Below are 42,942 nucleotides of genomic sequence, written 5' to 3' on the forward strand. Positions count from 1 at the left end.
ATATCGGCCTGAGGTCTCAGCGGAGGCCGCGGACCGTATGCCTGGCCGGACCCTCCCCGGTGACGGCGAGCGTGACGGCCAGGGCGTCGGCGGTCGCGGTGACGTCGTGGGCGCGGATGATCGCCGCTCCCCTCTCCACGGCCAGCGCGGTCGCGGCGATCGTTCCGTGGAGCCGGTCGGCGGGTCCGACCTCGCCGATCGCCTCCCCGACGAAGTCCTTCCGGGAGATCGCGAGCAGCACGGGGTAACCGGTCTCGGCGAAACGGCCGAGGTCGCGCAGCAGCCGCAGCGAATGGTAGGAGTTCTTGCCGAAGTCCGGCGTCGGGTCGATGACGATCCGGGTCGGGTCGACTCCGGCGGCCTCGGCAGCCGTGGCCAGGGCCACCACACCGCTCAGGGTCTCGTCGACGACGTCGGCGGCGGTGAGGCCGTAGCGGCTGCGGTGGGCGTCGGTGCGCGGGGACAGACCCCCGGTGTGCGAGCAGACGAGGCCGACGTCGAAGCGGGCCGCGACCTCGGCGACGAGCGGATCCGCACCGGCCCACGTGTCGTTGAGCAGGCCGGCACCGGCGGCGCAGACCGCCTCGGCGACCTCATGGCGCCACGTGTCGACGCTGATGAGGAGGTCAGGACGGCGCCGGATCACAGCCTCGACGACGGGGACGACGCGTTCGATCTCCTCGGCAACGGAGATCTCCCGACCCCGCCCCGCACGGACCCCGCCGATGTCGACGATCCGGGCACCCGCCTCGGCGGCGGCGTCGACGGCCCTCAGCGCCGCCTCGAGGGTCGCGGCGGACTCGTAGAACGAATCGGTCGACCGGTTGACCACAGCCATGATCACCGGGGCCCCGGCGCGGGCGTCGGTGAGCGCGAACCGCGTCGGGCGGGACTCGGCGCCGTCCTTCACTGCTCGGGGCCGGTGCCGTCGACGGGGGCGTCGGGGATCGTCCCGGGCGGACCGATCGTGGCCACGACCTCGTCGATGTCATCGGTGAGCGTGAAGAGGTCGAGGTCCTTCGGGGAGATCGTGCCCTCTCCGATCAGGGTGCTCGCCATCCAGTCGACGAGCCCCCGCCAGTAGCTCGTGCCGAAGAGGACGATGGGAAAGGACGTGACCTTGCCGGTCTGGACCATCGTGAACGCCTCGAAGAGCTCGTCGAGGGTGCCGAAGCCACCTGGCATGACGACGAATCCGCGGGAGTACTTGAGGAACATCGTCTTGCGGACGAAGAAGTACCGGAAGTTCACCCCGAGTTCGACGTGGTCGTTGAGCCCCGATTCGAAGGGCAGCTCGATGCCGAGTCCGATCGACACGCCCCCGGCCTCCGTGGCGCCGAGGTTGCCTGCCTCCATGATCCCCGGTCCCCCGCCGGTGATGATCGCATTCCCGTTCTCCGCGAGCCGCCGGGCGATCTCCCGCGCATCCTCGTACGCCTGGGTTCCGGCGCCGAGGCGGGCCGAGCCGAAGATCGAGACCGCCGGGCCCACCTCGGCGAGCGACCCGAAGCCCTCAACGAACTCCGCCTGGATGCGCATCACCCGCCACGGGTCCTCATGGACCCAGTTCGAGGGTCCCCGGGACTCGAGGAGGCGCTGATCGGTCGTCGTCGTCGGCACCTGGGAGCCGCGCAGGCGCAGCGGACCTTTGCTGTAGAAGGTCGCGTCGTCGGTGGTGTCGGCTGCGGGCTGGTCGGGGCTGGGCTGGTCGGGGCCGCTCTCGTCCGGGCTGGTCTCCACGGGCTCGCGCTCCTCGGTGCGGGTCGTCGGTGCGGGATCGGTGTCGTTCGCCATCGCGCTCATCCCTTCTCGAGGTAGTCGATGAGAGTCCGGGTCGCGTCCTCCACTTCCCGGACCCTGACATGTTCGTCTGACTTGTGGGCGTACAGCGGGTTGCCCGGACCGAAATTCACCGCCGGGACGCCGAGCGCACTGAACCGGGAGACGTCGGTCCATCCGAGCTTCGCCGACGGTTCCGCGCCGAGCGCGGCGAGGAAGTCCTGGGCGATGGGGCGGTCGAGTCCGGGGCGGGCGCCTTCGGCGGCGTCGGTGACGACGACGTCGAAGCCGGTGAAGAGCTCGCGGAGGAAGCCCTCGGCCTCGGCGGCGGACTTCGAGGGCGCGAAGCGGTAGTTGACGGAGATGCGGCACTCGTCGGGCACGACGTTGCCTGCCACTCCCCCGCTGATCGCCACCGCGGAGAGCGACTCCCGGTAGTCGAGGCCGTCGACGGTGACGGTCTCGGAGACGTGGTCGTCGAGGCGGGTGAGCACCTCGGCGGCGGCGTGGATCGCATTCACTCCCATGAACGCGCGGGCCGAGTGGGCGCGCACACCGGTGGTCGTGACGTCGACGCGGATCGTGCCGTTGCAGCCGCCCTCGACGCTCGCATTCGACGGTTCGCCGAGGATCGCGAAGTCCCCGGCCAGCCACTCGGGGTGGGTGCGGGCGACCCGGCCGAGGCCGTTGAGGGCGGCATCGACCTCCTCGTGGTCGTAGAAGACCCAGCTGACGTCGCGCGACGGGTTCCGCAGCGCCGAGGCGGCGGCGAGCTGCATCGCCACCCCCGCCTTCATATCGCAGGCGCCCCGGCCCCAGATGATCTCCTCACCGGCGGCCTGGTCACGTTCCGAGGCGCCGGACTCACGTGCGTCCTCCGTCGGTGCACCGCCCGCCGGGGCCTCGTCTTCCGGGGCACTGCTGTCGGTTCCGCTCCCTGCTCCGGACTCGGGGGTCTGGCCCACGTCACCGGTGAGCCGCCTCGGCGGGAGGTTGCCTTCGACGGGGACGGTGTCGAGGTGACCGGCGATGACGATGCGCTCCGGCCGGCCCAAGCCGGTGCGGGCGACGATCGTGTCGCCGTCGCGGAGGATCTCGAGATCGGGGCCGTCACCGGCGCTGATCGCCTCGAGGACGGTGACGACCGCCTCGGCGATCGCACCTTCGTTGCCGGAGACGGATTCGATCGCGCACAGCCGGCCAGTCAGCTCCGCGGGATCGTCGAGCGCGGAGAGCAGATACTGCCCGAGGTCGCCGTCGGGGACGAATGCGGCGGCGGTCTCAGCAGGTGGATGAGCAGTCATACGACTTAGCCTAGTACCGCGGTCACCGACTAGGCTGGCAGGCATGACACAACGCATCGTTTCCGCGCGTGGACTCGCCACGCTGCATGAGAAGACCGTCCTCTCCGTCTGGTACCCGGCCCTGAGCACGGGAGACGACCCTGCCGACGCCGAGGCGGCAGCGACCGCCCGCGCCGCCGACGACGGACTCGATGCGCTCACCGGAGAGGATCCCGCCCGCGGGACGACGACGTCCGTGGTGACGACGACGATCGACCTCGACGAGGCGCCCGCCTCGGCGGCCGATGTCTACCTCCGTCTCCACGCGCTCTCCCACCGCCTCGTCGTGCCCAACGATGTCAACCTCGACGGCATCTTCGGCCACATCGCCAACGTCGTGTGGACCTCGGCGGGCGCATGCTCGCCGGAGGACTTCGAGGCCACCCGAACGAGGCTGCTCGCCCGCGGCCCCGTCGCGGTCTTCGGCCTCGACAAGTTCCCGCGGATGACCGACTTCGTCATCCCCTCGGGTGTGCGCATCGGCGATGCCGACCGGGTCCGCCTCGGCGCGCACCTGGCCTCCGGGACGACGGTCATGCACGAGGGCTTCGTCAACTTCAACGCCGGCACCCTCGGCTCGGCGATGGTCGAGGGGCGCATCTCGCAGGGCGTCGTCGTCGGCGACGGCTCCGATGTCGGCGGCGGTGCCTCAATCATGGGCACGCTCTCCGGCGGCGGCACCCACCGCATCTCGATCGGCTCGGGCAGTCTGCTCGGTGCGAACTCGGGCGTGGGCATCTCGATCGGCGATGACTGCATCGTCGAGGCCGGCCTCTACCTCACCGCGGGTACCCGGGTCACGGTGCTGGGCGACGACGAGCGGGTCGTCAAGGCCTCCGAGCTCAGCGGCGCGAACAACATCCTCTTCCGCCGCAACTCGGTGACCGGTGCCGTCGAGGCACTGGCCCGCTCGGCCAAGGGCATCGAGCTCAACCCCGACCTCCACTGAGAGCTCGGCGAGGCGCGGGGTTCCGCATCCCACCCCCGCAGCAATAGAACTTCCCGCTGCACCGGGATGATTCGCGGCCAACGGTGCGATAAGGCGATTTCCGCCGAGGATACGCGGGTTCGCAGACCCCGCACCACAGCTGCCTTGAGGGCGCTCAGCAACCTGTCGTCAGGTTGCTGAGCGCCCTTCGGCTATCCAGCCCGGAGTCGTCATGCCCGAGAGGTTGCCGAGCGTTTTTCGGGTTGTTCGTTCGACCATCGCCTCAGCGAGCATTTGAGGACAGTTCTTCTACTGACGCAAGTGCGAAGCGTCTCAGCTACGGGCGGGATACATGCCGGGCGATCAAAGCTGCCATACGCACTCGGTCCAGGTCGTACGGCACAGGTAGATTGCTCGTCCTCTTGGTGAGTTTTCCTGCCGCTTCGTGGAGGATTCTCGCAGTGTCCTTTCGGAACCCGATGAGACCAGGAGACGAGAGCCCCCACGCTGTGTGCGGATGCTCCTCGCGGATCTCCATGAGCGAGTGGAGGTCTGCGAGGTCACGGTCAGACCGCAGTCCCCGTGCTTTCCAGCTATGGGCCTTCAACACGACTGCAGTCTCAAGCCCTGGTATCCGCGTTCGGTACTCGATCGTCGAACCGTCGAACAGGGTCGCGAATACTTCCAGGTCGAGGGGCGGCTGGTCAAGGGCGAATCCGAGTTCCGGAAGGGTATCGACCTGCCCGACCCCGGGCGCACACTCCGACCGGATGCCTTTCGAGCTTCCGCGGCGGGAGACCAGCAGGTTGACTTCGATATTCTGCTCGGAGTTCACAGCCTTCTTCAGGACGTTTCCGCCTGTTTGACTGAAATCCTGGGCGCAGAGACCATCCACTATGTCGCCGACGATTTCGATGTCGTCGACGGCTGCGTCGGCATCAATCGTGGATCGCAGGGTTGCGTTCGAGGTGGGATACACATGGAGAAGAAGTCTGACCATATGGCCGCCGATGATCCGGTACGGCGTGTCACCGTCGACAGCTTGGGCGACCGCCTGTTGCCCCATGTAGCCGAGCGAGTCCGCGTTGCTCCCGGCATGCGCCTCTATTCTGATGATTTCACTCATCATTGTCGCTCTACGACCACTTCTGCGATCTTGTCCGCAGCCGGTCCGCTGTCGACACTGCCGCTATGGAGAAGATCCCACATCACGATCAGCGGATCCGCCACCGGCAGTCCGCCGGTTTCACTGCTTGATGGTCGGACCGACCCCAATCTGAGTATCGTCGGGTCGCGAGGCACAGTGATGATGAGGGTCGCTTCGTCCAATGGTGCCGGAACAAATCCTCCCTCGGAGAGGTCGATGGGAGCCTCGGTGTAGATTCGACCAGTGGTCGGCAGTTTCCACGGAGCAATGACGTCTGCCGCGACATCGCCGCCGACCAAGATCGTCTGGTCCAAGAAATGGAAGATCTCTCTGGCCTGCGCGACCTGCTGAACAATCGGATCCAGACTGAACCACCCGAATTCCTGACCGCCGGGTCCGAGGTACTCATCAATCCACAGTCGCAGCAGTCCCTGGCGATCCATGGCATAGACGCCATCACCCGCATCGTCGACGAATGGTCCGAGCATCTTGAGCGCACTCGACACGGCCTGCTGGCTGACGCCGAGAACGTCCGCGATCGAAGATTGTCGCGCAGGAGCATCGTTGAGCAGCAGGTAGCGTATGAGAGCCCAGCGGGTCCACGCTGGACGCGCGCGCTTCGGTGTTTCGCTCCGGTGGTCCGTCGTAGCGGCTGTGTGCACCGAATAGGTGATCCCCGAATGGATGAGTCGTATCGGGGCAGTCGTGAGAATGTCGAGTTCTCCGGACTCCGCGCGTTCGATGATTCCCTCCGTCGCGGATTCGGCAACAAAGAGCACACCGCCGCTCCATTCGTGATGAGCCGTATAGCTGCGAACAGTATGAGCGTCCAGATGCGGCACCGCCGGTGCTGGCGATACTTCGAACCAGATTCCCTCAGGGCCGCGCACACGCCACGAGCCACGGTTGGCCCCGGCGGCGATTTCGAAGTCCAGTTCACGCAGAGCGCTGACTGCATCGACGACCATTGCACCCCTCACAACTTTCTACCCACGAAGTCGGTGAATACTTGTTGGACATACTCGCTATTCATATGCTAACAGGCGACCCGAGCTTCGGCCTCCGACCATCGACCCTGCGCCCCTAATCGGATGTTCACACGACACCTACCTCACCGTGGACCCACTGGAGACGATGATCGGCATACAGACGCACCACCGCCTCGGCGAGCGCATTCTGCATCCCACCCCCGCAGCGACAAAACCTCCAGTTGCACGGGGATGATTTGCGGCCAACGGTCCGATTCAGCGAGTTACGCCGCGGGTATAACGCTGCGGGCGCGAATTGCTGCCCGAGGTGCGGCGTGTGGCTCCGGGCGCGAATTGCTGCCCGAGGTGCGGCGTGTGGCTCCGGGTGCGAATTGCTGCCCGAGGTGCGGCGTGCGGCTGCGGGCGCGAATTGCAGCCCGAGGTGCGGCGTGTGGCTGCTGAATACGCGAGCAGCCCTCCGGGTGCTCAGCCACCGTTCGCAGGGTGGCCGAGCGCCCGGAGGGCCGCTCGGGACGGAGACGCTCAGTGGTCGACGGTGCTCGCCAAGCTCAGCGGTCGCCGCCGCCGTTCCAGCTCAGCGATCGCCGGAGCTTCGCTCAGCGATCGGTGATATCCGTGTAGTCGCGGGACACATCGCCGGTGTAGACCTGGCGCGGACGGCCGATGCGCGTCTCCGGGTCCTTGATCATCTCGCGCCACTGGGCGATCCAGCCCGGGAGGCGCCCGACGGCGAAGAGCACGGTGAACATGTTCGTCGGGAAGCCGAGCGCCTTGTAGATGAGGCCGGTGTAGAAGTCGACGTTGGGGTAGAGCTTGCGCTCGACGAAGTAGTCGTCGGCTAGCGCGATCTCCTCGAGCTGGACGGCGAGCTCGAGCAGCGGGTCGCCGCCGGAGCGGGCGAGGACCTCGTCGGCGGTCTTCTTGATGATCTTCGCGCGCGGGTCGTAGTTCTTGTACACCCGGTGGCCGAAGCCCATGAGGCGCACGCCCTCTTCCTTGTTCTTCACGCGCTCCATGAACTTCTTCGGACCGTCGTCGGAGGCCGCGATCGTCTGGAGCATCTCGAGCACCGCCGAGTTCGCGCCGCCGTGCAGCGGTCCGGCCAGGGCATTCACGCCGGCCGAGATCGACTGGAAGAGGTTCGCCTGCGAGGACCCGACGAGACGCACGGTCGCCGTCGAGCAGTTCTGCTCGTGATCGGCGTGGAGGATGAAGAGCTGGTCCATCGCCTTGACCGCGAGCGGGTCCGGCTCGTACGGCTCGGCGGGGACGCCGAAGTTCACGCGGAGGAAGTTCTCCACGAGGCTGCGCGAGTTGTCCGGGTGGATGACGGGCAGGCCCATGTTCTTCCGGTGCGCGAGAGCGGCGATCGTCGGCATCTTCGCGAGCAGCCGGAACGACGAGGTGTCGATCTGATCCTCGTCAAAGACATCGAGGTCATCTTGGTAGAAAGTCGACAAAGCGGCGACCGCAGCTGCAACCATGGGCATCGGATGCGCATCGTAGGGGAATGCCCGGAAGAACCGGCGCAGATCCTCGTGGACGATGGTGTGCTTGCGCAGACGCGCATCGAAGGCGTCGTACTGCTCCTGAGTGGGCAGCTCACCGTGGATGAGGAGGTAGCAGACTTCGACGAAGTTCGACTTGTCTGCCAGCTGTTCGATCGGGTAGCCCCGATACTGCAGCACCCCGGCATCACCGTCGATGTAGGTGATGGACGACGAGGTGGACGCGGTGTTGGCGAATCCCGGATCGTAGGTCACGGCTCCGGTGTCTTTGAGCAGGGAGCCGATGCGATATCCGTCGTTGCCTGCTGTCGCGGGCACTTCTGGCAGTGCCAGATCCGTCTCGGCAATCCTGAGATTCGCTTCGGTCGGCATATGTTCTCCTCACCGTCGACCCACCTCAAGAACTTCCTGAGGCGTCTTGCACAGTTCCCTCAAAGACTACCCACTTGCGGGGGAATCGAAAAATCACTGTGCCCTGTCTGTACTGCTCAGTAACAAGCGTCGGGCTCAGGGATCCGATGCGGGTGTGACGAATTCCGCACTGCTCCTATGCACCTCGGCGCATCCCTCTCAGACCAGTCCCGATCCTGATCGGGATCATTCCCCGCCGAGGTGGGGCGACAGGTGTCCTTGCCTGTGACGATGGCAGCTTCTCCACCCGGGGCACGTGCCTCAGCCGAGCCGCAGGCACCAGACACTGCTGAGCAATCGCCTGCCCGAGACGGCGCGCCTCAGGCGAGGAGCCGGTCCGCAGCCGCGGCGATCCGCTCGTCGGTGGCGGTGAGGGCGATGCGCACATGCTGCGCTGCCGCGTCGCCGTAGAAGGCCCCGGGTCCGGCGATGATGCCGAGATCGGCGAGTGCCCCGATCGACTCCCAGCAGTCGACACCGGCGGTCGCCCAGAGGTAGAGTCCGGCCTCCGAGTGGTCGATGCGGAATCCGTAGGACTCGAGTGCCGGGCGCAGCCGATCCCGGCGGGCGCGGTAGCGCTCCTTCTGCTCGAGGACGTGTGCGGTGTCGGTGAGCCCGGCGATCATCGCCGCCTGGATCGGTGCCGGGACGATCATCCCCGCGTGCTTGCGCGTCCGAGTGAGATCGTCGATGAGCGCTGCGTCGCCGGCGACGAAGGCGGCACGGTAGCCTGCGAGGTTCGACTGCTTCGACATCGAGTAGACGCTGAGCACCCCGGAGTGGTCGCCGTCGGTGACCGAGAGGATGCTCGGAGCAGGCTCGTCGGAGGTCCAGTTGAGCAGGCCATAGCACTCGTCGGAGGCGACGACGACTCCGGCCTCACGGGCACGGCGGACCACCTCGGCCAGCGTCTCGGCATCCTGGACCGCGCCGGTCGGGTTGCCGGGAGTGTTGAGCCAGAGCAGGCCGATGCCCGTCAGCGGAGCGCCGGCGACGATCTCGGAGGCGTCGAGGCGCACACAGTCGACCCCGGCGATCCTCGCCCCCATCTCGTACGTGGGGTACGCGGCGTGCGGGCAGGCCACGGACAGTCCGGCCTGCCGCAGGCCGAGGAGGGTGGGCAGCCACGCGACGAACTCCTTCGACCCGATGGTCGGCAGCACCTCGGCGGCCGGGTCGACGCTCACCCCGTGCCACGTCGCATACCACCCGGCGATCGCGGCACGCAGCTCATCGGTCCCGGCGGTCGTCGGATATCCGTGGGCGTCGCTCGCCGCGGCCAGCGCGTCCTCGATGACTGCGGGCGTCGGATCGACGGGGGTGCCGATCGAGAGGTCGCAGACCCCGCCGGGATGCTCGGCGGCGCGGGCCCGATACTCGGTGAGCTTGTCCCAGGGGTAGTCGGGCAGGTCGAGCCCGAGGCGAGGCGCCACCGCCTCAGCCGTTCTGCGGCGGGAGGACGGAGATGATCGCGTGGTCCTTGCCGGTGTTGCCGAGCTTCGCAGCGCCGCCCGGGGAGCCGATGTCGTCGAAGAACTCGACGTTGGCCTTGTAGTACTCCGACCACTCCTCGGGGACGTCGTCCTCGTAGTAGATGGCCTCGACGGGGCACACCGGCTCACAGGCACCGCAGTCGACGCACTCGTCGGGGTGGATGTAGAGGCTCCGCTCCCCCTCGTAGATGCAGTCGACCGGACACTCGTCGATGCAGGCCTTGTCCTTCACGTCGACGCAGGGCTGGGCGATGATGTACGTCACGGGTTGTGCTCCTCGGGAGACTCAGCTGATCTATGATCTCCACCATACGCCTTGAACGCGTCCCCAGTCTCCCACCGTGACACGTGATCCTCGTTGCATTGGTCACGCCTCCCCCGCGGCCGAGCCCACCTGCTCTAATGTGGTCTGGGACAGCGGAATCGGAAGGAGCGGTGTGGACGAGCTCTCGCCAGGCAGACGAGTGGTGGTGCGCTATGCGCTCACCCCGGGTGACACGCATGCGACCTCCGATGCCCTCGGTGTCGTCAGCTCCGTCGACGAGTCCGGCGTCGTCATCGACACGAAGCGCGGTCCCGTGCGGATCGAGCGCGGCCTCATCCTCCTCGTCCACGAGGTCCCGCCGGCCCCGACCCGGTCGGGTCGCACCCATGAGATCGTCTCCGCAGTCGACCTCCGTCGCATCTCCGCGGCGGCGTGGCTGCCGTCCGACGTCTCGTGGCTCCACGCGGACAATCTCCGCAACGAGTCGAGCGATTCCCCCGCCGAGGTGGGGCTGCTCCAGAAGGGCTGGCTCCTGCGCAGCTCCGAATCGACCACCCGCCGCGCCAACAGCGCCCTGCCCGTGACCGAGTCCGGGCTGGGCTGGTCCGAGACGCTCGACGCGGTCGAGGCGTGGTACGCCGCCCGCGAGCGGCCCGCGGTCGTCCAGATCTACTCGGCCGACGATTCGACGACCCTGGCCCCGGAGTGCGAGGGTCTCGGGCCGCTCCTGTCCGAGCGGGGATACTCCCCGTCAGAGACCGTGTACCTCCTCACCGGTGCCACCGCCGAGGCGGCCGCCGGTGCCGGTGCCCCCGCCGAGGCGGCCGCCCCCGGTTTGTCCATCGACGTCACCGAGACGCCGAGTGACCTCCACTTCGCTGCCTGGACGAGTGAGCGCGACCCCGGTTCGATCGACGCCTTCCGGGCGCTCATCGAGACCGATGACCCATGCCAGTTCGTCACCGCGTGGGCTCAGCATCCCGACGGCTCGCGGACGATGGTCGCGACGTGCCGAGTCGTCGAACGGAGCAAGTGGGGCGTCATCACCAACCTCGTCACCCGCCCCGACCTGCGTCGGCGCGGAGCCGGACGCTCGGTCGCACGGGCTGCCGCAGCCCTGCTCGCCCAGCGCGGAGTCCGCTCCTACCTCGTCGACGTCGAAGCGGCCAACGAGGCGTCGCTCGGGCTTTTCACGTCGCTGGGCGCGAGCGTGCGCCACCGGTGCTGGTACGCGAAGCAGGCCTGAGCCTGTCCGTGCAGCAGAGCTACTTGCACTCGACCTTGTTGACCGGTCGGTAGGTCGTGACGAAGGAGTCCTTCGTCTCCCGTCCGGTCGCGATCTCCTTCATCGTCCGCGTGATCTTGATCGACCAGCCCTCGCGCGGTGACTGCGGGGTGCACGACGGACCGGACTCGGTCACCGTCGCCGGCGAGGTGAAGGCGTACCGGCCCGAAGAGTCGGCTTCGACGTCGTAGTACTTGACTCCGTAGACCTTCGCGTAGACCTTTCCGCCCGAGAGGTACATGTCGAGGACGACGGGGGTCTTCTGGTTGTTCGTGAACTTGAGGTCGATCGAGGTGTAGTCGAGCGTCGTCTCCCGGCCCTCCGGGTAGCGGGAGATGTAGCGCGAATGCGCCTGATGCTCGTTGAGTTCGAAGCCGGCGAAGAACGCGGCGTTGAACAGGGTCGTCGACACCTGCGAGACTCCTCCGCCGAAGTCCTCCTTCATCTGCCCTTCGGAGATGACGCCTGCGGGCTTGTAGCCGTTGGCCGCGGTCCGCGGGCCGAGCGTCTCATTGAGGGAGAACTGCTCGCCGGGCTGAAGGACCGTGCCCGAGACCTCTTTCGAGGCGACGCGGAGGTTGTTGTCGCGGTTGGGATCGGACTTGTACGGGGTGGAGAACTCCGAGACGGTCTGCGAGACGTCGACCTTCTTCGCGTCCTCGGTCGTGAACTCCGGTTCGACGGAGGCCAGGGTCACCTCGGCGGCTGCGGTGTCGCCGTTGATCGCATCGGTCACGGCCTTCGAGAGGTCGTCGGGCTTGATGCCGATGCCGGGTTCGGAGTCGACGACCTGCGGCTTGCCGTCGACGACCTTGAAGGTCGCGTCCTTGGCGGGACGTCCGATCTCCTCGTTCTCGTCGAGTGCCCGCTTCTGCAGCTTCTCGGCGTCGAACTTCGGCACGAGCTTCGAGTCCTTCGCCTCGAAGCTCAGGGTCTTCGCGATCGTCGTCGGCGAGATCGTCAGGTCCCCGCCCTTGACGTCGGAGTCGGCGTCCTTGCCGGGTACGGCCTTGACGGTGACGTCGGCCTTGACCGCATCGGCGGCGAAGCCGTCGGCGACGTCCTTGGCTTCAGCGGTCGTGATGTCGGGTTCGACCTCGTCGACGACGACGGGCAGCGGATTGTCCTTGACCAGCCACTGTGCGGCGACGGCGGAGCGGATGTTCTCCACGCTCACGCTCTGCCCGGTCACGGCGTCCTTGACCGCAGGCGTCGTCTTGTCGTAGCTCAGCTCCGCATCGACGGGTTCGACCTCGAGTCCCTTCGCGGCCGCCTCGGCGCTCTTGTCGAAGGTCGCGTCGTCGACAGCGAGGACGGGTGAGACCTCATTGTCGCCGAAGAGCCGGTCGGCGAGGATGGCAGGGTTGAGTGTGAACCCGGTGACCTGGGCGACGGTGCCGTCGACGTCGAGTGCCAGTCCCGACTTCACCGGATCGATCGTCGCCGTGGCCTCCTTGGCGCTGAGCTCGATCTCCTGCTTCGCCTTCTCCCCGAGGGCGTCCTCAAGGGTCGACTTCGCATCGGCTGCGCTCTGCGAGCCGATGTCGACGCCGGCCACGGTCGTGCCGGGGGCGACGACCCGGCCGCTGAAGAAGCCGATCGCGAGGTAGACGACGGCGAGCCCGACGAGGATGAGGAGCGCGATGATCCAGGGTCGCTTGCGCCTGCCCGCCGAGGTGCCGGCCGAGGGATCAGGCGCGCTGCCTGCGAGGGTCTGGGTGGACATCATTCTTCCAAGTCTATCGAGGGGATCTGAGTCTGGTCGGGGAAGGCTCTGTCCGGGAGCGGAGTCCTAGAGGGATCTCTGCGCCCGGCTGCGGACGGGGACGAAGGCGAGGACGGCCGCGATGACCATGGGGCCGAGCAGCCACACCACCGACCGCAGGGTGCCGGTGACGACGATGTCGGATCCCGGCAGCCACTCCGGCTGGCCGAGGATGTAGGAGACGACGGCGATGACGATCGCGGCGACGAGCATCGGTGCGGTGGACCGGTACATCGATTTGAGGTGCCAGAGGCCGCACAGGGCGAGCAGCAGTCCGAGTCCGAGTCCCCAGGGCACGATCGCGGGGGTCTCGCCGAGGCGGACGACCGAGACGTTGAGATGCTGGAATCCCCCGAGGAGGCCGATGAGGAGGCCGAGGAGTCCCGCATGGATGAAGGCGAAGACACCGGGCTTCTTCGGCTCGCGGCGACGCCGGGGGGCTCCGGCCGCGTTCGCGTCCTCGAGAGCATCGAGGTCGAGGCCGGCGAGGACGTGCGAGGCGAGTCCCGAGCTCTGGGTCTCCGCGGGGAACGGGGCGCCGGCGCCGAGGGAGTAGTACTCGTGGTCGGCGGGCTTCGTGCCGATGCCGTTGGACAGGGCCATGAAGTCACCGCTGAGGCTCACCTGCGTGCGGTGCGCGGCCAACGCCCTCCGGCGGGCATCGCGGACGCCTGCGACGTTCTGGGCGACGACGATCTCGCCGACCGGCGCCATCGTCGGAATCGTCTGCGCCTGGGCGAACCCGGTCTCGGAGAATCCGGACTGGCGCGGATCGAAGGACGCCCTGGCCACCTCGGCGGGGATCTCGACGAAGAGCAGCCGACCGGGCCGCCAGGTCGCCTTCTCGACGGCCGCGACGGTCGCGTCGTGGACGCGGACGTGGTCGGGGTGGCCGTAGCCGCCGTTGGCCGAGTACGTGATGACCACGTGCGGGCGGACCTCGTCGATGACGGCGGCGATGTAGTCGGCGACCTCGTCGGTCGACGCCGCGCACAGGGCGCCTGCGGGCATCGACGCTGCCGGCACGGCGTGGCCCTCGGGCCCCCATTCCATCCCCGAGTCCTCGAAACGACGCTCGGGCAGGGTCACCGCACCGCCTCGGCGAGTGCCGAGGAACCGGTGGTCGGTGACGCCGAGGGACCGCATCGCCTCGGCGATCTCGGACTCCCGCACGGACGCGAGCCCGGCCCGGTCGCCCTCGAGGGCCTTCATCTCCGGCGGGATGACCTCTCCGCCCTCACCGCGGGTGGCGGTGAGCACGGTGACCTGGTCGCCTTCGGCGGTCAGGGCTGCGATCGTGCCTCCCGTGGCGATGGTCTCGTCATCGGGGTGGGCGTGGACGAAGAGGATCCGCGGCGTGATCATGCGTTCTGACGACGCAGCTTCGCGTAGATCTTCGCGCGCTCCTTCTGGTCGAGTTCGACCTTGCGGATGCGCACGGCGGACGGGGTGACCTCGACGCATTCGTCCTCACGGGCGAATTCGAGGCTCTCCTCGAGCGTGAGCTTGCGCGGGGGCACGAGGTTCTCGAAGGAGTCCGCGGAGGCTGAGCGCATGTTCGTCAGCTTCTTCTCCTTCGTGATGTTGACGTCCATGTCATCGGCCCGGGAGTTCTCGCCGACGATCTGGCCCTCGTAGACCTCGGAGGTCGGTTCGACGAAGAAGGAACCGCGCTCCTGGAGGTTGATCATCGCGTACGGGGTGACGGCTCCGGCGCGGTCGGCCACGAGCGAGCCGTTGGTCCGGAACTCGATGTGGCCGGCCCACGGTCCGTAGCCGGCGGAGATCGAGTTGGCGATGCCGGTGCCGCGGGTCTCGGTGAGGAACCGGGTGCGGAAGCCGATGAGGCCGCGGGCGGGGACGGTGAATTCCATCCGCACCCAGCCGGTGCCGTGGTTCGTCATCGTCGACATGACGCCCTTGCGGCTGGCCATGAGCTGGGTGACGGCGCCGAGGTAGTCCTCCGGCACGTCGATCGTCAGGTCCTCGAAGGGCTCCTGGGTCTGGCCGTCGACCTGCTTGGTCACGACCTGGGGCTTGCCGACGGTGAGCTCGAAGCCCTCACGGCGCATCTGCTCGACGAGGATCGCGAGCGCGAGCTCACCGCGCCCCTGGACCTCCCAGGCGTCGGGACGCTCGGTGGGCAGGACCTTGAGGGAGACGTTGCCGACGAGTTCGGCGTCGAGGCGGTCCTTGACCATGCGGGCGGTGACCTTCGTGCCCTTCTCACGACCGGCCAGCGGCGAGGTGTTGATGCCGATGGTCATCGAGATCGCCGGATCGTCGATGACGATCGCCGGCATCGGCTTCGGGTTGTCGATGTCGGTGAGGGTGTCGCCGATCATGATGTCGGGGATGCCCGCAACGGCGACGATGTCACCGGCCGACGCCTCGGTGGCGGGAACCCGGTCGAGTCCCTGCGTCTCGAGGAGCTCGGTGATCTTCACGGAGCTGATCTCGTCACCGCGGGCCCACGCGACCTGCTGGCCCTTCTTCAGGGTGCCGCCGAAGATCCGCAGGAGGGCGAGACGGCCGAGGAACGGCGAAGCGTCGAGGTTCGTCACGTGCGCCTGGAGGACGCCGTCGGCGTTGATCTCCGGGGCCGGGATGGTCTCGATGATCGTCTTGAACAGCGGCTCGAGGTCCGGGTTGTCCGGGACCTCGCCGTCGGCGGGCTGGTCGAGCGAGGCCGCTCCGACCTTCGCGGCGGCGAAGACGACGGGGACGTCGAGGACGGCGTCGACGTCGAGGTCGGGGACCTCGTCGGCGAGGTCGGAGGCGAGGCCGAGGAGCAGGTCCTGCGAGTCCTCGACGACACCGTCGATGCGGGCGTCAGCCCGGTCGGTCTTGTTGATGACGAGGATGACCGGCAGCTTCGCCGCGAGAGCCTTGCGGAGGACGAAGCGGGTCTGGGGCAGCGGGCCCTCGGAGGCGTCGACGAGGAGGACGACGCCGTCGACCATGGACAGTCCGCGTTCGACCTCACCGCCGAAGTCGGCGTGGCCCGGGGTGTCGATGACGTTGATGACGATGGGCTCGTCACCGGCGGAGGGTCCGTTGTAGAGCACCGAGGTGTTCTTCGCGAGGATCGTGATCCCCTTCTCCCGCTCGAGGTCGCCGGAGTCCATCACGCGCTCGGCGAAGTCACCGTGCTCGTTGAAGACACCGGTCTGCCGGAGCATGGCGTCGACGAGGGTGGTCTTACCGTGGTCGACGTGGGCGACGATCGCCACGTTGCGGCGGTTGTCCCGGCGCGTGGGAGCTTCAGTCATCAATAGCCTTAGGTAGGGAGGGTGGTCCGGACCGGACCCAACACACAATTATACGCACCGCGCAGGTCGCCCGATTCACAGGTGGTTTCGGGCTCCTCCGGTGCCGGCCCGCCGGTGTCGGCCCTCCCGTGTCAGCCCTCGGACGCCAGCGAGGCGGATCCGGTTCGACATCAGAGCTGAGATCGAACCGGATCCGCCTCGCGGAGACTGCCATCCCCGGCACCGACGCCGAGGCGGTCCTGCTCAGGCGTTCATCGTCGCCTCGAGCACGGCGTCGCGGGCCTCCCGGCGCTTGCGCTGCTCCTTGGGATCCGGAACCGGAACCGCGGAGAGCAGGCGCTGCGTGTAGGGATGGACCGGGTTGGCCACGACCTGCGAGGCCTGCCCGATCTCGACGAGGTACCCGTGCCGCATGACGGCGATGCGGGAGGCGATGCGCTCGACGACAGCGAGATCGTGGCTGATGAAGAGGCACGCAAACCCGTAGAGCGCCTGGAGGCTCTCGAAGAGGTCGAGGACCTTCGCCTGGACGGAGACGTCGAGCGCCGAGGTCGGCTCATCGGCGATGAGCAGCTTCGGCCGCAGGCTGAGCGCACGGGCGATGCCGATGCGCTGACGCTGACCGCCCGAGAGCTCGTGCGGGTAGCGGTTGCGCATCGACGTCGGCAGCTCGACCGCGTGGAGGAGCTCCTCGACGCGCTTGTTGAGCGCCGGACCCTTCATCCCCTCGTGGAGGTAGAGGGGTTCGCCGATCGACTCGCCGATGGGCAGGCGCGGGTTGAGCGAGGAGCCGGGGTCCTGGAACACGATCCCCACCTCCTTGCGCAGCGGCCGCATCTGCTTGTTGGTCAGCCCCTTGATGCTCTTGCCGTTGACGACCATGTCGCCTTCGACGGTGGGCAGGAGGCCGAGGGCCGCGCGGCCGATCGTCGTCTTGCCCGATCCCGACTCGCCGACGAGGCCGACGACCTCACCGGGAGCGATCATGAGGTTGATGTGGTGAGCGGCGCGGAACGCCTTCTTCCGCCCGACCGCGGGGTACTCGATCGCCGCATCCCGCAGCTGGAGTGCCGAGGGCTGCGAGAAGTCCGCCTGCGACCCAGGATGGTAGTAGGTCTCCGTCGAATCCATCTCTATGTGAGGATGCGAAGCCTCCCCTGTCGACACGGCAGTGGCCTCGGCATCGTTGTCGGCCACCGATCCGGCGCCGAGATCGTCGCCCCCGGACTCGTCCGCGAAGGTCTCCTCGAGTTCGTGGATGGCCTCCTCGACGTCGTGGAGATCCGTACCGAACGCCTGCCCTTCGATCTCGGTGCCGAGGTGGGGCACGGCTTCGAGGAGCTGCTTCGTGTACGGGTGCTGCGGGTTGTAGAAGATCTCATCCGCCGTCCCCGACTCGACGACCTTGCCCGAACGCATGACGATGATGCGGTCGGCCATGTCCGCGACCACGCCCATGTCGTGCGTGATGAGGATGATGCCGGCATCGAGCTTCGACTTCAGCTCGCGCATGAGCTTGAGGATCTCCGCCTGCACCGTGACGTCGAGCGCCGTGGTCGGCTCGTCGGCGATGAGCAGCTTCGGCTGGCACGCAAGCGCCTGCGCGATCATGATGCGCTGGCGCTGACCGCCCGAGAGCTGGTGGGGGAACGAGTTGTACCGCTCCTCCGGTTCCGGGATCTCGACGAGGCGCATGAGCTCGAGAGCGCGCTCCTTCGCCTCCTTCGGACCCATGTCGAGGTGGACGCGGAGGGTCTCCATGATCTGGAAGCCCGCCGTGTAGACCGGGTTGAGCGCGGTCATCGGCTCCTGGAAGATCACCGAGATGTCGTTGCCGCGGATGTGCTGCATCCGCTCCTGCGGCATCCCGATGAGCTCCTTGTCGCCGAGCTTCGCCGAGCCGGTGGCCCGGCCGTTGCTCGGCAGCAGACCGAGCAGGGACATGCTCGACTGCGATTTGCCGGAACCGGACTCACCGACGATCGCGAGCACTTCGCCCGCATTCACCGTGTACGTGAGTCCCTCGGCTGCCATCCACCATTCGTCGCTCACCCAGAAGTGGACTCCGAGGTCCTTGACGTCGAGGATCGGTGACTTCGCACCGGTGGTCGACTCAGTCGTGTTCTGCTCGGTCATCACTTGTCCCCCTTCTTCGCCATGCGCTCGGCCTTCTTCATCTTCCGCCAGCTCGGGATCGTCTTCATGCGGGGGTCGAACGCGTCGCGGAGACCGTCGCCGATGAAGTTCACGCACAGAGCGATGACGATGATGAAGAGACCGGGCCACCAGAACAGCCACGGGCGGGTCGCGAACGAGGTCTGGTATTCGCTGATGAGCTGCCCGAGTGAGATGTCCGGCGGAGAGATGCCGAAGCCGAGGAAGCTCAGCGACGCCTCGAGGACGATCGCCTGGCTCATCAGCAGCGTCGTGTTGACGATGATGACGCCCATCGCGTTCGGGAGCATGTGCTTGAACATGATCCGGAAGTCGCTCGCGCCGGCGACTCGGGCGGAGTCGACGAACTCGCGTTCGCGCAGGGAGAGGAAGTCACCGCGGACGAGTCGCGCCAGGCCGGTCCAGAGGATCGCGCCGAGGACGAGTCCGAGCATCGCGCCTCCGGTGCCCGAGACGAGCTTGCCGAGGATGGCGCCGACGACGATGACGGGAAGGATGATGAAGCCGTCGGTAACGCGCATGAGCAGTGAGTCGACCCAACCCCGGTAGTAACCAGCCAGCGCGCCGACGATCGTGCCGATGATGAGCGCCACGATGCCGATGATGAGCATGACCATGATGGAGATCTGGGTGCCCTTCATCACGCGGGCGAAGTTGTCCCGGCCGATCTCATCCTGACCGAACGGGTGCTCTCCCGGGGAGAAGAAGTTCTGCAGCGTCCACGTCGGCGCGCCGCCCGGATTGACGATCGGATTGGAGGCCGTGTGGTTGAAGATCCACCAGCCCGGGATCGGGCCGATGCCCTGGGCCGAGTAGGCGAAGACGGTGACGAGGAAGAGGACGATGAGTCCCACCATCGCGCCTTTGTGCCGGAGGAACTTCCGGAAGACGATCTTCCCCTGCGAGAGGCCTTCGGTCTCCTTGGCTTCGATCGCGTTCTCACCGACGCTGTCGGTGGCGATCGGGCTCTGTTCTTTGTCGTCGATGCTCATGCGTTCACTCGGATTCTCGGGTCGAGGACGGCGTAGAGGAAGTCCGCGACCAGGTTGGCGATGATGGCGAGGAGGCCCGTGATGAGGATGTAGGCCATGATCGGGTCGAGCTCAGCGCGATTCATCGAGTCGATGAAGAGCTTGCCCATGCCGTTCCAGCCGAAGATCGTCTCCGTGATCACCGCACCGCCGATCATCGTGATGACGTCGACGGGGATGATCGAGGCGAGCGGCAGAAGCGCGTTGCGCAGCGCATGGCGCATGATCACGGTGCGCTCGTTGAGTCCCTTGGCCCGCGCGGTGCGGATGTAGTCCTGTCCCATGACCTCGAGCATCGACCCGCGGGTGTAGCGGGTGTACGACGCGAAGGAGATGAGGACGAGGGCGATCGACGGCAGGAGGAGGTGGGTGAACGAGTCGAGGTTCGTGATCCAGAAATCGCCGTTGACGTTCGGTGCGGAGGCCCCGATCGTCGCGATCGGACGGTTGTTGATCGCGGGGCTTCTCGAGTACTCCGACCAGCCCTGGAGCACGCGGTCGGCGAAGATCGTCACGGCGATGATGAGCGTCGTGAAGACCGTCGTGCGCGCGGTGTCCCACGGGTCGGGTCCGCGGAAGGCAAGGCCGACGCCGATGGCCACGCCGATGGCGACGACGAGGAGGCCGAACATCCACAGCCAGTTCATCTCCTGGTAGTAGAAGAGGTACTGGAGCGGCATGTAGATGAGGGCTCCGATGACGGCGCACGTGAGTGTGGCGTAGAGGACGCGCTTGTTCTTCAAACCCGTCGAGAGGAACGTCATGACGATCGCCGCACCGACGCCGATGACGACGACGCCGACGACTCCGATGGTCGGCTGCTGCAGCCACCCGCTCGCGAGGATGTAGTAGATCGTGCCGAAGGTGACGAGCGTCGCGGCGGCGAAGGTGATGATCCGCCGCTTCTTGCCCCCGCCGAGTGCGCCCATCCAGAACAGGCCCATCGCGAGGCAGAAGATGATGATCGGCCACCAGCTGTCCAGTGTCGGATCATTGATGAAGTTGTTGATCTCGATCGCCCCGTACTGCTTGAGCAGAACCGCGACCCAGAAGACGGGCAGCGAGTAGAGGAGGAACGAGACGAAGGTGATGAAGTAGTCGAAGCCCGAGTACTGGCGGATGGCCGAGATCATGCCGACGGCGATGCCGAGGATGATGGCGACGATCGTCGAGGCCGTGATGAGCTTGATCGTGTTGATGATCGCGCCCTGGAGCAGGTAGGTGACTTCCTGACCGCTCTTCCACGCGATGCCGAGGTCGCACTGGCCGATGAGGCATCCGCTGGCACCGGCGAGCCACTTGAAGTAGCGGACGACCGCGGGTGTCTCGAGATCGAGGAGCCTGATACGGGACTCATAGAGTGCTTCGATGTTCGGGGAGGTGCTCGAGCGCAGGTCCCAGAAGAAGTCGAGGGCGACGTTGAGCAGGAGATAGAGGACGAACGTGACGACGAGCAGAACGATGACCGTCGACAGGAGACGTCTGAGAATGAACTTGATCATGGTGTGTCCGATTCCGTCTGTGCGAGCACGCCACTGTGGGGATCACTGATGTGATCCCCACAGCAGCTGAGAAGGTGAGAAGCCGATCGCATCAGATGCGAATCAGTTCTTCTCCCACTCCCAGTAGTTCCAGAACATCGTCGGCGACACGGACGTCGACTTCACGTTCTTGACGCTGTCGTTGTAGATCGTCAGCTCCGGGAACTGGAAGATCGGAGCACCGAAGGCGTCGTCGGTGAGCTGCTTCTCCAGATCGATCGAGAGCTTCTCGGCGTTCGCTTCGTCAGCGGTGAGCATCTCGTCGAGGATCTTGTCGACCTTCTCGTTCGAGTACCCGCCGTAGTTGTTCTGCGCACCGGTCCGGTAGTTCGCATCGCTCGAGGTGATTCCGGTGTCCTCGGACTGCCAGCCGAAGAGCGAGAGATCGTACGTGCCGTCGCCGAGGCGGGTGCCCCAGTTGACGTCGCCGACGTCTTCGATCTTGAAGCCGGCCTTCTCAGCCGATTCCTTGATGAGCTGGAACTCCTGCTGACGACGCGAGTTCGTGTTGTCGTACATGATGCGCACGGGCTTGATCTCGCCGCCGACCTCGTCGAGGAGCTTCTTCGCCTCGTCGGTGTTGACGTCCGAGTAGTCGGCCTTCATCCCGTTGCCGTTGACGATGCCGTCGTACATCGGCGAACCGGGCACCTGGGTGAAGGAATCGCGCACCACGGCGTTCTCGTTGAGCGGCTTGATGATCTTGTCGACGATCTCCGCGCGGGGAACCGTCTTGAGGAAGGCCTGCCGGACCTTCTTCGCCTTCTCCTCGTCGCCGCCGTAGGACTTCGGATCGAACGGACCGTTGTTGTCGAAGGTGAAGTCGACGTGCTCGTAGGTCGCACCGTCAGCGGCGTCGACCGTGACGCCGTCGATGCCCTCGGCGGCGGAGAGGACGTCAGCGGTCGCCTGCGGCTGGGTCATGTCGACCTCGCCGTTCTCGACCGCCTGCACCATCGCCATCGGGTCGCCGTTGTAGCGCACCGTGATGGTGTCGACCTTGGGCTTGACGGGACCCGAGTAGTTCTCGTCCTTCTGGACCGTGATGTACTGGCCCTCCTGGAAGTCCGTGATCTTGTACGGGCCGTTGTGGACGAGGAGGTCCTCGTCGTCGGGCATCGAGGTGAAGTCGAAGCCGGTGTTCCAGACATTCGAGATCTTCGACAGGGCTGCTGTGTCCTTGTTCTTGATCGCGTCGAGGATGGCCTGCTTGCCCGCGGCAGGGTCTTCCTCTCCCAGCGCCTTCTTCGCGACGATGTGCGCCGGCACGCCGACGCCGTCGGCGCCGACGCCGAAGGTGAGCTCCCAGTCGGCGAAGGGCTTGGAGTACTCGAAGGTGATCTCCTTGCCGTCTTCGGAGACCTCGGGGAAGTCCTTGATGAGAGCGGGGCCGATCGACGAGGAGTCGAAGTAGACGGTGCTCTCGTCGTTCTCCTTGACGGTGCCGTCGTCGTTGTTGTTCGAGTCGACCGTGTTGAAGTTCGCCGAGGTGCCCGCCCAGGTGAGAGCGAGGTCCGCGGCGTCGACCGGCGTGCCGTCCGACCACTTCGCGTTGTCGTTGAACGTGTACTTGACCTTGAGCGGATCCTCGGAGACCCGCTCGACCGAGCCGAGTGAGCCGTCCTGCAACTCCAGATTCTCGTCGTAGTACTTGAAGTTGTCATTCATCATGTAGGTGAGAATGGCGTTCGAGACCGCGTTGCCGTTGGCCGTCATCGTGTTCATCGAACGGAAGGACTCGTTCCACCCGATGTTGAGGATCGAGTTCTCCGAGGCCTGATCGTCATTGCCACCACCGGGAGGGGTGCAGGCAGAAAGCACCATTGCTGCTGCGGCAACTGAGGCACCGGCTGCGAGGAAGCGCTTGTTCACGTTCTCTCCTTGTTGTTCTCTGGGCTCGCGCCCACGTGCTCGCCTCCCGGATTCGGGATGCGCTGCGGTCACACGGCCCGCCATCGGGAATGTGACCTCGTTCATGCTTCTGCATGGATTGCCTCAAAGTTAATTCACACGTCACTGTGACTGAGTCCACAATGTGAGCCATATCTCGAATCGTTACCGTTTCGAGACCCAGGCCACAGTGATCGACCCTCGGGTCTCAGTGGATAGGATGTTCGGATGGCAAACAGTGAGATCGGACCCGACGAGACCCGAATCGTGAGAACGACGGGATCGACCGTCCTCTTCGTCCTCGTAGCGGCCGTCGCGGCGATCGGCATCGGCTCGATCGTTGTCGGCGACTTCACCCTTCGCGGCCTCGCCGTCGCAGGGATCCCGGTGCTGCTCTTCGTCGGCGTCTGGGCGCTCTACCGGCACCCCCGGGTCGAACTGCGACCGCAGGAGATCGTCCTCGTCAACCCGCTCACCACGATCACTGTGCCGTGGAACCTCGTCGACGGCTTCGACACCCATTTCGGACTGAGCGTGCGCACACACGAGAAGAGCTATTCATCGTGGCCGCTCGCGGGTCGGGGCAAGAAGATGGAGAAGGACGCCCACGGGATCCGCCGACTCGTCGACGAGCCGAGTCCCGCGGTCGACACCGTCCTCGACCACCATGCGCGCCTGAACGAGGCGCAGCTGGCCAACCCTCGCGGAGAGCGCACGATCACCCAGGTGTGGAATGTGCCGGTGATCGCAGCGCTGGCCGTCGCGATCGTCTGGGCGATCCTCGGCTTCATGGCCGTGCCGCGCTGGTGACCCTGCCCTGAGATCGGGTGCCGGGGAGTACTGACGATCAGGTTCCGGTCACCAGCCGCGTTCGCGCCACTCCCCCAACTGACCGCGCTCGGCACCGAGAGTCGTCGGCGCGCCGTGTCCCGGCAGCACCTGCGTGTCATCGGGCAGCTGGTCGAAGACCCGCTCCTCGAGGTCGTCCATGAGCGAGGTGAAGTCCTCCGGCGACCACGTCTTGCCGGGTCCGCCGGGGAAGAGCGAATCCCCGGAGAAGAGGATCGTCTCTCCCCCGTCGCGCAGCAGCAGGGCGATCGATCCCGGCGTGTGTCCGCACAGGGCGATTGCCTGGAGGACGAACCCGCCGAAGTCACCGACGTCGAGGTGCTCGACGGTGTGCGCGATCTCCACCCCTTTGGCCTCGGCGATCGCCGCGGCATCGGCGGCCCCGGCGATCGTCATCGCATCCGGGTGCCTCTTCGCTGCCGCCGGCAAGGCGCGGATGTGGTCCCAGTGGCGATGCGTCGTGATGATCGCCTGCAGGACCGGTGTCGCGCTCGTGTCCTCGGCTCCGGCACCAAGCAGCTCCTCGATCGCGTCGATGTCGTCGGCGGCGTCGATGAGGACCTGAGCCCCCGTCTCCTTCGCCGTGATGAGATAGACGTTGTTCTCCATCTCCGACACGGAGATCCAACGGACGACGACGTGCTCTGTCTCGATCGTGTTCACCATCTGCCCCTCACATACTGCGGTGGATACGGCCCCGGCTCTTCGCCGAGTTCATGGGCCGCCCGCTGCGGCCACGCAGGTTCGCGCAGGGCCACACGGGCGAGCAGGATCGCATCGGCCTGGCCTGATGCGAGGATCGTCTCCGCCTGACCGGGTTCGGTGATGAGGCCGACGGTCGCCGTCGTCGCGCCCGCGTCCCTGATCGCCGCCGACAGCGGCACCTGATAGCCGGGTCCCACGGGGACCTTCACGGGAACGTTTCCGCCCGAGGACACGTCGATGACGTCGACCCCGCGGGCGTCGAGGGCACGGGAGACCTCGACCGCCTCGGCGATGTCGAATCCCCCTTCGGTCCATTCGCTCGCCGAGAGCCGGACGAAGACGGGAACATCCTCACCGACGGCCGCGCGCACGGCATCGTAGGTCTCGAGGAGCAGACGGGACCGTCCCTCGAGATCACCGCCGTAGCGGTCGGTGCGCTGGTTCGACAGCGGGGAGAGGAACGAATGGAGGAGGTAGCCGTGGGCGGCATGGAGTTCGACGAGGTCGAAGCCGGCCCCGATGGCGCGCTTCGCGGCCGCAGCGAAGGCGGCGACCACCTCGGCGATGTCGTCCTCCGTCATCTCCGTCGGCTCGGTGTACCCGGGGTAGGCGATCGGGCTCGCGCCCACCGGCTGCCATCCGCCCTCCGACTCGGGAACGGTGCCGCGCGGGTTGCCGTCGAAGGGCCGGTAGGTGCTCGCCTTGCGTCCGGCGTGGGCGAGCTGCATGCCGATCGGGGTCCCCTGCGAGTGGACGAAGTCGACGACGGGCGTCCACGCCGCGGCGTGGTCGTCGCTCCAGATCCCGGCGTCCTGCGGGGAGATCCTGCCCTCGGGAACGACCGCCGAGGCTTCGGTGAGGATGAGCCCGAATCCGCCGGTCGCGCGCGCTCCGAGATGGACGAGGTGCCAGCTGCCGGGCATGCCGTCCTCGGCCTCGCACGAGTACTGGCACATGGGAGCGAGCCAGATCCGGTTCTCGATCGTCAGTCCGCGCAGCGTCATCGGGGTGAAGAGTTCAGCCATGGTCACAAGTCTGCCTGAAAGATGCTCGTCTCACCTCATGAAGCGTCACATCATGATGCCGAAGACGGGAACGGCGAGGAGGAAGACCGTCGCGGTGATGAGGACGATGCCCACGAGGTTGAGCCAGATGCCGCCCTTGACCATCTGCCCGATCGTCACGTACCCCGACCCGTAGGCGACGGCGTTGGGCGGGGTGGCCACCGGCAGCATGAACGCACAGGTCGCCGCGAGCGCGACGGGGATCGTGAGGAGCAGCGGGTCGAGCTGGAGGCCGAGCGCGACTCCGCCGACGACGGGGATGAACGTCGCGGCCGTCGCCGTGTTCGACGTCAGCTCCGTGAGGAAGAGGATAATCGCAGCGAAGACGGCGACGATGAGGATGGGCGGCAGGACCCCGAGGCCGGCGGAGGCCTCGCCGATCCATTCGGTCAGGCCCGAGGAGGAGAACTGTGCGGAGAGGGCGAGACCACCGCCGAAGAGGAGGAGGACGCCCCACGGCAGCTTCTCCGCGGTCTCCCAGTCGAGGAGGCGGACGCCGCGGTTCGCCCCTCCGGGGATGAGGAAGAGGAGGAGGCCGATGACCATGGCGATGCCCTCATCGCTGATGGGCGGGTCCTCGAAGATGAGCGGGATCGTGATCCAGCTGACCGCGGCGAGGACGAACATGCCGAGGACGAGCTTCTCGCCCGTCGACATCGGGCCGAGCTTGGCCAGCTCCTCGCGGATGAGTTCGCGGCCGCCGGGGATCTCGTCGATCTCGGGCTTGAAGAGGACCTTGACGAGGAGGAACCATGCGATCGCCATCATCACCACGGCCAGGGGGACGCCGACGAGCATCCACTGTCCGAAGCCGATCGAGATGTCGTGGTTGTCCTTGAGGTAGGCGACGAGGAACGTGTTCGGCGGGGTGCCGATGATCGTGCCGAGCGATCCGATCGAGGCGGCGTAGGCGATGCCGAGCATGAGCGCGGTGCCGAAGTTCGACTTCACGACGTGGCCGAGGCCCACCTCGGAGTCGGGGCCCGAATCGGCGCCGGAGGCAGTGTCAGCGCCAGTGCCAGTGTCAGCACCAGTGCCGGCGTCGGGAGCCGAACCCTCGGTTGTCGCTGACGACCGTTTCGAGTCGGACCGGTCGGTCGCCTCGGCGGGGGTGATCGCAGATCCGACGACCTTGGCGACGATCATGAGCACGGAGATGCCGATCGGCAGCATCATCACGGCCGTCGCCGTGTTCGAGACCCACATCGACATGAACCCGGTGGCGATCATGAACCCCGCGATCATCGGGCCGGGCCTGTTGCCCATGAGGCTGAGGGTGAAGAGCGCGATGCGCCGGTGGAGGTTCCACCGCTGCATCGACAGGGCGATGAGGAATCCGCCGAGGAAGAGGAAGATGATCGGGTTGCCGTAGGAGGCGCCGACGTCGGCCATCTCGATCTCGGAGCCGAAGACGGGGAAGGCGACGAGGGGGACGAGTGAGGTCGCCGGGATCGGCAGGGCCTCGGTCATCCACCACACGGCCATGAGGACGGCGACCCCGGCGGTGAGCCTCGCGTCGTGGGCGACCGAGTCGGGCATGATCGCGTAGACGAGCGTGGAGAGGATGAGGCCGAGGAAGAAGCCGGTCCACCGGATCCGCACGGTCTTGAGCGGGAACCCCGGGGCCCGCTCTCCCGGTGACTTCTCCGCGATCTCGGTCGACATCGGCGTGGTCTGGTTCTCGTTCACGGTGAGCTCCTCGGCGAGCCGGCTGGACTACAGCTGTCCCTGTCATCGTAGCAACCGGGGGTGACGCGCGGGATCATGCTCGGGCGGGGATGAGGCTGTCGGTGTGAGGCCCGGCCGACGCCACGAGCGGGGCCGTCGCGGTCGGGCCGTCGCCCTACCGGCGGGGCCGTCGCCCTATCGGCGGGGCCGTCGCGGTCTCGGCGGGCCCGTCGCCCTCTCAGCGACGTCGACGCGCTATCGGGCGGCGTCGACGCGCTATCGGGCGGCGTCGACGCGCTATCGGGCGGGTTCGACGCGCTATCGAGCGGCGTACTCGCCCTGCTCAGGATGCTGAGCAGTCGCCCTTAGCGGGAGGCGAGGAACGAGTGGATACGGTCGGCGACGATCTCGGGGTGCTCGGCCATGAGCAGATGCGCGGAGTCGGGGACGACCGCGAGCTCTGAGCCGTCGACGGCGTCGCGCATCTCCCCCATCGCCTCGGGCGTGCAACCGGGGTCCTGCGAGCCGGCGAGGAAGAGCGTCGGCGTGGTGATCGCGCCGAGCTTGCCGGTGAGGTCGTAGAGCGCGAGCGCACGGCAGCAGGCGATGTAGGCGGCGTCGTCGATGGTCGCGAGGTCGGTGAGCGTTGCCGGCCCCGTCGCGATGTCCTCCTCGAGGAAGCCCGCGGCGAACCAGCGGTCGGCGGTGTCGGGCAGCAGGGACTGCGTGCCGTCGTTCTCGACCTCGGTGATCCGTTCGGCCCACGAAACATCGGTGCCGAACTTCGTCGCCGTCGAACACGCGATGAGACCGGTGAGCTTCTGCGGGTGTTCGAGGGCGAGGGTGAGACCGATCCCGCCGGAGATCGAGGCACCGCAGTACGTGAAGGACTCGACGCCGTGGTCCTCGAGCGATTGAACGAGGCCGGCGGCGAGGTCGGAGATCGTGAAGTCGGTGCTCAGCTCCTCCTTCGACACCGGGAACGTGTGTCCGGGCAGGTCGGAGAGGTAGATCTGGTGGTCATCGACGAGGCGCGAGGCCACGGCCGCCCACAGCGAGACGCGCGTGCCGAGGGCATCGCCGAAGACGAGGACAGGAGATCCGGGGTTGTCGTTGAAGGCGTGCAGGGCGATGCGCATGAGGGCTCCTCATCGTCGGGTCGGGATCAGCTCGTCGGGTCGGGATCAGCGGTCGTCGACAGTCCTCGCTGGAGCGTCGACGGTCGTCGCAGGTGAACTCGCAGGTCAACGGGATCGCGCCGGAGCGCCGGTCACGTCAACAGCCTACCGTCGGAATAGCGCAGATAACAGCGCGGACACAGCGATTCGTAGGTCACGGCGTTGCCGTCGATGGCGACCTGATCGCCGTCGAAGATGAACCGCCCGTCGACGAGGCGGCCGTTGAACATCGCCTTCCTCCCGCAGCGGCAGATGGTCTTGAGCTCTTCGAGGGTGTGGGCGATCTCGAGCAGGCGCGCCGAGCCGGGGAAGGCGCGGGTGCGGAAGTCGGTGCGGATGCCGTAGCACATCACCGGCACCGAGGCGTCGGTGGCGATGCGCATGAGCGAGTCGACCTGCTCGGGTTCGAGGAACTGCGCCTCGTCGATGAGGAGGCACGCGACCGGGGCCTTGGGGGCGTCGATCGATTCGATGAGGGCGTCGTGGTCGACGTAGTCGGCGTGCTCGCGGTAGATGAGCTCGACATCGGCGCCTGCGGGGATGAGGAAGTCGACGGCGCGGGTGACGCCGAGGCGGGAGACGATCTCGTCGGCGCCCTTCGTGTCGATGTCAGGTTTGGCCAGGAGCACCCGCTGGCCGCGCTCCTCGTAGTTGAAGGCGGCCTGGAGGAGCGCCGTCGACTTGCCCGAGTTCATCGCCCCGTAGCGGAAGTAGAGTTTGGCCACCTGGTCCCCCATCTGTCGAGTCTGCTGCCGCGCAAGTCCCGGCGTGCTGTATTCCTGCGTGCTGCCGTATTCCTGCGTGCTGCCGCGCGGTCCCGCGCGTGCGTGCCGACGACACTCTACCGTCGCTGCCGCGCACGCACCCCGCTGGGAGGCCGCGATCGCGCTGCGGGCCCGACGGCCTCGGCGAGGGGGCCCAGCCGGGCTGGGACCACACGATCGCACTTACGCCTCCGACCACCTCGGCGAGAGGGCGAGTCACCGCGCTCACAGGCGCGAGCGCCTCGGCGGAACGACCGAACGGGGCGAAGGGACCAAACGGTAGGATGGTGAGGTCAAACCCCACGACGATTCGGAGCAGTCCATCACCATGGCCAAAATCATTTACACGCGCACCGATGAAGCGCCGCTGCTGGCGACGTACTCACTCAAGCCGATCATCGAAGCCTTCGCCACCTCGGCGGGCGTCGACGTCGAGACCCGGGACATCTCCCTGGCCGGCCGTGTGCTTGCCCAGTTCGCCGATCGTCTCCCCGCCGACCAGCAGGTCGCCGACGCGCTGACCGAGCTCGGCGAACTCGCCAAGACCCCGGCAGCGAACATCATCAAGCTCCCCAACATCTCCGCATCCGTCCCCCAGCTCAAGGCCACGATCGCCGAGCTGCAGTCCCAGGGCTACGACCTCCCCGATTACCCGGAGGAGCCCGAGACGGACGAGGACAAGGACGTCAGGGCCCGCTACGACAAGGTCAAGGGTTCGGCCGTCAACCCGGTGCTGCGCGAGGGCAACTCCGACCGCCGCGCACCCGAGGCCGTGAAGAACTACGCGAAGAAGCACCCGCACTCGATGGGCGAATGGTCGCCGAACTCGAAGACGAACGTCGCGACGATGGGTGCCGACGACTTCCGCGCGAACGAGCAGTCCGTCGTCATGGACGCCGATGACACGCTGAGCATCGTGCTCGTCACCGAATCCGGCGACGAGGTCGTCCTCAAGGACTCCCTGCCCGTGCTCGCCGGCGAGGTCGTCGATGCGACGAAGATGAACGTCGCCGCCCTCGACGAATTCCTCCGCGCGCAGATCCAGCGCGCCAAGGACGAGGGGATCCTCTTCTCCGTCCACCTCAAGGCGACGATGATGAAGGTCTCCGACCCCATCCTCTTCGGCCACGTCATCGAGGCGTTCTTCCCCGAGGTCTTCGCCGAGTACGGCGACGCCCTCGCCGAGGCGGGGCTCACCCCCGACAACGGCCTCGCCGCGATCCTCGCCGGCCTCGATGAGCTGCTCGCCGAGGTGGCCGAGGGTGTCCGCGCCGGCATCGAGAAGGGTCTCGCCGATGGTCCGGCACTCGCCATGGTCAACTCCGCGAAGGGCATCACCAACCTCCACGTGCCCTCCGACGTCATCGTCGACGCCTCGATGCCGGCGATGATCCGCGTGGGCGGGAAGATGTGGGACAAGGACGACCAGACCCAGGACACGCTGGCCGTCATCCCCGACTCCTCCTACGCCGGCATCTACCAGACCGTCATCGACGACTGCCGTGCCAACGGCGCGTACGACCCGACGACGATGGGCACCGTCCCCAACGTCGGCCTCATGGCCCAGAAGGCCGAGGAGTACGGCAGCCACGACAAGACCTTCGAGATCGAGCAGGCCGGCGTCGTCGAGGTCCGCAACTCCGCCGGTGACGTCCTCATGAGCACCGAGGTGGCCCCCGGTGACATCTGGCGCGCGTGCCAGACGAAGGACATCCCCGTCCGCGACTGGGTCAAGCTCGCCGTCACCCGGGCCCGCCTGTCGAACACCCCCGCCGTGTTCTGGCTCGATGAGACCCGCGCGCATGACCGCAACCTCAAGGCGAAGGTCGAGGAGTACCTCGGCGATCACGACACCGAGGGCCTCGACATCCGGATCCTCAACCCCGTCGATGCGACCCAGTTCTCGATCGACCGGATCCGTGAGGGCAAGGACACGATCTCCGTGACCGGCAACGTCCTGCGCGACTACAACACGGACCTCTTCCCGATCCTCGAGCTCGGCACCTCGGCGAAGATGCTCTCCGTCGTCCCGCTCATCGCCGGCGGCGGACTCTTCGAGACGGGTGCCGGCGGTTCCGCACCCAAGCACGTCCAGCAGCTCGTCGAGGAGAACCACCTGCGGTGGGACTCGCTCGGTGAATTCCTCGCCCTCGCCGAGTCGTTCCGCCACGAGTTCAACGTCCACGGCAATGCCCGCGCCGGCGTGCTCGCCGACACCCTCGACGCCGCGACGGGACGCTTCCTCGAGGAGAACAAATCGCCCTCGCGCAAGGTCGGCGAGATCGACAACCGCGGCAGTCACTTCTACCTCGCCCTCTACTGGGCGCAGGAGCTGGCGAAGCAGACCGAGGACGCCGAGCTCGCCGCCGCGATCGCCCCGGTCGCAGCCGAACTCGAGGAGAACGCCGAGACGATCGCCTCCGAGCTGCTCGCCGTCCAGGGTTCGCCTGTCGACCTCGGCGGGTACTACAACCCCGACGATGCGAAGACCGAAGCGGCGATGCGTCCGTCCGAGACCCTCAACCGGATCGTCGCGACGCTGAGCGAGAAGGTCTGAGGCAGGCCACAGCACACCGGCGACTCGCATCGCACCACTGACTCATGGGCCCATCAGCATCTATGATGGTCCCATGAGTTCTCAAGACCCCCGTGGACGCTCCCAGACGCCCGAAGAGCTGCTCGCCGAGACCGATGCGCTGCTCGGCCAGTCCCAGACGCCTGCCGGACAGTCGCCGGCCGGCCAGGCGCCCATAGAGCGGTCGCCCGCGGGACAGTCGCCGACAGGGCAGTCGCCGACGGGGACCTCGCGCACCAAGGAGCAGCGCGGCGGAATGTCCGCTGGCATGTGGATCTCGCTCATCCTCGGCGCGGCCATCGTCGTCCTACTCCTCATTTTCATCCTCCAGAACAACGTGCCCGCCGACTTCCAGTACTTCGGCTGGCAGTTCCAGCTTCCCCTCGGCGTCGCGATGCTCTTCGCGGCGATCGGCGGCATCTTCGTGGCAGGCATCATCGGCTCGGTGCGGATCTTCGTGCTCAGCCGCCGCCTGAAGAAGATCGAGAGGTCAGGCCGCTGAACCGCCCGATGCACCCCGACTTCACCGTTCTCCCCACCGATCTTCCCGCTACGTTCGTCCTCGCCGACACCGCCGGAGCCGCCGCATGGGCGCGCACCGACGAGGCGATCGCCTCAGTGCTCACCGAGCAGGAGCAGAACTATGCCAAAGAGTTCGACGCCGAGGCGGCTCTGACCTGGGCGGCCGGCCGCGTCGTTCTCCGCCACGTCCTCGGGTCGGTCCTCGACCAGGACCCCGCGGCAATCGAGATCCGGCTCGACTCGGCGGGAAAGCCACGCATCGACGACGGCGAGTTCTCGGTCACGCGGGCACGCAGGCTCGTCCTCATCACCGTCGCCGAGGATCCGGTCGGCATCGACCTCGAGGCCGTGCCCGACCACGCCGTCGCCGCCGAAGCGCTCACGCTGCTCCATCCGCAGGAACGCGAGGAGCTCGAATCCCTCGCCAAGGCGGACCTGCCTGAGGCCTTCGTGCGCGTGTGGGCGCGCAAGGAGGCATTCCTCAAGGCGCTGAGCACCGGTCTCGCTCGGGATCCCGGCATGGACTACATCGGCTCGGGTGAGACGCCGCAGTCCCCGCACCCCGACGTCGACATCCACGACCTCGTCGAGGGCGTTCCCGCCGGCTACCGGGCCGCGATCGCCTTCAACCGCTGATTCCTCAGGGCGCCGACCGCGCCTCGGTCAAGGCGCAGCGCGGATCGCCGCGCGCCCAGCCGTCACCGCCGCTCGGTCAAGGCGCAGCGCGGATCGCCACGCGCCCAGCCGCCACCTCCGCTCGGTCAAGCCGGAGCGCGGATCGCCGCGCGCCCAGCCGTCACCGCCGCTCGGTCAAGGCGCAGCGCGGATCGCCGGCCGAGGAACCCCCGCGATCTGCGCTGCGCCTTGACTGAGGGCCCAGACTGCGAGCGATCTCCGAGACAGCGAGCGATCTCCGTGGGGTGCCACTCATCGCAGGCCACCACCGTGCCGCGCAATCCCGGTCAAGGCGCAGCGCGGATAGCCACGCGCCCAGCCGCCACTGCCGCTCGGTCAAGGCGCAGCGCGGATCGCCGGCCGAGGAACCCCCGCGATCTGCGCTGCGCCTTGAGTGAGCGGGGTGGGCGACGGCCTCGGGTGCGCGACGAGCGTGAGTGACCGAGCGTCTGGGGTAAGACAGGCGCGCGGGCTCAGGCCTCGTCGGCGAAGTCGGGGCCGTTGGCGCCGGTGGTGAAGACGATCGCGATCGCGAGCGACACGAGGGCGAGGACGCCGAAGAGGATGTAGCCGCCGGCAGGATTCTCCGCGGCGGCGAGGATGATTCCGACGAAGACCGCGACGATGACTGCCGAGTCGGCGAGCATGACGTGCAAGAAGTAGGTTCTCGCACCCTTGCTCACGCCGTACGAGATCTCCGTGGCCGAACTGAGGAAGAGCAGGACCGCCGCGGTGATGACGATCCACGTCGGGGCGAGGAAGAAGTCCCGGAGCCCGGGCATGAAGACGAGCAGGGCTACCGCGGCGAGGAGCTTGACGATTCCGTCGACGACGTACACGGGCTTGATCATGCTTCGATCCTATCGGCTCTGCGGCGGGCTCCTCAGAGCGCCGTCGTTCCCCGCGGCCTGACCCGGGGCAGCCTCGCCGCCCACCCGCGCAGCGTCGCCGGTCTCATGTCACGCACCGCCGTCGCCGAGCTCCCTGATCTCCCCGAGCACCCGCCGCAGGACGCTCGCCTCGACGTTCGAGTGCGCGAGGACGATGCCGTGACGGACCGCGCTGTCACCGCTCCAGCCGTCGGCGAGCGATGCCACCCGGATACCGCGTTCGAGCAGCTCACTCTGCAGCCTCCTCGCCTCCCGCGCGCTCGTCTCGATGACGAGCGTCCTGCCTTCGTGGACGAGTCCGGGCAGAGTTCCGACCTCGGCGACGACCGCCTCGGCGGCCCGCAGACGACGACGCCCCCGGGCGATGCGCCGCCGCAGGCCACCCGACTCGAGGTAGCCGGCCACCGCGGACTGGAGCACGGGTGCGATCGCCGGTCCCCACGAACTACGCACCTCGGCCATCGCCGTCCCGAACCGCCCGCCGCGGGCGACGACGTACCCGGTCGAGACAGCGGTGGTCAGCAGGGTCGAGAAGGTGCCGATGTGGACGAGGTCGACGTCGAGCTCCATCGACCCGGCCAGATCGAAGAGCGTGGGCACCGCGGTGCGCTGGAACCGTGCCTCACTGTCGTAGTCGTCCTCGATGACGACGATCCCCGCCTCTGCCGCCCACGTCAGCAGCGCGATGCGCGTGCTCACCGGCATCGTCGTGCCATGTGGGAACTGGTGGTTCGGGGTGACGACGATCGCCGCGGCCCGGCCCTCGAGGTCCGAGAGCCGCCCGATGTCGAGTCCGGTGGAGACGTCGAAGGGGATGAGCTCGCGATCGGACATCGCCAGTCGCAGCCCGGGGAAGCCGGGGTTCTCCACCCCGATCGGGCCGGTCAGACCCGAGGCGAAGAGCAGCCGCAGTCCGTCGCGCGAGCCGCTGGTGACGATGAGGTCGTGCGGGTCGACGCTCATCCCCCGGAGCAGACGGAGATGATCGGCGATCGCCCAGCGGGCACCCGGCTGTCCGAGCGGATCGGTCGTGCCCGGGTCGACGTCGAGAGCATCCCGCCAGGCCCTGCGGAACGCGGGATCGCGCAAGGGGTCGTCGCCGCCGTGACCGGGCCGCAGATCGATGAGTCGCCGAGGCGGTCGCCGGGGCACCGTGGGCGGTGCGGGGGCCTGCGCCCGCCGCAGCAGCGCCGCCGGGAGGTCGGGGTCGACGATCGTCGCCGACCGTTCCCGCGTGAGGAGGTAGCCCTCGACCGCGAGCTGGGCATACGCGGTCTCGACCGTCCCGCGGGAGACGCCGAGGTGGCCGGCGAGCTTCCGACTCGCAGGCACGGGCTCTCCCGGCCGCAGCTCCCCGCGCGCGACGAGGTCCCGGATCCCGGTGACGATCTGGTCGGGCAGCGGCGAGTCGTGGTCGAGTGCGATGCCGAGGGACTCACGGGTCGAGCGCGGAAGTGCGGGCATGGCTCTATGCTACCCACTACTGGCCCAAAGTTCTCAATGGATTCTGGCTCTCTCGATGGGCCACATTGAGCTCTAGCCTGGAGGGGACACGTCGGCGACCGACGTGCAGACAAACCCTTGTCCCACCCATCCACGGGTGCCCGTCCCCCTGGGCATCCGGGTGACAGAAGTGAAGCGAAGGCACAGCAATGACCGAGACACAGACCCTGCTCAACACCGGACTCGCCCAGATGCTCAAGGGCGGCGTCATCATGGACGTCGTCAACGAGGAGCAGGCCCGCATCGCCGAGGCCGCCGGTGCCTCCGCCGTCATGGCCCTCGAGCGGGTCCCCGCCGACATCCGCGCCCAGGGCGGTGTCGCTCGGATGTCCGACCCCGACCTCATCGACTCGATCGTCAACGCCGTCTCCATCCCCGTCATGGCCAAGGCCCGCATCGGCCACTTCGTCGAGGCGCAGATCCTCGAGAGCCTCGGGGTCGACTACATCGACGAGTCCGAGGTCCTCTCCCCCGCCGACTACGTCAACCACATCGACAAGTCCGTCTTCACCGTCCCCTTCGTCTGCGGGGCGACCAACCTCGGCGAGGCGCTGCGCCGCATCCAGGAGGGCGCATCGATGATCCGCTCGAAGGGTGAGGCCGGCACCGGCGACGTCTCCGAGGCGATGCGCCACCTGCGCACGATCAACTCCGAGATCCGGGCACTCGGCGCCAAGAGCGAGGACGAGCTCTACGTCGCAGCGAAGGAGATCGCCGCCCCGTACCAGCTCGTCAAGCAGGTCGCCAGCCTCGGCCGCCTCCCCGTCGTCACCTTCGTCGCCGGCGGCATCGCCACCCCGGCCGATGCCGCGATGATGATGCAGCTCGGCGCCGACGGCGTCTTCGTCGGCTCCGGCATCTTCAAGTCCGGCAACCCCGAGGCCCGCGCCAAGGCCATCGTCGAGGCGACGACCCACTTTGACGATCCCGCCGCCGTCGCCGCCGCCTCCCGCGGTCTCGGCGACGCCATGGTCGGCATCAACGTCGCCGACGTCCCCGCCCCGCACCGCCTCGCCGAGCGCGGATGGTGACGGTCGGCGTCCTCGCCCTCCAGGGAGCGTTCCGCGAGCACCTGAGCGTGCTCGGCGCCCTGGGGGTCGGGACCCGCAAGGTCACCCGCCCCGAGCACCTCGACGGGCTCGACGGGATCGTCCTGCCCGGCGGGGAGTCGAGCGCCATGGTCAGGCTCGCCGCTCCCACGGGACTCTTCGGCCGCCTCGGCGAGAGGATCCGGGACGGCCTGCCGGTCTTCGGCACCTGTGCCGGACTCATCCTCCTCGCCGACCGCCTCACCGATGATTCGCTGGCAGGCTTCGACCGCCTCGGCGGGCTCGACATCACGGTCGCCCGCAACGCCTACGGTCGCCAGCGGGAGTCGTTCGTCGCTCCCCTGACAATCACCGGGATGACCCCGGATTTCGACGGCACGTTCATCCGTGCCCCGCAGATCGTCGACACCGGAAGCGCCGAGGTGCTCGCCCGTCACGACGGGACCGCGGTCCTCGTTAGGCAGGGAGATGTCTGGGGTGCGAGCTTCCATCCGGAGTTGGGTCCGGACACGAGACTCCACGCGGAGTTCGTGCGAAGATTGGGCCATGACGACTGAGGCGATCGACACGCTCAAGACCGGATACACCTTCGACGGCGCCACCCTCGACCTGGGGGTGGCGCTCGACGGGGAGACCCCGGCACCGGACGTACCCATCTCGATTCCACTCTCGATGCTCAACCGACACGGACTCGTCGCCGGGGCCACCGGCACCGGCAAGACCGTCACCCTCCAGGTCCTCGCCGAGCAGCTCTCCCGCGCGGGCGTTCCCGTCTTCGCCTCCGACATCAAGGGCGACCTCTCGGGCATCGGGGCGCCCGGGGTGCCCTCGGACAAGCTCACCAAGCGCCTCGAGGCCGCCGGTCAGGAGTGGGACCCGAAGGCGAACCCGACGGAGTTCTACACCCTCGGCGACTCCGGACTCGGGACTCCGATCCGGGCGACCGTGACCTCGTTCGGGCCCATCCTGCTCTCGAAGGTCCTCGAACTCAACGACACCCAGGAATCGGTCCTCTCCCTCGTCTTCCACTACGCGGACAAGGCCGGTCTCGCGCTCCTCGACCTCTCCGACCTCCGGGCGGTGCTCACCTACCTCACCTCGGACGAGGGCAAGGCGGAGCTCGAGGGCATCGGCGGGGCATCGAAGGCGACCGTCGGCGTCATCCTCCGCAAGATCGCCGAACTCTCCGCGCAGGGCGGCGACGTCTTCTTCGGCGAACCCGAGTTCGACACCGCCGACCTGCTCCGCGTCGACGAGAACGGCGCGGGCATCGTCTCCGTGCTCGAGCTGCAGAAGCTCAGCCAGTCCCCCGCGCTCTTCTCGACGTTCCTCATGTGGCTGCTCGCGGACCTCTTCCAGGATCTGCCCGAGGTCGGCGATGCGGACAAGCCCTCCCTCGTCTTCTTCTTCGACGAGGCCCACCTCCTCTTCGCCGACGCGTCGAAGGCGTTCCTCGAGTCGGTGACCCAGACCGTGCGGCTCATCCGCTCGAAGGGCGTCGGCGTCTTCTTCGTCACGCAGACACCGAAGGACGTCCCCGAGGACGTGCTCGCCCAGCTCGGCTCGCGCATCCAGCACCAGCTGCGAGCGCACACACCCAATGACCAGAAGGCGCTCAAGGCCACGGTGCAGACCTTCCCGAAGTCCGGCTACGACCTCGAGGAGCTGCTCACCTCGCTCGGCATCGGCGAGGCCGTCGTCACCGTCATGGATCCCGACGGCGCCCCGACTCCCGTTGCCCCGACCCGGATGCGCGCCCCGGAGTCGAAGATCGGCCCGATGAGCGAGGACGAGGTCCGTGCCGCCGTGGCCGCCTCCCCGCAGCAGAAGAAGTACGGCACTGCGATCGACAACGAGTCCGCCCGTGAGATCCTCACCGCCCGTCTCGAAGGCGGAGCCGCAGCGAAGGAGGCCGAGGACAAGGCCGCCGGGCAGGGCACAGCAGGCGCCGAGTCGGGGTCAGCAGGCGCCGAGTCGGGGGCCGCAGGCTCGGCAGACAAGGTCCCGTTCCCCGAGGATCCGGCACCGCGGTCGCAGTCGAAGGCTCCCGAGAAGAAGGAGGAGGAGAACCTCTTCTCGCAGGTCGTCAACTCCTCCGCGTTCAAGCAGTTCACCCGGACTGCGGCCAGGGAGATCGCCCGCGGCATCTTCGGCACCTCGCGCCGCCGCCGCTGAACAATCGCGGCTGAGCTGTCGCCGCTGAGGCGGCGCGGCTGAGTTGTCGCCGGGCCGACGCTGGGCCTCCGCTGGGCCGGCGTCGCCAACGCCGCTGAGCCGTCGCCGCTGAACCCGCCGCCGGTCTATCGCGCCGGCGCCGCTGAGCCGTCGCGGCGCCCGGGAGACCGGTTAGCGTCGGCGCGACCTCGATTCGGCGGGGACGATGACGTCGAGGATGAGCTCCCCGGTGTCGATCTCGACGGCGACCGCCTCGCCGAGGTGGTCGCCGTCGAGCTGGATCGGCGCAGGCTCGGAGACGGTGATCGTCGACCGCCGTGCCGTCCAGTAGCGCATCGCCGGGTCCCGTTCGGGGTGCCCGCGCAGGCAGGCGGCACCGATGCCGACCCACTCGCCGAGGCGACGGGCCGCCGCACCGGGCCCGAGGACGACGGCGAGGAATTCGAGGTCTTCGCTCACCGCCTCGGCGCCGGGGAAGACCGGAACGGGACCTGCGGGACGCCGCGTCTTCGCGGCCATGACCGACCAGACCTCGAGTTCCTCGCCGTCGATGCGCGCTGGCAGCTGCGGGGCGAAGAGCGCGAGCAGCGCGCCTCTCGCATAGCCGAGCAGCCCCCACGCGCGGTCGTGGGCGGCGACGGCGCGGGCATCGCCGCCGATGCCCGCCAGCGAGAGGAAGTGCTCGTGACGGACCGCACCAGAGGCGTCGAGGAACTCGGCGACCGAGACGGGGACGCCGGCCCGGGCGGCGGCTCCGTGGAGGAAGTCCTCGCACAGCGCCAGACCTGACCGTGCCGTGTGGAGGCCGAACCCGCGGGAGAAGACATTGGCTGTGCCCGTGGGGACGACGAGGACGGGGACCCCTGCGGTCGCGAGGATAGGGGCGGCGGATCGGAGGGTGCCGTCCCCGCCGAGGAGGACGACCGCCTCGGCGCCCCAGTCGACGAGGTCCTGCGCCTGCCGTGACCCGGGGGCCTCCGGGGTCGTCGAGGTGGTGCGGTATCGGATGTCGAGTGCGGTGAGCAGACCGACGAGGCGATGGTAGGCGCGGTGCGTCCGGGCGTGGACCGGGTTGACGATGATCCCGATGCGCATGTGCCTGCTCCTCCTTGAACGAACTCTCGGACGAACTCTTGGACGAACTCTCAGACGAACGCCGGATGGGTGCTCGCGACGGCGTCGACCCGCTCCGCGTCGATCGTCTCCCCCGGGAAGGGATCGACGAGGACGCGCGGGCCGCTCTGCTTCGGTGAGCGCTTCCACGTGCCGCGCACGCGCGTGCCCTCGACGACGGTGTTCTTGAACATCCCGTTGCCGCCGGGGACGACGGCGCGCTCGTGGCCGGGATCGAGGGTGCAGCTGCGGTCCTTGTAGCCGAGGATGAGCTCGTCGAAGCCCGGCAGCAGGGTGAGCGCGTGGGCGGCATCCTCCCAGACGGACAGGCGGTCCTCGAGGTCGGGGGCCTGGACGTGCTCGACGTCGTCGATCGTCACGGCCGCGATGTCGCCCGAGTCGACGAGTGAGGCCAGGGCGGCGCGGATCGGGGTCTTCGGCAGACCCGTCCACCGGGTTGCGTCGTCGACGGTGACCGGTCCGTGGCCGAGAACGTAGCGGCGCATCCATTCGCGCAGGGCGGCTTCGGTGTCGATTCCGGCGTCGGCGGAGGGATCGCGCAGGGCGAAGGCGAGTTCGTCGCGCCCGGGCACGAACCCGGACTGGATGAGCAGACCCTGCATCGAGAGGTTGGTGATGAGGTGCCGCTGTCGTCCGTACTCCTCGTCCTTGGAGATTCCTGTCATCAGCGGGGAGAGGCTGGCGACGAGGTCCTCCCGGCTGAGCGGGCCGCGGTCGGCGATGGCCGCTTCGACGAGGGCGGCGGCGGTCTCGAGCAGCGGTTCGTCGACGCCGAAGTGGGCCCGACGGGTGGCTTCGGCCTTCCACCGCCGCGGCGCGGTGAGGCGGAGGATCCACCCGACGTCCTCGGCAGTCGTGAGGTGGACCGTGCCGCGCTGGGTCCACGTGCGCACGATCGATCCGGACTCGATCTCCGCGCGAACCTCGGCGAGGTCCCGGGTCTGCGTGCGCAGCGCCACGGAGACGAGCGCCCCGCCGAGCGCCTGGGCCTGCACGCACGCGAGCCGACGGACCGCCTCGGCGGGGGTGGGGGCATCGGACCCGACGAGACCTGAGGAGATCATGCGAGCCGCCGAGATCTGGGCTGAGTCCATGGACTCAGCGTAACGCGCGGACCTCACCATCTATTACGGTCGAATAACGAGTTGCGCCTCACAACATGACTGACAGCATCTGTTGTGAACGATGTCCGATCATGGAGGGGCAGCACTCCCCACCCACAAAGGAATCCCGAAGTGACTTTGAGCCCCATCAGAGCACGCGACCGCCTGGTCGACGACACCTGCACACGGGCCGTGACCGAGCACGGCCTGCTCTTCATGGTCTCCGGCTACGCGGGGACCGGCAAGACCTGGCTGCTGCGCGCGATCGGCGAGCGGATGATCACAGCGTCGACGGTCTGCTTCGCCACCGCCGACGAGTTCGAGAAGGAGATCCCGTACAGCTTCATCGAACGGCTCCTGAGCACCTGCGCCGCTCCCTTTCCGATCATCGATCCGACTCGTCCGCCGATGGAGATCGCCCGGGAGATCCTGCTCGGGCTCATGGACAAGGGCGACGGCCGACTGCGGACGATCATCGTCGACGACGCCCAGTGGATCGACATCGAATCCCGGCTGGTGCTCCGCTACATCGTGCCGCGCGTGATGCGACAGGGACTCTTCATCGTCGTCGCCGGACGACTGCCCGACATGGATTCGACCGCGATGACGTTCTTCGCCGATCTCGCCGAATCGACCCCTGGAGGGATCACGAAGGTCCTCGAGCCGCTCAGCGTCGAGGAGATCCGGGCCCTGGCCGTCGACGTGCTCGGGGCGTCGATCTCCCCGTTCACCGCCGAGACGCTGCGCAATTCGACGGGCGGGTCGTTCCTCGGCATCGACAGCATCTTCCGCCGCATCACCCCGCAGGAGCGCAACAAGCTCCACCTCCTCTGGGACATCCCCATCCGCGGCGTCGAACCGGCGCGCAACCCCCTTCTCGGACCGTTCCACATGCTGCCGCCCGCCGCGAAGGCGGCCGTGGAGATCGTCTGCTGTGCGGGTCCGGAGACCAGACCGACGACCGTCGCCGAGGTGGCCGACCGCCTCGGCGAGGACGTCGAGATCGGTCCCGCTGTCGCCGCCTCCGTGCTCACGGAGTCCGGGTTCGGTTCGACGGTGTCCCCACGGCATTCGCTCATCGCCCACGCGGTGCGGCAGATGCTCCCGCGCGCTCGGGCCCAGGCGATCTACTGTCCTGCGCCTTAAATTCGGTCTGTAAGTTGTAGGATTGGAGTATGGCGCGAACTGGACGACCCAAGGCCGAACTGATCCTGACGGATGAGGAGCGGGAGCAGCTTGAGCGCTGGACTCGGCGTCGTAAGTCGTCTCAGGCGCTCGCGTTGCGCTCGCGGATCGTGTTGGCGTGTGGGGATGGCATGTCGAACAAGGACGTGGCCGCGTTGGTGGGTTGCTCGGATCCCACGGTGACGAAGTGGCGCTCTCGGTTCGTGGAGGCCCGTCTGGACGGTCTCGTTGATGATCCTCGCCCGGGGCGCCCGGCGACGATCACTGCGGAGCAGGTCGAGGATGTCGTGGTCGCGACGCTGGAGTCGACGCCCGCGAACGCGACGCATTGGTCGCGGGCGAAGATGGCCGAGCGCACCGGACTGTCGAAGTCCACGATCGGACGGGTATGGAAGGCGTTCGGTTTGAGACCTCACCAGGCGGACGGATTCAAGCTCTCTAACGACCCGCTGTTCGTGGAGAAGGTCTACGACATCGTCGGCCTCTACCTCGACCCGCCCGAATCCGCCGTCGTTCTTTCGGTGGATGAAAAATCTCAAGTGCAGGCGCTGTCGCGGTCACAGCCCGCGTTCCCGATGATGCCGGGCATGCCCGAAAAGCGCACGCACGACTACTTCCGACACGGCACGACGAGCCTGTTCGCGGCGATGAATGTCGCTGACGGCACGGTGATCGCGTCCACCCATCGCCGACACCGTGCGGTGGAGTTCAAGAAGTTTCTGCAGAAAATCGATCAGAACGTGCCCGAGCATCTGGATGTGCATGTTGTCTGCGACAACTACGGCACACACAAGCACCCGGCCGTGACAGCGTGGGTCGAAAAGCACCCCCGGTTCCACATGCACTTCACGCCGACGTACTCATCGTGGATCAATCAAGTCGAGCGGCTCTTCGCCGAAGTCACCCGCGAACTCCTCCAACGCTCAGATCACCGCAGCGTGCAAGCACTGGAGAAAGACCTCCGCGGCTGGATCAAAGCATGGAACGAGAACCCGAAACCCTTCATCTGGACCAAGACCGCCGACGAGATTCTCACCTCCATCGGACGACTTCTACAACGAATCAACGGCGCGGGACACTA

35 protein-coding genes are annotated in these 42,942 nt (G+C 67.4%); 11 read left to right on the forward strand and 24 right to left on the reverse strand.

Annotated elements, in window-relative coordinates:
- Window positions 1–16: 16 nt before the first annotated feature.
- The 3 genes from folP to dapE are packed head-to-tail and all read right to left on the reverse strand — an operon-like array spanning window position 17 to window position 3,083.
- Window positions 17–910, reverse strand: a complete 894-nt coding sequence (folP, locus tag EZE58_RS14270; protein WP_009375191.1) for a dihydropteroate synthase — start codon at window positions 908–910, stop codon at window positions 17–19.
- Window positions 907–1,794, reverse strand: a complete 888-nt coding sequence (locus EZE58_RS14275; protein ID WP_063250943.1) for a TIGR00730 family Rossman fold protein — start codon at window positions 1,792–1,794, stop codon at window positions 907–909. The genes folP and EZE58_RS14275 overlap by 4 nt, the downstream gene beginning before the upstream one ends.
- Window positions 1,795–1,799: 5 nt before the next feature.
- The gene (dapE, locus tag EZE58_RS14280) at window positions 1,800–3,083 is read right to left on the reverse strand and encodes a succinyl-diaminopimelate desuccinylase (RefSeq protein WP_167560779.1); all 1,284 of its coding nucleotides are present in this window, start codon (window positions 3,081–3,083) and stop codon (window positions 1,800–1,802) included.
- Between the two features lie 43 nt (window positions 3,084–3,126).
- Here dapE and dapD point away from each other — a divergent pair, with 43 nt between their 5' ends.
- Complete coding sequence (gene dapD / locus EZE58_RS14285) at window positions 3,127–4,071, forward strand: 2,3,4,5-tetrahydropyridine-2,6-dicarboxylate N-succinyltransferase (protein WP_063250945.1); 945 nt, start codon at window positions 3,127–3,129, stop codon at window positions 4,069–4,071.
- 316 nt (window positions 4,072–4,387) lie between these two features.
- Here the strand turns inward: dapD and EZE58_RS14290 are convergent, their stop codons facing one another.
- From EZE58_RS14290 to fdxA, 5 genes are all read right to left on the reverse strand, one after another.
- Window positions 4,388–5,176: a hypothetical protein gene (locus tag EZE58_RS14290; RefSeq protein WP_167560781.1), complete on the reverse strand. Its 789-nt coding sequence runs from the start codon at window positions 5,174–5,176 to the stop codon at window positions 4,388–4,390.
- Window positions 5,176–6,165, reverse strand: coding sequence for a hypothetical protein (locus EZE58_RS14295; RefSeq protein WP_167560782.1), 990 nt, complete (start codon window positions 6,163–6,165; stop codon window positions 5,176–5,178). Before EZE58_RS14295 ends, EZE58_RS14290 begins: the two co-directional genes overlap by 1 nt.
- Window positions 6,166–6,782: 617 nt before the next feature.
- Entirely contained in the window at window positions 6,783–8,066 is a 1,284-nt protein-coding gene (locus tag EZE58_RS14300) for a citrate synthase (RefSeq protein WP_101624852.1), read from the reverse strand.
- A gap of 359 nt (window positions 8,067–8,425) precedes the next feature.
- A complete protein-coding gene (gene dapC, locus EZE58_RS14305; RefSeq protein WP_009375177.1) occupies window positions 8,426–9,538 on the reverse strand; it encodes a succinyldiaminopimelate transaminase in 1,113 nt (370 codons plus the stop codon).
- 4 nt (window positions 9,539–9,542) lie between these two features.
- A complete protein-coding gene (fdxA, locus tag EZE58_RS14310; protein ID WP_009375174.1) occupies window positions 9,543–9,863 on the reverse strand; it encodes a ferredoxin in 321 nt (106 codons plus the stop codon).
- Between the two features lie 172 nt (window positions 9,864–10,035).
- Between fdxA and EZE58_RS17745 the strand changes: the two genes are divergently transcribed.
- Entirely contained in the window at window positions 10,036–11,109 is a 1,074-nt protein-coding gene (locus EZE58_RS17745) for a GNAT family N-acetyltransferase (protein ID WP_009375172.1), read from the forward strand.
- A 19-nt stretch (window positions 11,110–11,128) separates the two neighbouring features.
- On the opposite strand, the gene EZE58_RS14320 is transcribed toward EZE58_RS17745, so the two are convergent.
- The 7 genes from EZE58_RS14320 to EZE58_RS14350 all read right to left on the reverse strand — a co-directional run bounded on the left by EZE58_RS14320 (window position 11,129) and on the right by EZE58_RS14350 (window position 22,804).
- Window positions 11,129–12,877, reverse strand: a complete 1,749-nt coding sequence (locus tag EZE58_RS14320) for a VanW family protein (RefSeq protein WP_232252575.1) — start codon at window positions 12,875–12,877, stop codon at window positions 11,129–11,131.
- Between the two features lie 63 nt (window positions 12,878–12,940).
- Window positions 12,941–14,278, reverse strand: coding sequence for a PIG-L family deacetylase (locus EZE58_RS14325; RefSeq protein ID WP_009375168.1), 1,338 nt, complete (start codon window positions 14,276–14,278; stop codon window positions 12,941–12,943).
- On the reverse strand, window positions 14,275–16,185 hold the full coding sequence (gene typA / locus EZE58_RS14330) for a translational GTPase TypA (RefSeq protein ID WP_009375166.1): 1,911 nt from the start codon (window positions 16,183–16,185) through the stop codon (window positions 14,275–14,277). The genes EZE58_RS14325 and typA overlap by 4 nt, the downstream gene beginning before the upstream one ends.
- 243 nt (window positions 16,186–16,428) lie before the next feature.
- Window positions 16,429–18,321, reverse strand: a complete 1,893-nt coding sequence (locus EZE58_RS14335; RefSeq protein ID WP_009375165.1) for an ABC transporter ATP-binding protein — start codon at window positions 18,319–18,321, stop codon at window positions 16,429–16,431.
- The gene (locus tag EZE58_RS14340; protein ID WP_009375163.1) at window positions 18,321–19,352 is read right to left on the reverse strand and encodes an ABC transporter permease; all 1,032 of its coding nucleotides are present in this window, start codon (window positions 19,350–19,352) and stop codon (window positions 18,321–18,323) included. The genes EZE58_RS14335 and EZE58_RS14340 overlap by 1 nt, the downstream gene beginning before the upstream one ends.
- A complete protein-coding gene (locus EZE58_RS14345; RefSeq protein WP_009375162.1) occupies window positions 19,349–20,893 on the reverse strand; it encodes an ABC transporter permease in 1,545 nt (514 codons plus the stop codon). Before EZE58_RS14345 ends, EZE58_RS14340 begins: the two co-directional genes overlap by 4 nt.
- 102 nt (window positions 20,894–20,995) lie before the next feature.
- Window positions 20,996–22,804: an ABC transporter family substrate-binding protein gene (locus EZE58_RS14350; protein WP_009375159.1), complete on the reverse strand. Its 1,809-nt coding sequence runs from the start codon at window positions 22,802–22,804 to the stop codon at window positions 20,996–20,998.
- A gap of 246 nt (window positions 22,805–23,050) precedes the next feature.
- On the opposite strand from EZE58_RS14350, the gene EZE58_RS14355 reads away from it, so the two are divergent.
- Window positions 23,051–23,632 carry a hypothetical protein gene (locus EZE58_RS14355; protein WP_009375157.1) on the forward strand — a complete coding sequence of 194 codons (582 nt, stop codon included), beginning with the start codon at window positions 23,051–23,053 and terminating at the stop codon, window positions 23,630–23,632.
- 48 nt (window positions 23,633–23,680) lie between these two features.
- On the opposite strand, the gene EZE58_RS14360 is transcribed toward EZE58_RS14355, so the two are convergent.
- The 5 genes from EZE58_RS14360 to EZE58_RS14380 all read right to left on the reverse strand — a co-directional run bounded on the left by EZE58_RS14360 (window position 23,681) and on the right by EZE58_RS14380 (window position 29,011).
- Window positions 23,681–24,337, reverse strand: coding sequence for an MBL fold metallo-hydrolase (locus EZE58_RS14360; protein ID WP_009375155.1), 657 nt, complete (start codon window positions 24,335–24,337; stop codon window positions 23,681–23,683).
- The gene (locus EZE58_RS14365; protein ID WP_009375153.1) at window positions 24,331–25,401 is read right to left on the reverse strand and encodes an NADH:flavin oxidoreductase/NADH oxidase; all 1,071 of its coding nucleotides are present in this window, start codon (window positions 25,399–25,401) and stop codon (window positions 24,331–24,333) included. The genes EZE58_RS14360 and EZE58_RS14365 overlap by 7 nt, the downstream gene beginning before the upstream one ends.
- A gap of 45 nt (window positions 25,402–25,446) precedes the next feature.
- Complete coding sequence (locus EZE58_RS14370) at window positions 25,447–27,105, reverse strand: DASS family sodium-coupled anion symporter (RefSeq protein WP_081590947.1); 1,659 nt, start codon at window positions 27,103–27,105, stop codon at window positions 25,447–25,449.
- A gap of 368 nt (window positions 27,106–27,473) precedes the next feature.
- Entirely contained in the window at window positions 27,474–28,247 is a 774-nt protein-coding gene (locus EZE58_RS14375) for an alpha/beta fold hydrolase (protein ID WP_009375150.1), read from the reverse strand.
- A gap of 131 nt (window positions 28,248–28,378) precedes the next feature.
- Window positions 28,379–29,011, reverse strand: a complete 633-nt coding sequence (locus EZE58_RS14380; protein ID WP_009375148.1) for a thymidine kinase — start codon at window positions 29,009–29,011, stop codon at window positions 28,379–28,381.
- Between the two features lie 367 nt (window positions 29,012–29,378).
- On the opposite strand from EZE58_RS14380, the gene EZE58_RS14385 reads away from it, so the two are divergent.
- The 3 genes from EZE58_RS14385 (at window position 29,379) to EZE58_RS14395 (ending at window position 32,783) form a co-directional block, all read left to right on the forward strand.
- Window positions 29,379–31,607 (forward strand): NADP-dependent isocitrate dehydrogenase, encoded by a 2,229-nt coding sequence (locus tag EZE58_RS14385; protein ID WP_009375146.1) that lies wholly within the window; start codon window positions 29,379–29,381, stop codon window positions 31,605–31,607.
- Window positions 31,608–31,680: 73 nt separating this feature from the next.
- Window positions 31,681–32,127, forward strand: coding sequence for a lipopolysaccharide assembly protein LapA domain-containing protein (locus EZE58_RS14390; protein WP_040340946.1), 447 nt, complete (start codon window positions 31,681–31,683; stop codon window positions 32,125–32,127).
- A gap of 8 nt (window positions 32,128–32,135) precedes the next feature.
- The gene (locus EZE58_RS14395; protein ID WP_009375142.1) at window positions 32,136–32,783 is read left to right on the forward strand and encodes a 4'-phosphopantetheinyl transferase superfamily protein; all 648 of its coding nucleotides are present in this window, start codon (window positions 32,136–32,138) and stop codon (window positions 32,781–32,783) included.
- 512 nt (window positions 32,784–33,295) lie between these two features.
- On the opposite strand, the gene EZE58_RS14400 is transcribed toward EZE58_RS14395, so the two are convergent.
- Both EZE58_RS14400 and EZE58_RS14405 read right to left on the reverse strand, forming a co-directional pair.
- Window positions 33,296–33,673: a hypothetical protein gene (locus tag EZE58_RS14400; protein ID WP_167560784.1), complete on the reverse strand. Its 378-nt coding sequence runs from the start codon at window positions 33,671–33,673 to the stop codon at window positions 33,296–33,298.
- Between the two features lie 108 nt (window positions 33,674–33,781).
- On the reverse strand, window positions 33,782–35,176 hold the full coding sequence (locus tag EZE58_RS14405) for a PLP-dependent aminotransferase family protein (protein WP_009375137.1): 1,395 nt from the start codon (window positions 35,174–35,176) through the stop codon (window positions 33,782–33,784).
- 188 nt (window positions 35,177–35,364) lie between these two features.
- Here EZE58_RS14405 and pdxS point away from each other — a divergent pair, with 188 nt between their 5' ends.
- The 3 genes from pdxS to EZE58_RS14420 are packed head-to-tail and all read left to right on the forward strand — an operon-like array spanning window position 35,365 to window position 38,439.
- Window positions 35,365–36,246, forward strand: a complete 882-nt coding sequence (gene pdxS, locus EZE58_RS14410) for a pyridoxal 5'-phosphate synthase lyase subunit PdxS (RefSeq protein WP_009375135.1) — start codon at window positions 35,365–35,367, stop codon at window positions 36,244–36,246.
- On the forward strand, window positions 36,240–36,821 hold the full coding sequence (pdxT, locus tag EZE58_RS14415; RefSeq protein WP_009375133.1) for a pyridoxal 5'-phosphate synthase glutaminase subunit PdxT: 582 nt from the start codon (window positions 36,240–36,242) through the stop codon (window positions 36,819–36,821). The genes pdxS and pdxT overlap by 7 nt, the downstream gene beginning before the upstream one ends.
- Complete coding sequence (locus tag EZE58_RS14420; protein WP_009375131.1) at window positions 36,811–38,439, forward strand: helicase HerA-like domain-containing protein; 1,629 nt, start codon at window positions 36,811–36,813, stop codon at window positions 38,437–38,439. Before pdxT ends, EZE58_RS14420 begins: the two co-directional genes overlap by 11 nt.
- Window positions 38,440–38,610: 171 nt before the next feature.
- Here the strand turns inward: EZE58_RS14420 and EZE58_RS14425 are convergent, their stop codons facing one another.
- Together EZE58_RS14425 and EZE58_RS14430 are read right to left on the reverse strand one after the other, a co-directional pair.
- Window positions 38,611–39,534, reverse strand: coding sequence for a diacylglycerol kinase family protein (locus EZE58_RS14425; RefSeq protein ID WP_009375129.1), 924 nt, complete (start codon window positions 39,532–39,534; stop codon window positions 38,611–38,613).
- Between the two features lie 50 nt (window positions 39,535–39,584).
- Window positions 39,585–40,667 carry a winged helix DNA-binding domain-containing protein gene (locus EZE58_RS14430; protein WP_009375127.1) on the reverse strand — a complete coding sequence of 361 codons (1,083 nt, stop codon included), beginning with the start codon at window positions 40,665–40,667 and terminating at the stop codon, window positions 39,585–39,587.
- Between the two features lie 147 nt (window positions 40,668–40,814).
- On the opposite strand from EZE58_RS14430, the gene EZE58_RS14435 reads away from it, so the two are divergent.
- Together EZE58_RS14435 and EZE58_RS14440 are read left to right on the forward strand one after the other, a co-directional pair.
- Window positions 40,815–41,822, forward strand: coding sequence for an ATP-binding protein (locus EZE58_RS14435; RefSeq protein ID WP_167560786.1), 1,008 nt, complete (start codon window positions 40,815–40,817; stop codon window positions 41,820–41,822).
- Between the two features lie 29 nt (window positions 41,823–41,851).
- On the forward strand, window positions 41,852–42,942 hold a 1,091-nt coding region (locus EZE58_RS14440; protein WP_009376884.1), incomplete at its 3' end, for an IS630 family transposase.

The sequence above is a fragment of the Brevibacterium sp. LS14 genome, assembly GCF_012027885.1.
In the GTDB taxonomy this organism is placed as follows: Bacteria; Actinomycetota; Actinomycetes; order Actinomycetales; family Brevibacteriaceae; genus Brevibacterium; species Brevibacterium casei.

Coding starts and splice junctions, on each gene's coding strand:
- EZE58_RS14275 (WP_063250943.1), bottom strand. CDS start 1,794: ATGGCGAACGACACCGATCCCGCACCGACGACCCGCACCGAGGAGCGC.
- dapE (WP_167560779.1), bottom strand. CDS start 3,083: ATGACTGCTCATCCACCTGCTGAGACCGCCGCCGCATTCGTCCCCGAC.
- dapD (WP_063250945.1), top strand. CDS start 3,127: ATGACACAACGCATCGTTTCCGCGCGTGGACTCGCCACGCTGCATGAG.
- EZE58_RS14290 (WP_167560781.1), bottom strand. CDS start 5,176: ATGAGTGAAATCATCAGAATAGAGGCGCATGCCGGGAGCAACGCGGAC.
- EZE58_RS14295 (WP_167560782.1), bottom strand. CDS start 6,165: ATGGTCGTCGATGCAGTCAGCGCTCTGCGTGAACTGGACTTCGAAATC.
- EZE58_RS14300 (WP_101624852.1), bottom strand. CDS start 8,066: ATGCCGACCGAAGCGAATCTCAGGATTGCCGAGACGGATCTGGCACTG.
- EZE58_RS14320 (WP_232252575.1), bottom strand. CDS start 12,877: ATGATGTCCACCCAGACCCTCGCAGGCAGCGCGCCTGATCCCTCGGCC.
- EZE58_RS14325 (WP_009375168.1), bottom strand. CDS start 14,278: ATGATCACGCCGCGGATCCTCTTCGTCCACGCCCACCCCGATGACGAG.
- typA (WP_009375166.1), bottom strand. CDS start 16,185: ATGACTGAAGCTCCCACGCGCCGGGACAACCGCCGCAACGTGGCGATC.
- EZE58_RS14335 (WP_009375165.1), bottom strand. CDS start 18,321: ATGACCGAGCAGAACACGACTGAGTCGACCACCGGTGCGAAGTCACCG.
- EZE58_RS14340 (WP_009375163.1), bottom strand. CDS start 19,352: ATGAGCATCGACGACAAAGAACAGAGCCCGATCGCCACCGACAGCGTC.
- EZE58_RS14345 (WP_009375162.1), bottom strand. CDS start 20,893: ATGATCAAGTTCATTCTCAGACGTCTCCTGTCGACGGTCATCGTTCTG.
- EZE58_RS14355 (WP_009375157.1), top strand. CDS start 23,051: ATGGCAAACAGTGAGATCGGACCCGACGAGACCCGAATCGTGAGAACG.
- EZE58_RS14360 (WP_009375155.1), bottom strand. CDS start 24,337: ATGGTGAACACGATCGAGACAGAGCACGTCGTCGTCCGTTGGATCTCC.
- EZE58_RS14365 (WP_009375153.1), bottom strand. CDS start 25,401: ATGGCTGAACTCTTCACCCCGATGACGCTGCGCGGACTGACGATCGAG.
- EZE58_RS14370 (WP_081590947.1), bottom strand. CDS start 27,105: ATGTCGACCGAGATCGCGGAGAAGTCACCGGGAGAGCGGGCCCCGGGG.
- EZE58_RS14375 (WP_009375150.1), bottom strand. CDS start 28,247: ATGCGCATCGCCCTGCACGCCTTCAACGACAACCCCGGATCTCCTGTC.
- EZE58_RS14385 (WP_009375146.1), top strand. CDS start 29,379: ATGGCCAAAATCATTTACACGCGCACCGATGAAGCGCCGCTGCTGGCG.
- EZE58_RS14390 (WP_040340946.1), top strand. CDS start 31,681: ATGAGTTCTCAAGACCCCCGTGGACGCTCCCAGACGCCCGAAGAGCTG.
- EZE58_RS14395 (WP_009375142.1), top strand. CDS start 32,136: ATGCACCCCGACTTCACCGTTCTCCCCACCGATCTTCCCGCTACGTTC.
- EZE58_RS14400 (WP_167560784.1), bottom strand. CDS start 33,673: ATGATCAAGCCCGTGTACGTCGTCGACGGAATCGTCAAGCTCCTCGCC.
- EZE58_RS14405 (WP_009375137.1), bottom strand. CDS start 35,176: ATGCCCGCACTTCCGCGCTCGACCCGTGAGTCCCTCGGCATCGCACTC.
- pdxS (WP_009375135.1), top strand. CDS start 35,365: ATGACCGAGACACAGACCCTGCTCAACACCGGACTCGCCCAGATGCTC.
- pdxT (WP_009375133.1), top strand. CDS start 36,240: ATGGTGACGGTCGGCGTCCTCGCCCTCCAGGGAGCGTTCCGCGAGCAC.
- EZE58_RS14420 (WP_009375131.1), top strand. CDS start 36,811: ATGACGACTGAGGCGATCGACACGCTCAAGACCGGATACACCTTCGAC.
- EZE58_RS14425 (WP_009375129.1), bottom strand. CDS start 39,534: ATGCGCATCGGGATCATCGTCAACCCGGTCCACGCCCGGACGCACCGC.
- EZE58_RS14430 (WP_009375127.1), bottom strand. CDS start 40,667: ATGGACTCAGCCCAGATCTCGGCGGCTCGCATGATCTCCTCAGGTCTC.